General features: G+C 63.3%; 46 protein-coding genes (1 of these 46 only partly in view). 22 read left to right on the top strand and 24 right to left on the bottom strand.

All coding sequences use genetic code 11. The features are described 5' to 3' along the window. Both ACTJKX_RS22520 and ACTJKX_RS22515 read left to right on the top strand, forming a co-directional pair. On the top strand, positions 1-1,609 hold the 3' portion of the coding sequence (locus ACTJKX_RS22520; RefSeq protein ID WP_440726584.1) for a hydantoinase B/oxoprolinase family protein. Its footprint begins 476 nt before the window's first position; only the last 1,609 of its 2,085 coding nucleotides appear in the window; its start codon lies beyond the left edge, outside the window; the stop codon is at positions 1,607-1,609. Between the two features lie 329 nt (positions 1,610-1,938). Further along, positions 1,939-3,582: a purine-cytosine permease family protein gene (locus ACTJKX_RS22515; protein WP_440726583.1), complete on the top strand. Its 1,644-nt coding sequence runs from the start codon at positions 1,939-1,941 to the stop codon at positions 3,580-3,582. Positions 3,583-3,832: 250 nt separating this feature from the next. On the opposite strand, the gene ACTJKX_RS22510 is transcribed toward ACTJKX_RS22515, so the two are convergent. The 4 genes from ACTJKX_RS22510 to ACTJKX_RS22495 form a co-directional block, all read right to left on the bottom strand. Further along, positions 3,833-4,474: an ANTAR domain-containing response regulator gene (locus ACTJKX_RS22510; RefSeq protein ID WP_440726582.1), complete on the bottom strand. Its 642-nt coding sequence runs from the start codon at positions 4,472-4,474 to the stop codon at positions 3,833-3,835. 81 nt (positions 4,475-4,555) lie between these two features. Continuing rightward, entirely contained in the window at positions 4,556-5,746 is a 1,191-nt protein-coding gene (locus ACTJKX_RS22505; RefSeq protein WP_440726581.1) for a transporter substrate-binding domain-containing protein, read from the bottom strand. A 181-nt stretch (positions 5,747-5,927) separates the two neighbouring features. Further along, positions 5,928-7,544 carry a DHA2 family efflux MFS transporter permease subunit gene (locus ACTJKX_RS22500; RefSeq protein ID WP_440726580.1) on the bottom strand — a complete coding sequence of 539 codons (1,617 nt, stop codon included), beginning with the start codon at positions 7,542-7,544 and terminating at the stop codon, positions 5,928-5,930. A gap of 37 nt (positions 7,545-7,581) precedes the next feature. Then, entirely contained in the window at positions 7,582-8,775 is a 1,194-nt protein-coding gene (locus ACTJKX_RS22495) for an HlyD family secretion protein (RefSeq protein ID WP_440726579.1), read from the bottom strand. A gap of 116 nt (positions 8,776-8,891) precedes the next feature. On the opposite strand from ACTJKX_RS22495, the gene ACTJKX_RS22490 reads away from it, so the two are divergent. Beyond that, positions 8,892-9,548 carry a TetR/AcrR family transcriptional regulator gene (locus tag ACTJKX_RS22490; RefSeq protein WP_367626573.1) on the top strand — a complete coding sequence of 219 codons (657 nt, stop codon included), beginning with the start codon at positions 8,892-8,894 and terminating at the stop codon, positions 9,546-9,548. Between the two features lie 228 nt (positions 9,549-9,776). Here the strand turns inward: ACTJKX_RS22490 and ACTJKX_RS22485 are convergent, their stop codons facing one another. From ACTJKX_RS22485 to ACTJKX_RS22475, 3 genes are all read right to left on the bottom strand, one after another. Beyond that, entirely contained in the window at positions 9,777-11,111 is a 1,335-nt protein-coding gene (locus ACTJKX_RS22485) for an epoxide hydrolase family protein (protein ID WP_440726607.1), read from the bottom strand. A 205-nt stretch (positions 11,112-11,316) separates the two neighbouring features. Next, complete coding sequence (locus ACTJKX_RS22480; protein ID WP_367626574.1) at positions 11,317-11,739, bottom strand: organic hydroperoxide resistance protein; 423 nt, start codon at positions 11,737-11,739, stop codon at positions 11,317-11,319. 171 nt (positions 11,740-11,910) lie between these two features. Then, positions 11,911-12,825: a LysR family transcriptional regulator gene (locus tag ACTJKX_RS22475; RefSeq protein WP_440726578.1), complete on the bottom strand. Its 915-nt coding sequence runs from the start codon at positions 12,823-12,825 to the stop codon at positions 11,911-11,913. 321 nt (positions 12,826-13,146) lie between these two features. On the opposite strand from ACTJKX_RS22475, the gene ACTJKX_RS22470 reads away from it, so the two are divergent. Further along, the gene (locus ACTJKX_RS22470) at positions 13,147-14,001 is read left to right on the top strand and encodes an SDR family NAD(P)-dependent oxidoreductase (protein ID WP_440726577.1); all 855 of its coding nucleotides are present in this window, start codon (positions 13,147-13,149) and stop codon (positions 13,999-14,001) included. 235 nt (positions 14,002-14,236) lie between these two features. Then, a complete protein-coding gene (locus ACTJKX_RS22465; RefSeq protein WP_440726576.1) occupies positions 14,237-17,218 on the top strand; it encodes an NAD(P)-dependent oxidoreductase in 2,982 nt (993 codons plus the stop codon). 202 nt (positions 17,219-17,420) lie between these two features. On the opposite strand, the gene ACTJKX_RS22460 is transcribed toward ACTJKX_RS22465, so the two are convergent. The 7 genes from ACTJKX_RS22460 to groES form a co-directional block, all read right to left on the bottom strand. Next, on the bottom strand, positions 17,421-18,236 hold the full coding sequence (locus ACTJKX_RS22460) for an ABC transporter ATP-binding protein (protein ID WP_440726575.1): 816 nt from the start codon (positions 18,234-18,236) through the stop codon (positions 17,421-17,423). A 3-nt stretch (positions 18,237-18,239) separates the two neighbouring features. Then, the gene (locus ACTJKX_RS22455; RefSeq protein ID WP_440726574.1) at positions 18,240-19,160 is read right to left on the bottom strand and encodes an ABC transporter ATP-binding protein; all 921 of its coding nucleotides are present in this window, start codon (positions 19,158-19,160) and stop codon (positions 18,240-18,242) included. Between the two features lie 23 nt (positions 19,161-19,183). Beyond that, on the bottom strand, positions 19,184-20,059 hold the full coding sequence (locus ACTJKX_RS22450; protein ID WP_440726573.1) for an ABC transporter permease: 876 nt from the start codon (positions 20,057-20,059) through the stop codon (positions 19,184-19,186). After that, on the bottom strand, positions 20,059-21,006 hold the full coding sequence (locus ACTJKX_RS22445; protein WP_440726572.1) for an ABC transporter permease: 948 nt from the start codon (positions 21,004-21,006) through the stop codon (positions 20,059-20,061). Before ACTJKX_RS22445 ends, ACTJKX_RS22450 begins: the two co-directional genes overlap by 1 nt. 15 nt (positions 21,007-21,021) lie before the next feature. Next, entirely contained in the window at positions 21,022-22,602 is a 1,581-nt protein-coding gene (locus ACTJKX_RS22440) for an ABC transporter substrate-binding protein (RefSeq protein WP_440726571.1), read from the bottom strand. A 101-nt stretch (positions 22,603-22,703) separates the two neighbouring features. Beyond that, a complete protein-coding gene (gene groL / locus ACTJKX_RS22435; protein WP_394312870.1) occupies positions 22,704-24,332 on the bottom strand; it encodes a chaperonin GroEL in 1,629 nt (542 codons plus the stop codon). 74 nt (positions 24,333-24,406) lie between these two features. Next, positions 24,407-24,694: a co-chaperone GroES gene (groES, locus tag ACTJKX_RS22430; protein ID WP_311943393.1), complete on the bottom strand. Its 288-nt coding sequence runs from the start codon at positions 24,692-24,694 to the stop codon at positions 24,407-24,409. Positions 24,695-24,924: 230 nt separating this feature from the next. Between groES and ACTJKX_RS22425 the strand changes: the two genes are divergently transcribed. From ACTJKX_RS22425 to ACTJKX_RS22380, 10 genes are all read left to right on the top strand, one after another. Further along, the gene (locus ACTJKX_RS22425) at positions 24,925-26,346 is read left to right on the top strand and encodes an NtaA/DmoA family FMN-dependent monooxygenase (RefSeq protein ID WP_440726570.1); all 1,422 of its coding nucleotides are present in this window, start codon (positions 24,925-24,927) and stop codon (positions 26,344-26,346) included. Beyond that, on the top strand, positions 26,343-27,584 hold the full coding sequence (locus tag ACTJKX_RS22420; RefSeq protein WP_440726569.1) for an acyl-CoA dehydrogenase family protein: 1,242 nt from the start codon (positions 26,343-26,345) through the stop codon (positions 27,582-27,584). Before ACTJKX_RS22425 ends, ACTJKX_RS22420 begins: the two co-directional genes overlap by 4 nt. A 12-nt stretch (positions 27,585-27,596) precedes the next feature. After that, positions 27,597-29,042: an LLM class flavin-dependent oxidoreductase gene (locus ACTJKX_RS22415; RefSeq protein ID WP_440726568.1), complete on the top strand. Its 1,446-nt coding sequence runs from the start codon at positions 27,597-27,599 to the stop codon at positions 29,040-29,042. Between the two features lie 40 nt (positions 29,043-29,082). Continuing rightward, positions 29,083-30,351, top strand: a complete 1,269-nt coding sequence (locus ACTJKX_RS22410; protein ID WP_394312866.1) for an acyl-CoA dehydrogenase family protein — start codon at positions 29,083-29,085, stop codon at positions 30,349-30,351. Positions 30,352-30,356: 5 nt separating this feature from the next. Beyond that, entirely contained in the window at positions 30,357-31,622 is a 1,266-nt protein-coding gene (locus ACTJKX_RS22405; RefSeq protein ID WP_440726567.1) for a GNAT family N-acetyltransferase, read from the top strand. A gap of 58 nt (positions 31,623-31,680) precedes the next feature. Beyond that, positions 31,681-33,459 (top strand): ABC transporter substrate-binding protein, encoded by a 1,779-nt coding sequence (locus ACTJKX_RS22400; RefSeq protein WP_440726566.1) that lies wholly within the window; start codon positions 31,681-31,683, stop codon positions 33,457-33,459. A 24-nt stretch (positions 33,460-33,483) separates the two neighbouring features. After that, the gene (locus tag ACTJKX_RS22395) at positions 33,484-35,112 is read left to right on the top strand and encodes a dipeptide ABC transporter ATP-binding protein (protein WP_440726565.1); all 1,629 of its coding nucleotides are present in this window, start codon (positions 33,484-33,486) and stop codon (positions 35,110-35,112) included. After that, the gene (locus ACTJKX_RS22390) at positions 35,105-36,061 is read left to right on the top strand and encodes an ABC transporter permease (protein ID WP_440726564.1); all 957 of its coding nucleotides are present in this window, start codon (positions 35,105-35,107) and stop codon (positions 36,059-36,061) included. The genes ACTJKX_RS22395 and ACTJKX_RS22390 overlap by 8 nt, the downstream gene beginning before the upstream one ends. 10 nt (positions 36,062-36,071) lie before the next feature. Further along, positions 36,072-37,067, top strand: coding sequence for an ABC transporter permease (locus tag ACTJKX_RS22385; RefSeq protein ID WP_440726563.1), 996 nt, complete (start codon positions 36,072-36,074; stop codon positions 37,065-37,067). Positions 37,068-37,297: 230 nt separating this feature from the next. Continuing rightward, positions 37,298-37,555 (top strand): helix-turn-helix domain-containing protein, encoded by a 258-nt coding sequence (locus tag ACTJKX_RS22380; RefSeq protein ID WP_440726562.1) that lies wholly within the window; start codon positions 37,298-37,300, stop codon positions 37,553-37,555. A gap of 88 nt (positions 37,556-37,643) precedes the next feature. Here the strand turns inward: ACTJKX_RS22380 and ACTJKX_RS22375 are convergent, their stop codons facing one another. After that, positions 37,644-38,285: a hydrolase gene (locus ACTJKX_RS22375; protein ID WP_311943421.1), complete on the bottom strand. Its 642-nt coding sequence runs from the start codon at positions 38,283-38,285 to the stop codon at positions 37,644-37,646. 206 nt (positions 38,286-38,491) lie between these two features. On the opposite strand from ACTJKX_RS22375, the gene ACTJKX_RS22370 reads away from it, so the two are divergent. From ACTJKX_RS22370 to ACTJKX_RS22360, 3 genes are all read left to right on the top strand, one after another. Next, on the top strand, positions 38,492-39,403 hold the full coding sequence (locus ACTJKX_RS22370; RefSeq protein WP_367626785.1) for a LysR substrate-binding domain-containing protein: 912 nt from the start codon (positions 38,492-38,494) through the stop codon (positions 39,401-39,403). Positions 39,404-39,624: 221 nt separating this feature from the next. Then, the gene (locus ACTJKX_RS22365; protein WP_311943612.1) at positions 39,625-40,077 is read left to right on the top strand and encodes a cupin domain-containing protein; all 453 of its coding nucleotides are present in this window, start codon (positions 39,625-39,627) and stop codon (positions 40,075-40,077) included. A gap of 77 nt (positions 40,078-40,154) precedes the next feature. Beyond that, positions 40,155-40,982, top strand: a complete 828-nt coding sequence (locus ACTJKX_RS22360; protein ID WP_440726561.1) for an alpha/beta hydrolase — start codon at positions 40,155-40,157, stop codon at positions 40,980-40,982. Positions 40,983-41,199: 217 nt separating this feature from the next. Here the strand turns inward: ACTJKX_RS22360 and ACTJKX_RS22355 are convergent, their stop codons facing one another. From ACTJKX_RS22355 to ACTJKX_RS22340, 4 genes are read right to left on the bottom strand one after another with little or no spacing between them, the layout of a single operon-like run. Further along, positions 41,200-42,279 carry a hypothetical protein gene (locus ACTJKX_RS22355; RefSeq protein ID WP_440726560.1) on the bottom strand — a complete coding sequence of 360 codons (1,080 nt, stop codon included), beginning with the start codon at positions 42,277-42,279 and terminating at the stop codon, positions 41,200-41,202. After that, positions 42,272-43,345 (bottom strand): hypothetical protein, encoded by a 1,074-nt coding sequence (locus ACTJKX_RS22350; RefSeq protein WP_394312854.1) that lies wholly within the window; start codon positions 43,343-43,345, stop codon positions 42,272-42,274. Before ACTJKX_RS22350 ends, ACTJKX_RS22355 begins: the two co-directional genes overlap by 8 nt. Positions 43,346-43,347: 2 nt before the next feature. Then, the gene (locus tag ACTJKX_RS22345; RefSeq protein WP_440726559.1) at positions 43,348-44,127 is read right to left on the bottom strand and encodes a hypothetical protein; all 780 of its coding nucleotides are present in this window, start codon (positions 44,125-44,127) and stop codon (positions 43,348-43,350) included. A gap of 22 nt (positions 44,128-44,149) precedes the next feature. Beyond that, complete coding sequence (locus tag ACTJKX_RS22340) at positions 44,150-45,601, bottom strand: hypothetical protein (protein ID WP_440726558.1); 1,452 nt, start codon at positions 45,599-45,601, stop codon at positions 44,150-44,152. Between the two features lie 424 nt (positions 45,602-46,025). On the opposite strand from ACTJKX_RS22340, the gene dinB reads away from it, so the two are divergent. After that, entirely contained in the window at positions 46,026-47,294 is a 1,269-nt protein-coding gene (gene dinB / locus ACTJKX_RS22335; RefSeq protein WP_440726557.1) for a DNA polymerase IV, read from the top strand. Between the two features lie 42 nt (positions 47,295-47,336). Here the strand turns inward: dinB and ACTJKX_RS22330 are convergent, their stop codons facing one another. Then, positions 47,337-47,756 carry a DUF1236 domain-containing protein gene (locus tag ACTJKX_RS22330; protein ID WP_440726556.1) on the bottom strand — a complete coding sequence of 140 codons (420 nt, stop codon included), beginning with the start codon at positions 47,754-47,756 and terminating at the stop codon, positions 47,337-47,339. Positions 47,757-48,169: 413 nt separating this feature from the next. On the opposite strand from ACTJKX_RS22330, the gene ACTJKX_RS22325 reads away from it, so the two are divergent. Next, positions 48,170-48,520 carry a hypothetical protein gene (locus ACTJKX_RS22325; RefSeq protein ID WP_440726555.1) on the top strand — a complete coding sequence of 117 codons (351 nt, stop codon included), beginning with the start codon at positions 48,170-48,172 and terminating at the stop codon, positions 48,518-48,520. A 150-nt stretch (positions 48,521-48,670) separates the two neighbouring features. On the opposite strand, the gene ACTJKX_RS22320 is transcribed toward ACTJKX_RS22325, so the two are convergent. Both ACTJKX_RS22320 and ACTJKX_RS22315 read right to left on the bottom strand, forming a co-directional pair. Beyond that, a complete protein-coding gene (locus tag ACTJKX_RS22320) occupies positions 48,671-49,669 on the bottom strand; it encodes a L,D-transpeptidase family protein (protein ID WP_440726554.1) in 999 nt (332 codons plus the stop codon). Between the two features lie 214 nt (positions 49,670-49,883). Next, on the bottom strand, positions 49,884-50,681 hold the full coding sequence (locus ACTJKX_RS22315) for a polysaccharide deacetylase family protein (protein WP_440726553.1): 798 nt from the start codon (positions 50,679-50,681) through the stop codon (positions 49,884-49,886). A 341-nt stretch (positions 50,682-51,022) separates the two neighbouring features. On the opposite strand from ACTJKX_RS22315, the gene ACTJKX_RS22310 reads away from it, so the two are divergent. After that, complete coding sequence (locus tag ACTJKX_RS22310) at positions 51,023-52,315, top strand: S41 family peptidase (RefSeq protein WP_440726552.1); 1,293 nt, start codon at positions 51,023-51,025, stop codon at positions 52,313-52,315. A 791-nt stretch (positions 52,316-53,106) separates the two neighbouring features. Next, a complete protein-coding gene (locus ACTJKX_RS22305; RefSeq protein ID WP_440726551.1) occupies positions 53,107-53,505 on the top strand; it encodes a tail fiber domain-containing protein in 399 nt (132 codons plus the stop codon). 85 nt (positions 53,506-53,590) lie between these two features. Here the strand turns inward: ACTJKX_RS22305 and ACTJKX_RS22300 are convergent, their stop codons facing one another. Both ACTJKX_RS22300 and ACTJKX_RS22295 read right to left on the bottom strand, forming a co-directional pair. Next, complete coding sequence (locus ACTJKX_RS22300) at positions 53,591-55,915, bottom strand: caspase family protein (protein ID WP_440726550.1); 2,325 nt, start codon at positions 55,913-55,915, stop codon at positions 53,591-53,593. 304 nt (positions 55,916-56,219) lie between these two features. After that, entirely contained in the window at positions 56,220-57,518 is a 1,299-nt protein-coding gene (locus ACTJKX_RS22295) for an ImpA family type VI secretion system protein (RefSeq protein WP_311943590.1), read from the bottom strand. Positions 57,519-57,671 lie beyond the last annotated feature (153 nt).

Below are 57,671 nucleotides of genomic sequence, written 5' to 3'. Positions count from 1 at the left end.
AGCACCGGGATCCTTCAACATCACGGCGCTCGACCATATGGGCGAAGGGCTGCGCATCACGCCGGTGCGTGTATGGAGCAAGGGCGTCTGGCTCGAAGACGTGGCCCGCATGATCGCCGCCAATACGCGCAATCCCGGCGACGTCATCGGTGACATGCAGGCGCAGGCCGAGGCGACCGCGGTCGCCGAGCGTGAGATCATCCGGCTTTGCGACAAATATGGCGCCGAGACGATCAAGACCGCGTTCCAGGAAGTACAGGACTATGTCGAAGTACTCATGCGGGCGCGCCTTGCCGAATTGCCCGATGGGACCTGGTACGCCGAGGACTATATCGATCAGGACCCCAAGCTCGAAGAGGGGCTGATCCCGATCAAGATCAAGTTCACGATCGACGGCAATCACGCCCATTACGATCTGTCGGGATCGCATCCGCAGATCTCGACCTTCCTGAATGCGGCCTATGGCGGCTCGTTTGCGGGTATCGTGGCGGGAACCAAATATCAGTTCCCTGATCTGCCGCTGAACTCCGGCCTCTACCGGGCGGTAACCGTGAATGTGGGAGAACCGGGAACCGTCGTGAACGCCGATTGGCCAAGCCCCTGCGCCGGCTTCTGTTCCGGCCCGTTCGAAAAGCTGATGAACTCGGTGTTCGGCCTTTGGGCCGAGATCCTGCCCGAGCGGACCATGGGTTGCGCCTTCAATCTGGAATATCTGCTGGTTGGCGGGCGCGACACCAGGATCAAGGGACGTCCCTATTTCATGTGGTATGACTGGATGGCAGGCGGTTGGGGCGGCCGCAACGGCCGGGACGGCTTCAATGCCACCGCTCCGGTGTTCGGCGCCCAATATGGCATTCAGCCCCTTGAAGGCCAGGAGCGCCTCGCTCCCGTGCTGACGAAATGCCATGATTTCGTTCAGGACTCGGCAGGTCCCGGGGAGTCCCGAGGCGGGCTTGGCGCCGAGAAGGGCGGATCCGTCTTCGAAGGCGAGCGCATCGTGGTGTCCTATTGCTGCGATCGCGAGCGCTCGGTCACCTGGGGTATGTGGGGCGGCCTGCCCTCCATCCCGCACGGCGTATGGCTAAACAAGGGGACGGAGAAGGAGCGCTATCTCGGTTCGATCTTCTCCAACTTGCCGATCGAGCTGGACGACGTGTTCACGCGGCCATCCGCCGGCGGTGGCGGCGTCGGCGATCCCTTGCTGCGCGACCCTCAACTGGTCTGCGAGGACGTGGCCGACGAATATGTCAGCCTCGAGCGGGCACGGATCGACTATGGCGTCGTCATCAGCGTGATCGACCGTGACCTGGCCCAGTACGAGGTCGATGTCGAGGCAACCGAGAGGGAGCGCCAGCACATTGCTGCAGCTCGCCTGGGCTGGCTCGATGAGAATGCCGAGACGATCGCTGCCGATTATCGCGCCGGAAAGCTCAACGAGATGGATTGCATCCGGCAATATGGCGTCATCCTCGATTGGGGTGACGGTACGCTTTTGCCCAATACGACCAGTCAGTTTCGTCAGATGCTCAAGCGTAGGGTCGTGCCCTATTGGGGCAAGACGCTGGCGGTCCTCGGCAAGGAAGCGACTCAAAGATCTCGCGCCGCCTAAGGCGGCCGTGGAGGGGAGGCGGAGCGCCAGAACGCTCCGCCTCCGCATCAGTGCCGCTCCTTGAGGCGGCCTGTAATCGCGCTGGGTTGGCTGGGAACGCCAACGCCATCGTGTTCAGGGCAATGCGCACATCTTCGACTTCCGGGCTCACGCCGGTTCGCGTTCTGCGCGAGCAGGTCCGCGCATGCACCTGTTGAAGGTAGTTCTCGCGTGTAGGGAAACAGCCAGCCGCGACAAGAGACGGCTGGAATTTCACATCCTGCGGACCGGCCACTGATCCCTGGTTCCCCAGCTGACATTGGTACGACCGCGACCACAGAGGGGACATCATGGACACAGCCAGTACTGTTCCAAAACCGGACATCATCTACCAGGACGAACCTGGAGTCTTGCGCCAGGCAGCCGCCGAGGATTTCTCTTTGCATATCGTGCCGCCGACGTGGCGAAGCTCGCGATTTTCGCTTGCGATGGCCTGGTTCGGCCTGATGAGCGCCATGTTCTGGGTCGTCGTCGGCAGTACCGTGGCATTGTCGGTCGGCACGGTCGATACGTTGATCGGCATTGCCTTATCAACGGTGGTCTACGGCGTTCTGTGCAATGTCGCGGCCCGCTTTGCGGCACGAAGCGGCACCAATGTGGCGCTGTTTTCCCGAGCGGTTTTCGGACAGGTCGGCGCGACTTTCGCCGCGCTGCTGTTCGGGGTGACGATCACCTATTACGCCATTGCCGAGGGCACGATCGTCGCGATCGCGCTTCAGGATTATTTCGGCGGACCGATGAGTCTGTGGTATTTCATTGTCTGCTGCTACAGCGCCCCTCTGGTCATGCGTGGCGTCCGCACCTGGCTGGATCGGATCAACGGCGTTTTGCTTCCTCTCTACGTCCTTGGCCTCATCGCCTGCGTCATCTGGGCGATCGTTACACATGGATATTCAAACAACTGGCTGACTCATCTTCCAGCCAAGAGCGCCGACATGGGTGTTCCCGGCTGGTGGTTCGCCTTCACGGTCTATATGGGCGTGTGGGTCGTGGTGATGATGACATGGGACGTGGCCCGCTTCGGCCGCAAAGAGGACGCCGTCGCCAACGGCAATACGAGCTTCGGCATTCCCTTCTATGTCGTCACCTTGCTGATCAACGGTGCGGTCGGGATCTTCATCGCCGAAACCATTCCGATCGTGGGGCCGCTGTCGGAGACGTCGGCGATCATCGGCATCGTGGCGCTGATGGGGCCCTTCGGCGTGCTTCTGGTCTGGGTCAGCCAGACCAGGATCAACACGATCAACTTCTATCTTTCATCCACCAACATGCAGAACTTCTTTGCGCGGGCCTTCAAGATCTCATTGCCCCGCACCGTGTGGGTGGCGATCATGTCGGTCGTGATCTTCCTTGTGATGCTCACCAATGTCTTCGGCTACCTTCTGCAGACGCTCCAGTTCCAGGGTGTGATCATCGTTGCCTGGGTTGGTGTCGCCATGACCCATGTCGGCTGGTGCTACCTGCGCGGGATCAAGGCTGACATGCTGGAGTTTCGTCCCGGCCGGGTTCCGCTGGTCAATCCGGGCGGACTTGGAGCCTGGGTGGTCGCATCGGCGGTCGGCTGCCTGCTCCTGGTCTTCGGCGGCAGCTTTGGCGGCATCTGGGCACCGCCAATCACCTTGGCGATAGCCGTCGTCATCTATGCGGCGTCTCTGGGGATCGCGCGCGCGAACTGGTTCATCGTGGAGCGGCCGCACGACCCCAGAAGTGAAGTCGACGATCCATGGACTGCGAGGATCCGCTGCAGTCATTGTGCCCAGGCCTATATCGCCCACGAAATGGATCGCGACCCTTCATTCCGTCATGAGCCGATTTGCCTTGCATGCGCGTCCGACCGCCGCGAATTCCTGCTGGCAGCCCGGGCAGAGGCAAGAACCTATGCCGGGCGCTGCGAGCCGGTCATGCTCGGCTCTCGACGCAGTTCGGCGACGTAGAACACGATTGCGGGCTGCGCCTTCGGTGCAGCCCGGCTTGCATGACCGCCCCGGCTCGGGCCGCCAAGGCGGCATCTTCCGTGGATATCGTCAGAACGGAACCGGCCTCGTCCTTATCCGCCGTGGAAGGTCGGGAGCGCACCATTCCCCAGAGCGCTTTCCAGAAAAGCCGATAGGTTTTTCGATTAGGAAAACGCGCCAAAACAAAGAGTTGGGAAAAAATGACGATTCGGAGAAAAGCCATTTTTCTCTAGGGGGATGTCGGCATGTCCTCGTCGCACCAGTCGAGAGCGTTCAGAATTTCCCCGGAAACGACCTCCACCGTGGTTCGCCGTTTCATCGCCAACTGGCGCAGCATGCCATAGGCCTCCTGCTCAGAGCGGCTGTTCGTAAGCATCATCGCAAGCTTGGCGCGTTCGATCGTGCGGCAGGTTTCGAGCTTGGCCTGTATGCGGTCCAGGTTGGCGCAAAGCCGCTTTTCGCGCCGGAAATTATTCACGGTCACCAGGAGATTGGTGAGAATGCCGAAGGGGCGGATCGGCAGTCCGATGACCGCATTCGCTCGAATTCGCAGCAGCCTGTCGATCGCGAGGGGATTTTCATAATCGATGACCCCGATCAGGACCGCAGGGGGATCGTCGGCTTGCCATTCGAACGTCAGCTTGTGTTCGATGATCTGGTCGAACATTGCGAAAACGATATCGATGTTCTCGAAAGTGCTCGGCGGAGGCCAGATTTCTTCCACATGACAGCCGATCCGCATCAAATGAGACCGTAGAGCCGCGCCTTCGCTGTTCTTCGGCTGGACGAGCAGGACACGCAAGGATCGCAAGTCCTTGACTGAAACCATCTGGTCCCTGTCCTTGCCACTGGAGGAATGGGAACCCCGCATGATCAGATCCTCTCACCGGCATCCGTTTGTCGCGAGCGGCTTGCCTGCCGAAGCACGTGGGGCCTCTCAGGCATCACTGGATCACTCCTGAGTGCCGAAAAAGTCGGCGCGAAGCGTTTTCGGCAGGTCGGGGGGCTGCAATGGCGTGTCCTCGTCATCCAGGAAATAGGCAGCCCGATAAGGGTCTGGCGGCACGGCGTGGCTGGTCTCGGCAACGATGTCGAACTGCCCATCCTCCCGCACGACTCCGATCTTGGGCCAGACATGCGCGTGGGAATTCAACGGGTCGATGGCGATCACACCCTGCGGCGCGTCGAAGGTCGAACCGAGGATTTGCGCACGTACGAGATTGACGTTGTCGGAATCGCACTGCCGCATCGCCTGCGCGACCACATGGGCCTGGGTGTAGGCGGCCTCCCAGCCCATGTTCGCATTTGGCTGCTCGCCATGCGCGGCCTGATACCGCTGGAGACACGATCTGTTTGCCGCGTTGGTTTGCGACTGGAAATAGGTGGCAGCGGTAATATGGCCAGATGCCGCACCGATGCCAATCTCCCGGATGTCGGTTTCGCTGGTCGTCAAGCTTGCCACCGGCATCTGGTAGGCGTCGAGGCCGTTGTCGGCATAGGCCTGGTAGAATTTCACATTCGAATTGCCGACGAAATTGTTGAACACGATATCCGGTTTGCGGCTTTTCATGTCCTTGATCAGGGCGTCGAACTCTTCGAATGACGCCTCTTCTCGAAGGTAGCGCTGGCCCACGATCTCGCCGTCGCGGGAGCTGATAAGATCCGCCATGATCCTCCCGGATTCACGCGGCCACACATAATCCGAACCGACGATGTACAGTCTCGGCGTGAAGTTCTCCAGAAGATAAGATCCCAAGAAGAAACTGTTCTGATTGGGAACTGCGCCGAAATAAACGATATTCCTTGAATATTCGAAACCTTCATATTGCGCTGGATAGCACAACAATCCATGCTCTCTGTCCAGGACGCTCAAGACAGCCTTGCGCTGGCTGGAAGTATAGCATCCAAGGATGATGCTTGCCTTCCTTTCTGACAAGAGTTCTCGGGCCATATCCTGATATGCTGACGGCTTTCCCTCAGGGTCGCCATAGATCGGAACGAGCTCTCGCCCGTTTATGCCCCCTGTTTCGTTGATCTCGTCGATGGCGAATTTGGTTGCGGACAGCATGCTGCGCTCGGTTGCCGCGGTCCAACCCGTTTTCGAGAACAGCACCCCAATATGGATTGGTCGATCGCTTGTCATTATTGCGCAAGACTCCATCACACGAGAATGGGGCAACCTGCTCTTAGCCAGCAAACTTGCCTTTCAAGCGGCACTGCATTCACAGGTGATCTTGAACGCTAGATGAGCCAATCTAGGCGGTCAATGCTTTGTTCGGGATTGGCTTTTGAGGCGGTGTCCGGATGCTTGAGATCACTCTCGCTCAATGGGCTCCGCCGCCGCCATTGCCGGCCTGGATCTTGCGGGTGAACAATACGGCGAGTGCCGCGAGCGCCAGCACGGTCCCGATCACGGCGAACGTGTCGCCGAAGCCTAGGATGAGTGCCTGGCGATGGACGGTTGCGCCGATCACGCCGATGGCCTTGTGCTGGGCAAGGGCCGCATCGGTTACGCCATGCGCCATGAAATACTGGATCAGGTGATCGATCCGATCACGCACCTCGTCGCGCACGAGCGTGACCGACTGCCCGATGATGTTGGAGTGAAACTGCTCGCGCTTGGTGAGCACCGTTCCCAGTGTGGCCGTGCCGACGGCACCGCCCAGATTGCGCAGCATGTTGGATAGGCCCGAAGCGGCACCGGCATCACTTGGCGCGATTCCTGCCGTGGTGATCACGCTGATCGGCGTCAGCACCAGGGCCTGGCCGATAGCGCGCACGATGTTGGGCAGGAAGAACTGGTCGCCGGCATTGTCGGGTGACAGGTTGACATTCATGAAGGCGCTTGCCGCGAAAATGCTGATGCCGACGAAAGCGATGAAGCGCACGTCGAAATGCTTGAGCAGCAACGGCACGAACGGAATGATGAGGAGCTGCGGCAGGCCGGTCCAGGCCAGCACCAGACCGATCTGCTCGGCATTGTAGCGCTGCACCTGGCCCAGATATTGCGGCAGGATGTAGACGGTGCCGAATAGCGCTACCCCGACCAGCACGTTGACCACAATGCCGATGCCGAAATTGCGTTGCACGAGAAGGCGCAACTTGACCAGAGGCTTTTTGACGGTCAGTTCGATGACGATGAAGGCGCTCAGGAACAGCGCCGCCGTCAAGGCGAGCTTGACGATGAAGGACGACTGGAACCAATCATCCTTGTTGCCCTCCTCGAGCACGGTCTGCAGCGCTGCAAGCCCGATCGCCATCGTGACGATGCCTGCCCAGTCGCCCTCCTTGAGGAGCGAGAGCTGCATCGGCTTCTTTTCCAGGGTGAAGTAGAGCGCGACGAACATGATCAGGCTCGGCGGCGCGTTGACGAAGAAGATGGTCTGCCAGCCGTAATTCTCGGTGAGATAGCCGCCGATGGTCGGGCCGATCGCGGGCGCGAAGGTGACCGACAGGGCGAACATGGCAAGGCCGATCGGCTGCTGGCCCTTGGGCAAGCGGGTCAGGACCATGGTGAAGGCCATCGGGATCAGCACGCCGCCGGCGAAACCCTGCAGGCCACGCAGTGCGATCATGGTGCCGAGATCATGCGCGAAGGCGCAGGCGGCCGAGAACAGGGCGAACAGCACGATATTGGTCAGCATGTAGCGCCGGAACGAAAACACACGGCTGAGATAGTCGGTCAGGGGAATGACCACGATCTCGCCGATCAGATAGGAGGTCGAGATCCAGGCCCCGTTGTCCACGCCGGTGCCGATGCCGCCCTCGATGTCGAGCAGCGAGGCGTTGGTGATCTGGATGTTGAGGATCGCCATGAAAGCGCCGATCATGGCGGCAAGCACTGCGATCCAGGCGGTCGTGCTGGCCTTGTCGGCGGGCTTGGCGGCGATAGGGGTGGGAATGGGAGAACCGAGCCGAACGGTCTGGGCCGATGATGACATCGCAGCCTCCTGCCATGGCTTTCTTGTGAGGGGAATCTCAGTTGGTGGCGGCAGCACTTGCCGAGGCGACCCGCGTTGCCGTGGCCCTGGTGTCGATCGAGGGATAGACAGACATGCCGGGGCGGAGCACGACCGATGGCGCACTGGCTTCGTCCAGCACGATCTTTACCGGAATGCGCTGCACCACCTTGGTGAAATTGCCGGTGGCATTGTCCGGCGGCAGCAAGGCGAACTCCTGGCCGCTCGCAGGCGAAAGGCTGTCGACATGGCCCTTGAAGATCTGCCCGGGGAACGTGTCCACTTCAACTTCGACCGGCTGTCCCGCCTTGACGTCCGTAAGCTGCGTTTCCTTGTAATTGGCGACGATGTAGGCCTCATGGCTGGGAACCACCGCCATCAGTTGTGTACCGGCCTGGACATATTGGCCCACCCGCAAGGTGCGGTTGCCGACGAAACCGTCGATAGGAGCGAGGAGATTGGTATAGGAGAGGTTCAGTTCGGCCTGATCCTGCGTGGCTTCGGCCCCGGCGAGCGCCGCTTCAGCCTGGGTGAGTTCGGCGCGGTTAACGTCGAGCTGCTTGGTTGCCCTGGCAAGCACGGCGGTGTCGCGCGTGACCGCAGCACGGGCGGCAGCAATGCGAGAGGCGGCCTGCTGGGCATTCTGGACGCTGCCGAATCCCTTCTGGGCGAGTTCGGCATAGCGCTTGTCTTCCTGCTCGGCGAAAGTCTGGTTGGCAAGGTCGACCGTGACCGTTGCCTGAGCCGCATCGATTTCAGCCTGTTCGGCCACCAGGGCTGCCTGCTTGTTGGCGATGGTGGCCTTGGCGGCCGCAACCTGCGCTTTGGCTTGTTCGAGAGCGACCCTGAAGTCGCGGTCATCGATGCGGGCCAGCACTTCGCCTGCCTTCACGGGTTGGTTGTCGTTGACCAGCACCGCTGCGATATAGCCGGATACCTTGGGCGCGATGGTGGTGCTGTCGGCCTTGACATAGGCGTCGTCGGTGGTGACCAGGAAGCGGCCCAAGGTCCAATAATCCCAGCCATAATGTGCGGCTCCCGCGAAAGCGGCGAGGGCGACGCCCGCCAGCAGCAGCCAGCGCATCGGGCGTGCTTTTCTTGTGGGCTTGGATGCAACGGGGAGGGATGGCTCGTTCACCAGTTCCATGCCGGGGATAGTCTCGGCCGGGGGGGCGGTCTTCTCGCCGGTGACGATGACTTCATGCTTGCTCATGATCGGGTCCTTTCCCGCCGGAGCCGCCATAACGGGCTTGCTCCACTTTAGGAAAATTGTTATTTTCCTAATTAATCTCAACCGTTCGCGTTGTCAATAGAATTTGGAAAATGGTTATGGTCCTAAATTCGGAAACGCCCAGACGCCAGCGCGGGCGCCCCCAGGTCCGGCCGGATGCCGAAACCAGGCAGGTAATCGTCGAGGCGGCACGCCATGAATTCCATGGCCAGGGCTATGCCGGTGCCAGCATGGGGCGGGTTGCCGAACGGGCCGGGGTCTCCACCAAGACCATGTACCGCCTGATCCCGACCAAGGCCGATCTGTTCCGCAGCGTCATCGCGGCACGGATCTCGCGCTTCTATCTGGACCTGGACGAAGAGCGGCTCGAAAAGCTGCCGATCGACGCCGCTCTCGAACATATTCTCATCGGTTATGGCGCGTTGACCTTCGATGAGGAGACGGTCTCCAGCCTTCGCCTCGTCATGGCCGAATGCGACCGCTTCCCTGAGATCGCCACCGCGTTCTACGAATTGGCTCTACGTCCCACCAGCCAGACCATGGCAGCATGGCTCAGGCGGCAGCACGATCTCGGTGAAATCGAGATCGAAGACCCGGAGACTGCGGTCGGCATGCTGCGCGGCATGATGATCATGGAGCCGCAGCGCGCCATCATGCTGGGTCTGCGCTCGCCGCCCGGCCGCGAGGAGATCGCCGCGCGGGCACGTTATTGCGCGCGACTTTTCCTGAGTGGATGCCGGGTGCGTCGAGGCTAAAGCATTAGCCAATCCAAAGGCTCCGCGGCGTCCGGGTGGCGGTTTCGATGGGATCGCACCATTGCCGAACGGTTTTTGCCGGCTGGTTCCAAGACGGACGAGACCGGCAAGATGCTGCTCGTGGGCAACCTCGGCCGACGGAGATGGATCACGGGCATACGGCAGACTCCCGGCAGCCTCGCCGCCTCGAGCTGGCAGCGAGACTGGGCCTTCATGGGGGCGAACACCTCACCGGATTATGCGGAACGTCGCGCGCAGGTCTTCCGTCAGAGCCTCAGGCTGCTCCCAGGCCGCGAAATGCGTGCCTTCCTCATGGCGCTTGTAGAAGACCAGGTTCTGATAGGCCTTGCGCGTCCAGCTTTCCGGTGCCTGATAGATCTCGTCACGAAAGGCGCTGACGCCGGCCGGCAGCGACACCCCCTTGGGTGCGAAGAAGGCGAGCTTGCTTTCGCGATAGAGCCGGGCCGAGGATACCGCTGTATTGGTCAGCCAGTAGAGCGTGATGTTGTCGACGATATCGTCCTTCGTCAGGCCTTCCCTGGCGCCATCGAAGACGCGCGCGATCAGGTTATAGCTGCGGATGTCGTGGTCGATGACCCAGGCGGCAAGGCCGACCGGCGAGTCCGTCAACGCATAGAGTGTCTGCGGACGGCCTGCCATTTCCTGCGCGTAGCCGAGTCCGTGCGAATAGAAATCGACGAGCTGGTCCCAGGCATGTTTTTCCTCGCCATTCAAGTCGGGCGGCTCCGGGCCGTTCGGGATCAGTGCAGCGATCTGCGGGGGAATGGCCGCGGGCATGTTGGTGTGGATCGCGAGGAGACCGGCGGGGCGCTGAAGCGCCATCTGTTCGGTCACGGCGTTACCCCAATCACCGCCCTGCGCGACATAGTGCGTATAACCCAGCCGCTGCATCAATACCGCCCAGGCGCGGGCGATATGCTGCGGATCCCAGCCATTGACGGTTGGCTTGCCGGAAAAGCCATAGCCCGGCAATGACGGGATCACCACGTCGAAAGCATCGGCAGGGCTGCCGCCATAAGCGGTTGGATTGGTAAGCGGGTCGATGATCTTCAACTGCTCGATGATCGATCCGGGCCAACCATGCGTGACGATGATCGGCAACGCGTTGGCGTGCCTCGACTTCACCTGGATGAAATGAATATCGACGCCGTCAATATTGGTGATGAAATTGGGATAGCTGTTGATCCGTGCTTCGGCGCGTCGCCAGTCATGCTTGTTCGCCCAATAGTCGGCGAGCTTCTGCATGGTGGAAAGAGCGACACCCTGTGACGGATCGTTTTCCTGCTCTGGCCATTTGGTGGCTTTGATCCGGCGCTTCAGGTCGGCGAGTTCCGCGTCGGTTGCGCGATAGCGAAACGGCTGGATCGAACCGTCACCGATCGTCTTATGGCCGGCAGCGGTAGCTCCGGACGATACATTGGCGAGGCTCGAGGGGGATGCGGTCGCGGTGGAAATCAGGGCCGGAAGCATCGTGCCGATGGTTCCGGCCACAGCAGAAGCGACAAAGCTCCTGCGGTCAATCAGGGGATGGGAGGTGGGCATGGCAATTCTCCTGGAACATTTTTCAACGGAGCCTTGGGGCTTCTCGATAAAAATGCGATAAAACAAAGGGTTAGAAGAAAAAGGGAGGATTTGGAGAGACGATATCTCTCCAGCTGCGACGCTGGCAGGAACGATGGAAAACCCGTGCCGCGTCCTCTTGGCCCGGCGCACGTACCTGCACATGCACCGGGCCTGTTCATTCGGATTAGGCAGGGATGGTGAGTGCGACGCTGGCGGCGATGCCGCCGCGGGTCATCTTCGAATAGGGGCAGGTCTCGTGGGCCCGATCGATCAGCTGCTGGGCGATGTCGTCGGCGACGCCGGGAATGCTGACGTTGAGGTGAGCGGTCAGGAAATAGCCTTCCGCTTCATCGAGCGACAGGTTCACCTCGGCATCGACCGCGGTTTCTGTCGGAAGCCTGATGCCCCGTTCCCTAGCAGCATGCCCGAGCGCGCCCTCAAAGCAGGCGGACCAGCCCGCTGCGAAAAGCTGCTCCGGATTTGTGCCGGGACGGTTCGAGCCGGGCACCGACAGCTTGACGTCGAGCTGGCCGTCCGAACTCTTCGTCCAGCCCTCGCGGCCGCCAACCGTGTGAACATGTGCAGTGAAGAGAGTCTTGGCAGTCATAGGTAGTCTCCTGTTGTTGTATGCGGTAGTGAGCGATACTTGGAGGAGACTTGAAGTCTGCGGCAGGCAGCCAAAACGATAGGCAGCCTCTCAAGTGCCGATATGCGGAAAACCTTGGGGGCGGGTTTTTATGTCGCTCGGGCCAGCAACAATCCAGCGGCTGGGTCGATCTCAATTCGGCTTGAACGCGCCGAGGTCCTTCAGCTTGCGCTTCAAGCGTGGCGCTATCCAATCGATGAACACGCGCACCTTCAGGGGCAATAGTCCCTGGCGGACATAAATCAGATGGACAGGAAATGAGGGGCTCTCATAGTCGTCCAGTACCGCGACCAGGGCCCCCGATTGCAGTTCGCCGGCAACCTGGTAGCGGGGGAGACGCACGATTCCGATGCTGCGCAAGGCGGCGGTCAGGGTAGCCGTGGCCGTATTGGCGCGAATGCGGACATTTGGCTTTCCTTCCAACCTGCGGCCTTCGCGCTGATAGATCCAGCCTGGTTCGGTGATCTGGCCGAAGACGGCGCCGTCGTGGGCGGCAAGGTCTTCCGGGCTCGATGGACGCCCCCTGCGTGCCAGATATTCCGGGCTGGCACAGGTCACAAAGTCGAAGTCGCCGACCTTGACCGCATAATATGAGCTGTCGGCGAGTTCGCCCAGGCGGACGCCGACATCGACATGTTCGTCGATGAGGTTCACGACGCGATCGAGAGAGAGAATGTTCAGCGTGATCTCGGGATGCTCGCACATGAAGTCGAAGGCAAACGGCAGCACGTGGTCGTGGCCGAATGTGATCGGTACCGTGACCGTCAGCGTGCCTCTGGGCGTTTCATACTCGCCTGACGCCCGCAATTCGGCATCCTCTATCTGCGCGATAATCTGACGGGCGGCATCGACATAGTCGCGGCCCGTGTCGGTGAGCTGGATGTTCCGGCTGGTCCGAACCAGAAGGCGCGTACCCAGATGGCGCTCGAGTTCGGCGACCTTCCGGCTGACACTCGGCAGCGGGGCATTCAGCTTGCGGCTACCTGCCGACAAACTGCCGGCATCGACAACCGCCAGCAAGACCTGCATCGCATCGAGACGGTCCATAGGGCCACTCCCCAATGTTGACGGAACCGGCCTGATCCGCGGCGCCGATCGCACATTGTATAAACATACCGCTCGTTCGACATCGCAAGTAGACACGCCGCGGGCGATGACCGGAACGGCGAGATAGTCGGGGACAAGGCAAAACCAGGAACCGTGGCATTGCCGCATCCCTTGGTTGGACGATGGCTGACCTTTCGCTTTTCGGAGAGGCTGGTTTCCATTCTCAACAGCTGCCGCGCCAAATGCGGAACCATTAGGTTTCCCTTTGCCGCCAGACATCGAAGGAACTTGATATCTGTGCACCGATGAGGAGATATGTAGATGTCAGAGACAATGGGAACCGCCATCGTCACCGGCGCATCGAGTGGAATCGGGGCTGTTTATGCCGATCGCCTTGCGGAACGGGGATATGACCTCGTCCTGATCGCACGGAGCGCGGACAAACTGGCGCGGGTTGCCGAGCGGATCCGCGCGAAGACCGGCAGCAAGGTAGACATCCTGCCGGCCGATCTCGCGAATGCCGCGGATCTTGCCCAGGTCGAAGCGTTTCTTCGAGATACGCCGGACGTCACCTTGCTCGTCAACAATGCCGGTCTCGGTGGGGCGCTGAAGCTGGTCAACTCCGACGTCGACCAGATGACCTCGCTGATTTCGCTCAACGTCACGGCGCTCACCCGTTTGACCTATGCGGTCGTGCCGCAATTCATCGCGCGCGGAGCCGGCACGATCATCAACATCGCCTCGATCGTTGCCGTCAATCCAGAGGCTCTGAACGGTGTCTATGGCGGCAGCAAGGCGTTCGTCCTTGCCTTTAGCCAGAACCTTCAGCACGAGCTCGCGGGGACAGGCGTCATCGTGCAGGTCGTGCTTCCGGGCGGCACCGCTACCGACTTCTGGGCGATTACCGGGCGCCCGATCGAGCAGTTGCCGGGCGAGATGGTCATGCGTAGCGAGGACCTTGTCGATGTAGCTCTCACCGGCCTTGACCGGGGCGAGTTCGCGACCATCCCCTCTCTTCAGGACAGCGAGCTTTTCGACGCCTATGAGGCGGCCAGGCGGGCTATGATCGGCAAGCTTTCGACGGCTGTTCCAGCCTCGCGCTACCGCGATGGCAGTGACCGGCTGCCCGGTATCTCGCCGAGCAGCGCCTCGACGTCCAGGCCGGTCCTGCCCTGAATCTCGCTCACGGTCGCGGTGAAAGTCTTCTTGGCCACGGGTGTGCGAAGGGGCGGCAATCCCGCGCGGATCAGCACCAGCGCCGCTCAATGCGACATCGCGCGCCTGCCATGCCCCGCGCTGAAATGCGCAGCAAGGTGAATGTTGAGTCGGCCCCGCGATATTTGCGGCGGCGAGCGCCGGCTATCATCAGGCATCAAGAAGCCTTTTCCACTCGAACAGGAGACGCCGACCGATGGCGAATGCCCAGACGCTGAAGGCACAACGCGACAAGACTCTCGAACTGACGCGTTCGGGGCCGCCGGCGCGCACCTCCAATCCCTTCTTCGGCGTTGGACCGATCACCGACGGCACACTGGATGAGGTGGATGCGCGCCTCCTGCGTTTCGAATTCGATCGCTGGCTCGAAAAGAACTATCGAAAGCTCGATGACCAGGGCGGCGATCTCGGGCCCTTCACCACGGCCGAGGTTGGACGGAGCATGCATCGGGGCTATCCCGCCGACAAGTTCCTGACCGACATGATGCGGGAGATCCATCGCTATTTCGAGTTCCCCAAGGCGAACAAGATGGCGGTGGGACTCGGCGGTGGCCATAGCGGCTTCACGGTCTGCGCCCTCCACCTCGTGACCGCCGGCGATCCCGGCCAGCATGTTTACGTCGACACGCTCCGGCCGGAGTCCGAAGCTGCCAAGGCGGGCGGTTTCTTCCGCCAGTCCTGGGGCGCGCAGCTCATCGAGATGCACCGCTATGCCCGCAATGGCGATGAGTCCCGTATCCACTTTGCCGAAGAAGAAGGCGCCATTCCCAGCGCCGACGCCCTCGAAAAGATGGGTGCCAAGCTTTTCATCGGCGTCGGCCATGAAACCACCGGCGCCACCACCTATACCGCCCAGGACATCGCGAATCTGCTCGAATGGCTCGATCGCAATCCGGCCGAACACCATGCCGTGCTCGACGCCACCTCAATGCTCGGCGCCATGCCCTGGGGCGAGGAGGCGGTGAAGAACGTCATTGCCAAATGCTGCCTGTTCATGCCGTTCCAGAAGGCGATCGGTGGCATCTCGGGCTATTTCGTCGTCTCCTTCACGCCGCAGGCGCTTGATCTCGTCGAGAGGAACCAGAAGTCGCCATCCTGGGCGATACCGCGCCAGCTCAAGATCGTGGCGCCGGTCGACCCCAAGCGCCCCCTCACGGGCGAGAGGACCGTCAATGTCGGGCCGATCTACGATCCGGCGCAGGACAAGATGCTGGGCGGCGTGATCAACACCTATTCCACCCTCGCCTTTGCCGAGACCACCTTCGGCCTGCTGCGCTCGGAAAAGCGCCTTGGCTCGGTTCAGGATCTCTACAAGCGCTCCGTGCGCAACCGCGCCGCCGTGAACCAGTGGGTAGCCAGCCATCCCCTGTTCGAGCTCGGCGTCGCCGATCCCGAGCGGCGCGGCGCGGCGGTGACGCTGCTGCGCATCAAGGATGCCGACATCACCGACCCCGCCATCCACGCCCGCATCATCGCCCGTTCCAAGCAGATTCTTGCCTATGAAGGCCTCACCCATCCCAATGGCGAGCACGAGCGCGGTCTCGACGTTGCCCGCTATGTCAACGCTTTCCCGGGCACGCCCGGCGACTATCGCGCCTGGATCGGCGGCATCCGGCCTGTGGAAGATATCGATGCGCTGCTCGATAACCTCGAATACGCCTATCTGCGTGCCAAGATCGTGGTGCTGGAAGAAGAACTCGCCAAGCTTGGCGAGACCTTCCCAGCCAGCGCCGATGCCGGCGGCGAGCGCGTCAGGCGCGACGATCCCAACCGTGCCTACAAGGTGCTGGTGGCCGATCTCATCGGCATGCGCTTCGACGGTGAGGGAGAGCCTGATCACCAGGAAGTTCGCCGCTATATCGAGGCGAAGGGCGGCGTCTTCCATCTCGGCCCGATCCGGGACGAAGGAGTGCTGGCGAAGGGACGCATCCACTTCTTCTACCAGCCCGATCTCAGTACCGAGGCAGAGATCCTGCCGCAGACCGACAAGGGTCAGTATGATGCGGTGATTGCCGCTGCCACCTTCCTGCCGAAGAACTCGGTGTTTCCGCTCGGCGGCGTGCGCATCGGTGCCGGCACCGGCAATATGGGTTCGGTCTCCTGGGGCGGCGGCAGTGGCGTCGGTGGCGACGCGCCCCTGATGAACACGCCGAGCTTCAACAGCCGGGCAACGGCCCAGATGGCCTTCAAGGCCCTGCTCAAGGTGGCGCCCGACCTCAAGGTCGACGAACTGCACCGGCGTGTCGTCGCCGGCGAGTTCGATACCGGCAAGCATTTGCGCGACTTCCCGACCGAAAAGCTGGAAGGGCGGCGCATCGCGGTGATCGGCTATGGCAATATCGGCCGCGAGCTCGCCAAGCTCGCCAGCGCCTTTGGCATGCAGGTGGCCATCCATGCCCGCGAGCGGCACAAGGATTGGATCGAGTCGGAAGGCTTCGAATACGCTCCGACCGCCGAAGCTGCGGCGGAGGGTGCTCATGTCCTCACTGTGCATACCGGCCTCGGCCCGGTCGATGCCAAGAGCGGACGCTTCGCCAACCAGTCGCTGATCGGCAGCGATATCCTCAACCGCCTCGCCGATGGCGCCGTGCTCATCAACTATGATCGAGGCGAAGTGGTCGACGCCGAGGCCCTCGATGCGGCGCTTGCCGAGGGCAAGGTCTCCTATGCCTGCATCGACGCCGATCTCTTCCGCAATGCCGCCGACGGGACGCTGTCGGGCCCGATGGTGCCCTATCGCGCGCTCGAAGGCCGGCATTCCGGCAAGCTCGAACTCTTGCCGCATGCCGCCGCCGACACCGACCATCCCTCGCGGGTGGAGGGAGCCAGGCAGGCCGTCGACCAGATCTTCGACGTCATCCAATACGGCGTCGTCACCAATCTGAAGGGCGATTTGCCGCCAGGCTACCGCAATGCCGGCGCTCGCACCGTCAATGGTATCGGTGCGGTGACAGGTGGCACGCTTGCCCGCGCCGTCGCCGATGAAGCGGTCCTGCGCCAGGCGCGCGAGGCGGTGGAATCCCTTGCCGCGATCTGGGGAGCGCTGTCGTCGACCACCGATCCCGACCGTCGCACCACCCTGCTGCAGCGCTATGGCGCCGCTCTCGTGCGGGACACCAACCGCTACACGGCCCTTACGGAAAAGCTCGGGCTCAGGGGGCCTTATGCCGAAGCCTAGAGGAAGCGGTTTGGCCGAGGCGAGCTACAGGGGATAACGCCGTATGGCCTGATCCGGCAGGGTCATGCGGAATTCGATCGGATGGGGGTGTCTCGCCACACCTCCATCCAGCCTGCCGGCGGCATCGGTCCTCAAAAGCGGCTCGATAGCCTTGGATCGAGCCGACGGCACATTCTCCTAAGATCCGGCTGGATGCTTCGATTTAGGGCTCGGCAGCGGGGGCGCGGGACAAGAACAGGTTTGCCTCCAGCAGGCGCCGGGTGGCCGGCGCGCTGGCCTGCCTGGTGATAGTGCGGGATGACAGGTCTTCCACCAGGCGTCCCTTGTCGAGCACCAGGATGCGATCGCAGAACGACTGCACCACCGCCAGATTGTGGCTGATGAAGACATAGGTCAGGCCGAGCTGCTGCCTGAGCTCGAGCAGCAGCGCCAGGATCTGGGCCTGCACGGAGACATCGAGGGCGGAGGTGGGCTCGTCCAGGATCAGGCATTCGGCCTCGACACCGAGCGAGCGGGCGATGTTGATGCGCTGACGCTGCCCGCCGGAGAATTCGTGCGGATAGCGCTCCGCGGCATCCGCGTCCAGGCCGACCAGGCGGAGGAGCTCGGCCGTGCGCTCGTGCGCGTCCTCGCGGTCGGCGGCGACGCCCAGCCGCAGCATCGGCGTTGCGATCTGGACGCCCACGCGCCGGCGCGGATTGAGGGCCGAGGAGGCGTCCTGCAGCACGAGTTGGAGACGGCGGCGCAGCGGGCGGCGTGCCTGGTCGGACAGCCCGTCGATCCTGGCGCCGTCGAACAGGATCTGCCCGCCGTCGGGCTGGTCGAGCCCGGTCAGCAGGCGCCCGATCGTGGACTTGCCCGAGCCGGAGGCGCCGATGATGCCGACGATCTCGCCGCGTTCGATTGCGAAATCGACGTCCTCGACGGCAACGACTTCGTGCAGCGGGCCGAACAGGCCGGTGCGCACGCCATAGCGGCGGGTGAGGCCCCGGACCTGGAGGATGGGAGATGACGCCATCGCTTATCGCCCGGCTGTGCGGGCAAGGAGGGCCGGCCGATCCTGCTCGCTGATCACGTTGAGCGTGGGGCGGGGCAGGGGATGGTCGAGGCGCGGCACAGCGTCGATCAGTGTCGCCGTATAAGGATGCTGGGGTGCCGCCAGCACCTGCGCCGTCGGCCCGGTCTCGACGATGCGTCCGTGCTGCATGACGGCGATGCGGTCGCTCAGGAACGACACCACGCCGAAATCATGGGTGATCAGCAGGATGGCGGTGCCGTAGCTGTCGCGGATGCGGGCCAGCAGGGCCAGGATCTGCTTTTGGGTGGCGGTATCGAGCGCCGTCGTCGGCTCGTCGGCGATGATGAGCTTGGGGCGGCTGTTGATCGCCATGGCGATCAGCACACGCTGGCGCATGCCGCCGCTCAGCCTGTGCGGATAGGAGGCCATGACGCGCTCCGCCGCGTCGATGCCGACTTCGCCGAGCCAGCGCACGGCTTCGCGGCGGGCCTGGCTGCGGCCGAGGCCGTTGCGGAAGGCGATCATGTCGGCAAGCTGGCGCCCGATGGTGGATGTCGGATTCAGGGAGGTCAGGGAACTCTGCACGATGAAGGCGATGTCCTGGCGCAGGATGCGCTGACGGTCGCGGGTGCCGGTGGCGAGCAGATCCTGGCCTTGGAAGAGGATGCGGCCTTGCGTGATCCGGGCGGCGGGACGCGGCAGCAGGCCGACGATGGAGGCCGCCGTCATGGTCTTTCCCGAGCCGGACTCACCGACCAAAGCGAGAATCTCGCCCGCCTGGAGATCGAGGTCGACGCCCCTGACGGCCTGGATGGTGCGGTGGGGCGTGGTGATGGTGACGTGCAGGGCGGCGAGCCGCAAAAGCTCCGGAGAGCCGAGTGGCGCCTGAACCTTGTGATGCGCAATGGGGGCAATGATCGACATGGCCGCTCCTTCAGCGAGTGCGATTACGCGTGATGATGAGGATCCAGCCAGTTCCGCAGGCCGCTGCCGAGCCAGTTGAAGGCCAGCGAGACGATGATGATGGCGATACCGGGCGCGATCACCACATGCGGCGCGCCCTCGGCGAACACGCCGACGCCGTCCACGGTCATCCGTCCCCAATCGGCCAAGGGCGGCTGGATGCCGAGGCCGAGAAAGCTGAGGCCTGAGGAAAAGCCGATCATCGGCCCGATCAGCGTGGTGGCGTAGATGATGGCGGGCGAAAGCACGTTGGGCAGGAGTTCGCCGAACAGGATGGCCGAGCGGCCGGCGCCGAGCAGGCGCGCCGCATCCAGATATTCGCGCCCGGTTTCCGCCAGCACGGCGAAATAGACCACGCGCGTCATATAGGGCACCAGCGACAGCGCGATGGTGGCGATGATGGTGGTGAGGCCCGGGCCGAGCAGGGCGGCGATGGCGATCGCAAAAAGGATCATCGGAAAGGCGAAGAGCACGTCGATGCCGCGCATGATCGCCGCACCCAAAGGCTTGCGCGCAAAGCCGGCGGCGAGGCCCAGGCCAAGGCTGACGATGAAGGCGATGGCGACCGGGACGATGCTGGCGATGAGGGACAGGCGTGCGCCCCAGATCAAGCGGGAGAGGATGTCGCGCCCCTGGCCGTCGAGCCCGAGCCAATGGCCCGGCGTGCCGGGCGGTGCGAGCCGGAGGGCGCCTTCGCCGATGTCGGGATCATAGGGGGAGATCAAGGGCGCCAGGGCTGCCAGACCGACCACCGCGACGATGATGGCAAGGCCGATGATGCCGCGATCGATCCGGCGCCGGCGCGTCGGGGTTTCGGCGGGCGATGCCCCGAGGGCGTTTGAGGCCTGGAAGAACGACATCAGGCTCTCGCTCGCGGATTGAGCCAGACCAAAGCGAGGTCGACGATCAGGTTGATCACGATGAAGGTCGCGGCAATCATCAGGACGCCGGTCTGGATGACCGGGATGTCATGGGCGGTGATGGCGTTGTAGAGCTGGGCACTGAGGCCGGGCCAGGCGAACACCGTCTCCACGAAGATGACGCCGCCGAACAGCGTGCCGAATTGCAGCCCGCCGATGCTGACGATCGGTGCCAGGATGTTGCGGGCGATCTGGGTGAACAGCAGCCTCGGCGTCGACATGCCGGCCGAGGCGAACATCCTGGCATAGTCGGCATTGAGCGCATCGATGACGCTGGCGCGCGTCAGGCGCATGATGATGGCGATGGCGAGCACGGCGGCGGAGAAGGCCGGCAGGACGAGATGGGCGAAAAGGTCCGCCAGGGAATGGGAACCCCTGAGATTGTACATGCCCGACGACGGCAGCCAGCGCAGCTGCTTGGAGACCAGCCAGATCAGCATGATGCCGAGCCAGAACACCGGCGTCGCCGCCAAGCCCTCGCTGATGGCGGCTGCCAGCCGGTCGAACCAGCCCCCGGCCCGCAGGCCGGAGAGAATGCCGAGCAGGACGCCGACGGTCAAGGCGATCACCAGGCTGGCCAGGGCCAGGATGAAGGTGTTGACATAGGCGGGGACGAGGATGTCGAGCACCGGCACATGCATAGTGATGGAGGTGCCGAAATGGCCGCCCAGCAGGCCCCACAGCCAGGCGCCATACTGGACGAGGAAGGGCCTGTCGAGGCCGAGATCGCGGCGGATCTGGTCGGCAGTCTCGCCCGAGGCGTCGCGGCCGAGCATGATCGCCACCGGGTCTCCCGGGCTGAAATAAACAACCAGGAAGACCAGGAAGGTGACCAGCACCAGAATAGCCAGTGAAGCGGCGGCCCGGCGTGCGATGAGGGCGATCATCCCGGCACCCCCGGCCTATTGCTTTTCCTTCAGCCAGACATGGCTGAGATCATACCAATCCTGGGCAGGGGTGGCGAAGCCGCCGACATTCTTGCCCACGGCATAATGGGTGCGCTCGTAATAGATCGGCAGTTTGCCGACATCGGTGGCCAGGATCCGGTTGGCCTCGCGCCATTTGTCCCTGATGTCCTCGGCCTTGACGGCGGTGATCGCCTCATGGACGGCCTTGTCGAAGGCGGGATTGTTGTAATTGCCCGTATTGCCGCTGCTCTGGCTGTGGGCGACGATGTAGAGCCAATAGGGCGTGAGAAAGCCCCATTCCATCGAGGTCAGGGCAACCTCGGGGCCGTTCTTCTTGTTGCGGGCCAGGAAGCTGTTCCAGTCATAGGAGCGGATTTCGAGCTTGATGCCGGCCTTGGCCGCGTCGCGCTGGATCCATTCGGCCACCGGCTCACCGCCCGCATAGATCTCCAGGAGGCCGCTGACGCCGCCGGGATGGCCGGCTTCGGCCAGCAACTGCCTGGCTTTCTCCACATCGTAGGGATAGTCGCGGAAGGAGGGGTCGAAGGCATCGCTCCCCGGGTTCAGGATGCCATAGGCAGGGCCGGCCGTGTCCTTGAGAAGGTCGCGCGCCAGCGCGGCCCGGTCGATCGACAAGGCGAGCGCCTGGCGCACGCGCGGATCCTTGAAGGTCTCGTTGGCGGTGTTGAAGGTGTAGTAGTAGACCGAAGGCAGGTCGACATTGTCGACGCCGAAGCCCTCCGCCTTCAGCTTGGCCACGCTGTCGCGCGGCGGCCAGGAGATGATGTCGACCTCGCCGGTCTCCAGGGCGGCGACACGGGCATTGCCATCGATGATCGGCCGGAAGATGATGCGGTCGAGGAAGGGCTTGTCGCCCCAGTAGCCGTCGAAGCGCTCGATCTCGACCTTCTGGCCGCGTACCCGTTCGACGAAGCGGAAGGGACCGGTGCCGACGGGATGCTCGGCATAGCCGTCATTGCCGTATTTGCGGATGGCCGCGGGGCTGGCAATACCGCCCGAACCGCCGCTGCCCTGGGCGAGCATCCGCAGGAAGGGGCTGAACGGTTCGGCGAAGGTGAGGACGAGAGTGTGGCCGTCAGGCGTGTCGATCCGGCTGAGCGAGGAATAGGTGTAGGCGAGGTTGGCGGCGCTGATCTTGTCGTAGAACTCGAATTTCGGATCCCAGCCGCGACGGATGTTGAAGGCCACGGCCTCGGCGTTGAAATCGGTGCCGTCATGGAACTTGACCCCGCGACGCAAATGGAAGGTGTAGATCCGCCCGTCCGGCGAGATCTCCCAGGATTCGGCGAGGGCCGGCTTGAGGGGCGGGACCTTCACCTCCGCGCCGGATTTCGACAGGTCCTCGGTCACCAGCGGCTCGTGGATGTGGCGGGCGATGCGAAAGGTCTCCCAGCCGCCTTCCCGGCCTGGATCGAGATTGGTGATCTCGGCGTTCTGGGCGACGATCAGCGTGCCGCCATATTTATCGGCGTCGTCGGCGAGGGCCGCGCCGTGGACGAGGGCAAACAGGGCGCCGGCAAGGCTCAGTCTGAGGCCCAGGGAAACGAACCGCATCGTAATCTTCCATTCATTCCAGTCAGAGGAGCGGACGCGCCGGGAGACGGCGCGTCGCGGCAGGCGGAAGGCCGGAGCGATCCGCCTGCCTGATCTCGGCGTCAGAAGTCGCCGATGCCGCCGCCCGGCGGGCCGACCGGCGGTTTTTCCCTGGGCAGCTCGGTCACCAGGGCCTCGGTGGTGACGATCAGCGAGGCGATCGAGGCGGCATCCTGCAGGGCGGTGCGCACCACCTTGGCCGGATCGACGATGCCGGCCTCCAGGAGGTCGACGAAGGTCTCTGTCTGGGCGTTGAAGCCGAAGGTCGCCGACTTGTTCTCGGTGATCTTGCCGACCACGATCGAGCCTTCGACGCCGGCATTCTCGACGATCTGGCGGATCGGCGCTTCCAGGGCCTTCAGCACGATGTTGATGCCGGACTGCACGTCGGCGTTCTCGCTTCTGAGCTCCGCGACGGCGGCTTTGGCCCGCAGCAGCGCAACGCCGCCGCCGGGCACGATGCCTTCTGCGACGGCAGCGCGGGTGGCGTTGAGCGCGTCGTCGACCCGATCCTTCTTCTCCTTGACCTCGACCTCGGTCGAGCCGCCGACGCGGATCACCGCGACGCCGCCGGCGATCTTGGCCAGGCGCTCCTGCAGCTTCTCGCGGTCATAGTCGGAGGTGGTCTCCTCGATCTGCGCCTTGATCTGGGCGACGCGGGCGCTGATGTCCTTCTTCTTGCCGGCACCGTCGACGACGGTGGTGTTTTCCTTCTCGATGCGCACGCGCTTGGCGCGCCCGAGCTGGGAGAGCGTGACGTTTTCGAGCTTGATGCCGAGATCCTCCGAGATGGTCTCCCCGGCGGTGAGGACGGCGATGTCCTCCAAGATGGCCTTGCGGCGATCGCCGAAGCCCGGTGCCTTGACGGCGGCGACCTTCAGCCCGCCGCGCAGCTTGTTGACCACCAGGGTGGCGAGCGCCTCGCCCTCGACGTCTTCGGCGATGATCAAAAGGGGCTTGCCGGTCTGCACCACCGCTTCGAGCACGGGCAGCAAGGGCTGGAGCGAAGACAGCTTCTTTTCGTGGATGAGGATGTAGGGGTCCTCGAACTCAACCACCAGCTTCTCGGCATTGGTGACGAAATAGGGCGAGAGATAGCCACGGTCGAACTGCAGGCCCTCGACGACGTCGAGCTCGGTCTCCAGGCTCTTGGCTTCCTCGACGGTGATCACGCCCTCATTGCCGACCTTGTCGACGGCGGTGGCGATGATGGCGCCGATCGAGCTGTCGCCATTGGCCGAGATGGTGCCGACCTGGGCCACTTCCTCGGACGACTTCACCTTCTTGGCGCGCTTTTCGATGTCCTTGATCGCGGCCGTGACGGCGAGGTCGATGCCGCGCTTGAGATCGAGCGGATTGAAGCCGGCCGCCACCGCCTTGGCACCTTCGCGCACGATGGCCTGGGCGAGGACCGTGGCGGTGGTGGTGCCGTCGCCGGCAAGATCATTGGTCTTGGAGGCGACTTCGCGCAGGAGCTGGGCGCCGAGATTTTCGAACTTGTCTTCGAGCTCGATCTCCTTGGCGACGGTGACGCCGTCCTTGGTGATGCGGGGCGCGCCGAACGACTTCTCGATCACGACATTGCGTCCCTTCGGACCCAAGGTGACCTTGACGGCATTGGCGAGGATGTCGACGCCGCGCAGCAGGCGCTCGCGGGCATCGGAGGAGAATTTGACGTCTTTTGCTGCCATGATTGGATTCCTTCAGGTCCGGAAGCGACGAAAGCGCTCGAAGGCCTGTCTGGCTGTGAAAAGGGGAGGAGGTGTCAGGCGATGATGCCGAGAATGTCCGCTTCCTTGAGGATGAGCAGGTCCTGGCTGTCGATCTTGACTTCGGTGCCGGACCATTTGCCGAACAGCACGCGGTCGCCTGCTTTCACATCCAGCGGCTGAAGCTTGCCGTTCTCGTCGCGCGCGCCAGGGCCGACGGCGACGACCTCGCCCTCCTGGGGCTTTTCCTTGGCGGTGTCAGGTATGATGATGCCGCCCTTGGTTTTCTCCTCGCCTTCCAGGCGACGCAGGACCACGCGATCATGGAGCGGTCGAAAGCTCATGGATTCTACCTCAGATTGATTGAAGCACCGCGATTTGCCGCCTGATTCAGGCAGGTCTTGCGGCTTGAACCCATGCTAGGGCGGGTCAACGGCCGGCGTCAATAAAAAGAATATAAAATATATAGACAATATATAATTTATGCGCAAACATACCTCCATCGATTTGCCGGACGCAGCCTGCGGCGACAGCAGGCGCCGCTCTCCCGGCGAACCAATTTCCCTACCAATGGATGATTTGCGTCGTGTCCGCCGAACCGATCATTTTGAACGGGTTCACCATGAACTCAGTTTCCCATGTCAATTACGGGCTGTGGCAACACCCCGAGGATCAGACGTACCGTTATACCGATCTCGACTATTGGCTCGAGCTCGCCCGCATCCTCGACGAAGGCCGCTTCGACAATCTGTTCATCGCCGATGCGCTGGGATTGCTCGACGTGCATGGCGGCAGCGCCGAGGCCTCGTTGCGAACAGGCACGCAATCGCCCCTCGGCGATCCCCTGCTGTTGGTTTCGGCCCTGGCGGCGGCCACGCGCGATCTCGGCTTCGGCATCACCGTCTCGACCAGCTACGAAAAGCCCTATCTGCTCGCCCGCAAATTCACCACGCTGGACCATGTCACCCGCGGGCGCATCGCCTGGAACGTGGTGACTTCCCAGCTCGACAGCGCCGCCCGCAATCTGGGGCTGGAGGCCCAGTACCCCCATGATGAGCGCTATGATCGCGCCGACGAATTCCTCGAAGTAGCCTACAAGCTCTGGCAGGGTTCATGGGAGGACGGTGCCGTCCTGCGTGACCGCGGCAGCGCCGACCATCCCGAAGGGCTCTATACCGATCCCTCCAAGGTGCACGGCATCGGCCATCGCGGCCATTACTACAACGTTCCCGGCCCGCATCTTTCCGAGCCCAGTCCCCAGCGCGTGCCGGTGATCTTCCAGGCCGGCGGCTCGCCGCGCGGGCAGGCTTTCGCGGCCCGCCATGCCGAGGTGGTCTTCGTCGCCGGGGCCGATGCCGCCGGCATCCGGCGCAATGTCGCTGGCATCAAGGAACTGGCCCGCGAGGCGGGCCGGGCGCCGGGGGCCATCCGCTTCATCAGCGCGCTGGCCGTCGTCACGGGCGAGGACGACCAGGCGGCCCAGGCGAAACTCGACGATTACCTGCGTTATTACAGCCTGGAAGGCGCCATCACCCATTATTCGGCGAGTACCGGCATCGATTTTGCCGGTCATTCCCTCGATGAGCCGCTGCGCTATCAGGACACCAACGCCAACCGATCCCTGCTGCGCATGTTCGACGATCCGGCCTCGGGCAGGCGGTGGACCTTGCGCGAGGCCTTTCTGCCCGATGGCGGCTTCGGCCGGGTGAAGACGCTGGTGGGTGGGCCGGCCCGGATCGCCGACGATCTCGACGCCTGGCTCGCCGAGACCGATACCGATGGCGTCAATCTCATCCACATCGTCAATCCCGGCAGCTTCCGCGATTTCGCCCAGCATGTCGTGCCCGAGCTCGACCGGCGCGGGCGCCTGCGCGAACGCCGGGCCGGCGCGCTGCGCAGCCGCCTGTTCGGTACCGATTCCCCGCTTGTGCCGCCCGACCATCCAGCGGCCCGCTTTGCCTTCCCGGCAACCCAGACGGCTGAGGCCCGGTCATGAGCGCCGATGGAGCGCGGGCAAGCCTGAGCGGGGAGGAGCGGTTCCGGCTCTGGGTCGAGGCGGCCGAGCAGGTCGCCGCGGAATTGAGAAGGACAGGGGCGGCGCGCGATGCCGCCGGTGCCGATCCGGTGGCGGAGATCGAGCTGTTGCGCCAGGCCGGTCTCCTGACGATCTTCCTGCCCGAGGCGATCGGCGGAGGCGGTGCCAGCACCCGGGAGGTCCTGCGCATCATCCGCATCTTGGCCAAGGGCGATACCTCCATCGCCCAGATCGCCACCTACCATCTGTTCGGCACGGCCCTGGGCCGGAATGGCGCGAACCAGGCTCTGTTTGCCCGGCGCGCGGAGGGTTTCCTCCGGCAGGGCTGGTTCCATGGCGGCGTGGCCCAGGCCGCCTATGAACCGCTCATCAGCGCCACGCCGCAGGGCACGGGCTTCGTGCTCAACGGTTCCAAGCCCTTCGCCAGCGGTGCGGCCGTGGCCGACACCCTGCATGTCTGGGTGCGTTTCGCGCCGGGGACGACGATCGCCGGAAATGACGCCGGCGGCCATATCGGCCAGTTCGTGGTGCCCAATCCCGCGCCGGGCCTGAGCTTCGGCCATGACTGGGACAATATCGGCCAGCGCCTCACCGTCTCCGGCAGCGCCAGCTTCGACAATGTCGCGGTGCGCCTGGACGATCTTGTCGCGCATCGTCGCGAGGACGCTCCGCAGACGCCGGCCGAGACCCTGCATGTGCCCATCATCCAGCTCGCCTTCGGTGAGCTCTATCTCGGCACGGCACTCGGCGCCTTCGAGGAAGCGCGCGATTATATCCGCACGCGCTCGCGGCCCTGGCTTTCCTCGCCGGCCGGCAAGGCCAGCGAGGACACGCTGGTGGTCGAGCGTTTCGGCAGGCTCTCCGTCGCGCTGGCCTCGGCCGTGGCCCTCTCGGATGCGGCAGGCGAGGCGGCCCAGCGTGCGGTCGAACGCGGGAGCGAGCTGACCGAGCGCGAAAGAGGCGAGGTCGCCGCCATCGCCTACCAGTCGAAGGTGCATTCGACCGAAGTGGCGCTGGAGGTCACCTCCCGCCTGTTCGAACTGATGGGCGCACGGGCCACCACCAGGGCACTCTCCTTCGATCGCTACTGGCGCAATGTGCGCACCCACTCCCTGCACGATCCCGTGCACTACAAGGTCCTGGAAGTCGGCGATTACGCCCTCAACGGGACGGTTCCTCCACCCACCTATTATTCGTGAATGGTTTGAACGATGTCCGTTTCATCGCCGCCGATTGCCGCCAAGAAACCCTTTTTGCTCAATGGCTTCGGCATGACCGTCGTCGGTCACGTCTCGGCGGGCCTGTGGCGCCATCCCGACGACCGCGCCGACACCTATACCAGCATCGACTATTGGATCGGCCTCGCCAGGCTGCTCGAGGAAGGTGGCTTCGACGGACTGTTCCTGGCCGATGCGCTCGGGCACCTGGACGTCTATGCCGGCACGCCCGATGCCTCGCTGCGCACCGCCGCCCAGTCCCCGGTCAACGATCCCTTGCTGCTGGTCTCGGCCATGGCGGCGGCCACAAGGCATCTGGGCTTCGGCATCACGGTGTCGACCACCTATGAGCAGCCTTATCTGCTGGCGCGCAAATTCACCACGCTCGACCACCTCACCAAGGGGCGCATCGCCTGGAACGTCGTCACCTCCGTGCTGGAGTCGGCCGCGCGCAATCTCGGCCTCGAGCGCCAGATCGAGCATGACGAGCGCTATGACCGGGCCCAGGAATTCGTCGACGTCGCCTACAAGCTGTGGGAGGGATCGTGGGAGGAGGATGCGGTCATCCGCGATCGCCAGCGCGGCATCTATACCGATCCGGCCAAGGTCCATGCCATCCATCATCGCGGCACCTATTTCACCGTGCCGGATGCGCATCTGTCCGAGCCGAGCCCGCAGCGCACGCCCCTGCTCTACCAGGCGGGCACCTCGACGCGCGGACGTGAATTCGCGGCGCAGAATGCCGAAGTCGTCTTCCTGGGCGGTACCAATTCGCCTTCGATCCGCCGGCGGATCGAGCAGATCCGCGCGCGTGCCGTCGAGCTCGGCAGGGCACCCGATGCCATCAAGTTCATCACCGCCATCAGCGTGGTGACGGCTGCAACCGACGAGGAAGCCGAGGCCAAATATCGCGACTATCTCTCCTACACCAGCGTGGAGGCGGCGCTTGCCCTGTTCTCGGCCTGGACCGGGGTCGACTGGTCGCAATATCCGCTCGACCATCCCATCGAATATATCGAGACCAATGCCGGCCGCTCGGCCTTGTCCAGCCTCACCAGCATCGATGCCGACCGGCGCTGGACCGTGGGCGACGTCGCCGACTATATCGGTGTGGGCGGCATTCATCCCACTTTGGTCGGCGGGCCCAAGAAGGTGGCCGACGCGCTCGAGCGCCTTGCCGACGAGACCGGCATCGACGGCTTCAATCTCGCCTATGCCATCAGCCCCGGTTCCTTCGAGGATTTCATCCGCTTCATCGTGCCCGAGCTTCGCCAGCGCGGCCGCATCCGCGAGCGACCGGCGACGCCGGTGACCCTGCGCGAACGCTTCCAGGGCGAGGGCCAGCGCCGGCTGCGCGAGGATCATCGCGGGGCTTCCTTCCGCGACTTCACCCGTTTCGTCCCTGCGCGGGACGTGCCGGCCGCGACCGCGGCCGAGTGACTCCCCAATGTGCCGACAGCTTTGAACGAGGACGAGACAAGTGGCCTATGACGCAACCGTGAGCGCCTTGCGCGATACGCGCAGGGATGCCCCCGCCATCGAGATCTATGCCGGCCTTTCGGAGGCGGAATTCGCGGAGTGGCGCAGCCGCGCCGAAAGTGTTGCCGCCGAACTCGCGGCCACTGCGCTCGAACGCGACCGTGCCAACCAGGATCCGTTCGAGGAGATCGAACTCCTGCGCAAGGCCGGCCTCCTCGGCCTTGCCGTGCCGCGGGCCCTAGGCGGCGCCGGCGCCAATCTCGCGCAGGCGCTCGAGATCAGTCGTATCATCTCTGCAGCGGACGGCTCGATCGGGCAGCTGATCGCCTATCATTATTCCAATGGGGTGTGGAGCTACATCCTCGGCACGCCCGAGCAATGGCAGGCCACGGCCCGCGGCGTCGGCGAGGAGGGCTGGTTCCAGGGCGGCGTCAGCAATCCGCGCGATCCCAAGGCCGAGCTGGAAAAGACCGCGAACGGCTATCTGATCAGCGGCCGGCGCACCTTCGCCACCGGCGCCTCGATCGCCCAGATCCTCACCGTTACCGTCTGGGATGGCGAGAAGCGCGTGCATTTCCAGGTCCCGCCATCGCGCAAGGGCATCAGCTTCGAGGGCGACTGGGACAATCTCGGCCAGCGCCTCACCGCCAGCGGCTCGGTGATCTTCGACAGGGTCGAGGCGACCGATGCGGACCTCCTGTCGGGTCTGGATCATTATGCCGGCGATGTCGAGCAGCGCGACGGGCTGCGAGTGCTGTTCAGCCAGCTGATCTTCGTCAATTTCTATCTCGGCATTGCCGAGGGTGCGCTCAAGGCCGCCTCCGCCTATGTGCGCAGCCATGGCCGGCCATGGCCCGAGTCGGGGCTGGAAAAGGCCACCGAGGATCCCTACCACCTCCAGCTTTTCGGCCGCCTGTCGGCGGGCATCGCCGCCGGCGTCGCCCTGGCGGACAAGGCCGCGGCCCTCTATCAGGCGGCGCTGCTGGCCGGCCCGGCGCTGACGGCGCAGGCCTGGGGCGAGCTTGCCCTTCTGATCGACCAGGCCAAGGTCATCGCCACCAAGGTCTCGCTCGAAGTCACCGCCGATATCTATGAGGCGACGGGGGCGCGCTCGACGGCCAACAAATACGGCCTCGACATCTATTGGCGCAATGTGCGCACCCATACGGTGCATGACCCGGTGTCCTACCGCCTGCGCGAAATCGGTGAGTTCGCGCTCAATCAGACGCTGCCGAAGCCCCGCGTCTTCACACCGCCGGCGAAGGCCTGAATGTCATGTCGCTGCACGCCGTAGACCTCTCGGCCGTCAGGGCACCGAGCCTGGCTCCCGCCCGGGTGAGGGTTCTGGAAGACACATCGGAACTGATCCAGGCTGCCCAGCTGTTTCGTACCGCCATGGTGGGGCTGCCGAATTTTGGGCCGATCGATGCCGGCTTCGTCGCCAATATCCATGAGCCGGGCCGCACCCTCGGCGCCTTTGTCTCGGGCACGCTGGTCGGCACCGTCAATTCCTATGCCAGCACCCTGACGGTTCCGGGCGGAGGACGGCTCGCCCATGCCGCGGTCACCCATGTCGGTGTGCTGCCCACCCATACCAGGCGAGGCATCGGCACGGCCCTTCTGGAGAGGCAATTGGCGGAGGCGCGTTCGCGCGGCGACGCCGTTGCCACGCTGCGGGCCTCGGACGCGCGTATCTACGCCCATTTCGGCTATGGCATCGCCAGTTCGCAGGTCAGCTTCGACCTTGCCACCGAAGGGGCTCGACTGCGCCCGGGCGTGGCGCGGGACTTGCCGGTGCGCTTTGTCGAGTTGGAGGAAGCGTGGTCCGTGCTTCCTGCCATCCATGCCCAGGCCGGCACCGCCCAGGCAGGCGCCATCGCACGCTGGCGCGGTTGGTGGCACTTCCAGCGCCTGCGCCAGGACTTGTCCAAGGCGCCGGCCTATGTCGTGGTGGCCGGGGAGGAAGGACGGGAGCGCGGCTATGTTCGCTACCACCCGATCGGCCTCGACGAGTGGTTCGCCGGCTCGGATCGCACCCTCGTCGTGGATGATCTGGTCGCGGCTGACGATGCTGCCTATGGCGCACTCGTCGCCCATCTTCTCAATGTCGATCTGGTGCATCGCATCCTTTTCCCCGGCCGGCCCGTGGATGATGCCCTGCCATGGCTGTTCGAGAACCATCGGCAGGCCCGCGTGACCGGCCAGCGTGACGAGACCTGGCTGCGTCTTCTCGATGTGCGCCAGGCCCTGGAAACGCGCCGCTATGGCGGCGATGGCGAGGCGGTGCTCGCTGTCAGCGACCCCCTTTTCGCCGAGAACAATGGCCGGTTCCGCATCTCGGCGCAGGGTGTGGTGCCGACCGACGCGCCGGCTGAGGCCGAGCTCGATGTCGCCGCCTTGGCAACGACCTATCTCGGGGGCACCCGCTGGTGGCAGCTCGCCAGGGCCGGCCGGGTCAAGGCCGAGAGCGAGGCGGTGCTGTCCACGCTCGACACCTTGTTCGCCACATCAGCCCAGCCCCACGCGGGCACCGTCTTTTAAGGCCTCCACCAGCGCGAGCGGCCTTCGTCCTTGTCTTCGATACATCAGGAAACAGACTATGAAATCCCGGCATTTCGCTCGTTCTTGGCTGCTCGGCTCGGCGTCGCGCTTTGCGGCCGCCCTGCTGCTGACGGGCGGCCTCGCTCTCGGCGGGGCAGAGGCGGCTGACGAGGTCCCCTATGGCGGGACGCTGCGCATCGCCTCGCTCGACCCCGATCTCGACGCCTTCGATCCCTTGACCGGCTACAGCACCGATTCCTGGGAGATCCTGCGGGCGGTGACGCGCCAGCTCGTGACCTATCCGGGCGCGTCCGACGACATCAAGGACGACACCAAGCTGGTGCCCGACCTTGCCGAATCCTGGGACGTCAGCCCCGACGGCAAGACCTATACCTTCCATCTTCGCGACGGCATCACCTATTCCGGCTCGACCACGCGCAAGATCACGGCGGGCGATTTCGTCTATGGCATCAAGCGCTTCTGCGATCCCAACAAGCAGGTCGCGGCCATCAACTATTTCAATCTCGCCTTTTCCGGCTTCGCCGACTACTGCAAGCAGTTCGCCAAGGTGCCGACGGGCGATCTCGCCGCCACCAAGGCCTTTACCGATACGCATGACATCGCCGGCGTCTCCGCGCCGGACGACAGGACGCTGGTGCTGCGTTCCGACAGCAAGAACTATGATTTCCTCAACATCCTGTCGATGAACTTCGTCAGCCCGCTGCCGCCGGAAATCGCCTCCAAATATTTCCCGGATTCGCTGGAGTTCAGGAAGAACCTGCCTTCGAGCGGTCCCTACTACGTGGCGACCTACGATCAGGGCCAGAAGCTCGTTCTCAAGAAGGTGGCCAACTACAATCATGCCGCCGATCCGGCTCGCAAGGCCTATGTCGACGAGATCGTCGTCGACTTCACCACCAATACCGAAGATGCCGTGGTGCAGAAGATCCGCGCCGGAGAAGCCGACCTGTCGCTCTATCTCGACGTGCCGCCTTTGGCTGCGATCCGGCAATATCAGGCGCAGAAGAGCCCCTATCTGCATGCCTCCAACAGCGGTTCGGCCAATTTCATCACTGTCAACGCCCGGCCGGAAGCAACCAGCCCAGGCGCCACCGCCCTGCGCAAGCTCGAAGTGCGCCAGGCTCTCGCCTATGCGGTGAACAAGGCCCATCTCGTCCAGCGCCAGGGCGGCTCGATCGCCGCTCTCCCGCTCGGCCAGATCATCACTTCGACGATCCTCGGCCATGAGCCCTTCGATCCCTACGCCACGCCCAAGAGCGCAGGTGATCCCGCCAAGGCCAAGGAGCTGCTGGCCAAGGCCGGCTATCCCGACGGCTTGACGCTGGATGCGCTTTATCAGACCACCGCGCAGACCCAGGCCGTCGCGGTGACGCTCAAGGAAGACCTGGCCGCGGCGGGCTTTACCCTCAACCTCATCCCGGTGCCGAGTTCGCAGTACCGTTCCTACATCCAGGATCCCAAGAGCCATTGGGACATCTTCCTCGGGGGCGCCTTCGCACCCGACTGGCAGGGACCGAGCACGCGCATGCTGCTCGGGGGCTGGCTGAATTCGGATGCCTCGCCCTGCGGTACCGGCAACGTCTATGCGATCTGCTACTCCAACAAGGAGCTCAACAGATTGGCGGCCGAAGCTTTCCCCTCCGATGATCCCGGCCCGGTCTGGGCCAAGGCCGATCGCCTCGTCTCCGCCGACCTGCCCTGGATCCCCCTGTTCGAGAAGCGCAAGGTCGCCATCACCTCCGATCGCATCGCGCTGTGGACCTGGTCCTCGCTCGCCGTGCAGGCCGACATCACCAACATCGCCCTGCGCAAATAGCGGCAGGGTGCAGGAGAGGCGGCCATGGCGATCTTCTCGGTCGATAATCTGGATGTGAGCTTTGGAACGCGCCGGCATCCCACGCAGGTGGTGCGCGGCGTCTCCTTCGCCGTCGATGCCGGCAAGACCCTGGCCATCGTCGGCGAATCCGGCTCCGGCAAGAGCGTGTCGCTATTGGCGGCTACCGGCCTGCTGCCCCCCTCGGCGGCGGTGTCGGGCAGCGCTCGCCATCGCGGCACTGAGCTTCTCGGCCTGTCGGCCGGCCGGCTGCGCCGTTTGCGTGGTGCACAGATTGGCTTCGTCTTCCAGGATCCGCTCTCCAATCTGCATCCGCTCAAGACGATCGGCAGCCAGATCGGCGAAGCGATCACGGCCCACCAGCGCGTAGGGCGGTCGGCCCTGCGCACGCGCATCCTCGATCTGCTCGACGAGGTCGGCATTCGTGATCCCGCCCGGCGCCTTGACGACTACCCTCATCAGTTCTCCGGCGGCATGCGCCAGCGGGTGATGATCGCCATGGCGATCGCGCTCGGCCCGGACCTGCTGATCGCCGACGAGCCGACGACGGCACTCGATGTGACGGTCCAGGCCGCCATCCTCACGCTCCTGCGGCAATTGCAGGAACGCCATGGTATGGCCCTGATCTTCGTCAGCCATGACCTCGGCGTCGTCAACGACATCGCCGACGACGTGGTGGTGATGCGCGGGGGAAGCGTGGTGGAGCAGGGGGCGGCGGCGCGCATCTATGGCGCACCGAAGGAACCCTATACTAGGCTGCTGCTGGGAGCCGCACGCCACGGCCTGGCCCTCGGCACCGCCGCACCCGTGGAGACCAAGCCCCTGCTGACGGTGGAGGGGATTTCCCGCCGCTTTCGCCGAGGCGGCAAGGCCGAGGGCATGCTGCAGGCGCTCGACCGGGTCTCGTTTGCCCTGCGCGAAGGCGAGATCCTCGGCGTGGTCGGCGAGTCCGGCTCGGGCAAGTCGACCATCGGCCGCATCGTCGTCGGACTGGACAGGCCTGACGAGGGCCAGGTTCGGCTCGGCAACAATGTCTATGCCCATGCCGGCGCTACAACCCTCACCGGACAGCAACGTTCCGCCATCCAGATGGTGTTCCAGGACCCCTATGGCAGCCTCAATCCGCGGCGGCGGATCGGCGCCATCCTGGCCGAGCCCTTCATCATCAACACGGATCTGTCCGCGCCCCAGATCCGTTCGCGCATTCGCGACCTCGTCGATGTGGTGGAACTGCCCCAGGACGTGCTCGACCGCTACCCCGCCCAGCTCTCCGGCGGGCAGCGCCAGCGGATCGCCATCGCCCGCGCGGTGGCGCTGGAGCCGCGCGTGATCGTGGCGGATGAACCGGTGTCGGCTCTCGACATCACCACGCAGGCGAAAATCATCGCGCTGCTGCGCTCACTCAGGAGCCGGCTCGGCGTCTCCATCCTGTTCATTTCCCATGATCTCGGCGTGGTGGCCGATCTGTGCGATCGCGTGCTGGTGCTGCAGGCCGGCCGCATCGTGGAGGAGGGGCCGACGGCACAGGTCTTCCACCGTCCCGGCCAGGCCTATACGCGGGCACTGATCGCCGCCATTCCCGGTCAGAGGAACCGGGATGGGGACAGGCTCGAAAGGCTGGCCTTGCATGGCTGAGGCGAGCCGGACCATCTCTGCCGACGGAGCCGAACGGGTTTCCTCCCATCGTGAATTGAGGCGATCTCCCACCGGCATAGCGGCCGTACTGGCGGAACCCTCCGTGCGGTTCGGCGGCCTGCTGGTGCTGACGGTGCTGGCTGCCGCGCTGCTGGCGCCCCTGGTGGCGCTCTGGCTCGGCCATGGGTCGACGGAGCAGTTCAGCGACATCGCCCTGTCGGAGGATGGCCTGCCCATCGGGCCGAACTGGGCCTTTCCGCTCGGCGCCGACGGCGATGGCCGCGATGTCCTGGTCCGCACCCTCTATGGCGCGCGCATCTCCCTGCTGGTCTCAATCCCCGCCACCACGCTCGCCATGGTGGTGGGCACTTCGATCGGCCTGATCGCCGGCTATTTCGGCGGGCTGGCGGACCGCATGATCTCGCAGGGTATCGACGTAGCCCTGTCCTTTCCCTTCGTGGTGACGGCGCTCAGCCTGCTGGCGCTCAATCGCGGGGCCAACGGCCAACCGATCGCCGATCCCGTGCTGGTGGTGGTGCTGATCATCGCTTTGTTCTCCTGGACCTATTTCGCCCGCCTGACTCGGGGGCTGGTGCTCTCGCTTCGGCACAGCCCCTTCGTCGAGGCAGCGCAGACCCTGGGGGCAAGCCGCCGGCGGATCCTGATCCGGGAGGTCCTGCCCAATGTCGCGCCGGTCGCCCTGGTCTACTGGGCCGTGCAATTGCCCAACAACATCGTGGCCGAGGCGACCTTGTCCTTTCTGGGCGTCGGCATCCAGCCGCCGACGGCGAGCTGGGGCAACATGATCGCGGATGCCCAGCGCTCCTCGCTCTACCAGTTGCAGCCCTGGTTCCTGCTCGGGCCGAGCATCGCCCTGTTCCTGACGGTGGTGGGCTTCAACACACTGAGCGCGGGCCTGCGCAACGTCCTCGATCCCCATCGGCGTTGAGGGAGGGATCATGCTGCGCTTCATTCTCGGCCTCGCCGTACGGGCGATCTCCACTTTGCTGATCGTCCTCGTCATCGCCTTCTTCATCACGCGCCTCGCCTATCAGAATCCGGCGGTGATGCTGGCGCCGCGCAATGCCAATCAGCAGGCGATCGATGCGGTTGCCCATGCGCTGCGCCTCGATGAGCCCTGGCATGTCCAGCTCTGGCAATATCTCTATCGCGGGCCGGACATTCAGGGTGCGGCGATGGGGCTCGCGCACTGGCCGCCGGCCCTTGGCTATTCCTTCCGCAAGCAGACGGGCGTCACCGAGCTGATCCTCGACAAGGTGCCCGTGACCTTCTCGCTCGCTTTGGGAGCGCTGGTCATCTGGATGGTGGTCTCGCTGGTGCTGGGCATCCTGGCGGCGCGGCGGCCGGGCTCCCTGCTCGACCATGCGCTGGCGGCCATCGCCTATGTCGGCCTGTCGGTCCCTACCTTCCTCTCCGGGATGCTGCTGTCCTTCTTCCTGTTCTACCAGCTCTCGACCGTGGGCATCGACTGGTTCCCGAGCAGCGGCTATGTGCCGTTCTTCGACAATCCCTTCGAATGGGCCCGTCATCTGACCTTGCCCTGGCTGACGCTGGCGATCGCAGAGATCGGCATCTTCCAGCGCGTGGTGCGCGCCGCCATGCTGGACGTATTGGGCGAGGACTATATCCGCACCGCCCGGGCCAAGGGGCTCAGCGAATGGCGCATCCAGGTCGGTCACGCGCTCAAGGCCGCTCTCAACCCCATCATCACCCTGGCGGGGCTGGAACTGGCGGTGATCATGGGCGGGGCGATCGTTACCGAGCAGATCTTCGGCCTCGACGGTGTCGGCAGGCTGGCGATCAACGCCGCGCTGGACGGGGATTTTCCCGTGGTGATCGGCACGACCATCTTCACCGCGGCGATCTTCGTGGCCTGCAACTTCCTGGTCGATGCCATCACCAGGCTGCGCGACCCGCTGGCGGCAGCCGGATGAGCCGCAGACAGGCATTGCGGTGATGGCTGAATTGACCTTCTCCTGGAAGCAGCCTGCCAATTGCTCCAGCATCGCGGGCAGACTTACCAAGCTCCCGAGATAGCTTAAAACTTGGGGGCAAGGTCAAGCCGAGGGCTGGAGTGCATAGAGCGGGCTTCTTTCTGTCATATTCACCGCCCAAGGTGACTATGATGATAGCGATAGGCTTCCCCACGGACTTGTGACTCAAGATGGCCGCTGAACATCCCAATGGCCTGGCTCAGGCGATGAGCCAGGCCAGCATGGACCCTTCATGGCTGGCAAGGCGGGTGGGCGTGGATCTCGCCCAGCTTGAGACATGGGCGGCCGGCCGAGAATCGATCCCTCCCGACGTTGCGGTGAAGCTGGCCGCCAAGCTGAAGACCACCGTGGCGGACATTCTATACGGACTGGGACAGGCCGAGGACGATCGGCCCTCGAGATGGCAGATGCGGCGGCGAGGCCGATAATCAAGGCGGCTCTATTCCACCAAATGCCGATCCATGCCGGCCAGCCCCCGTAACCTTACAGGGACTGGCGGGTACGCTAGGGCGAATGCTATTCGGCCTTGTCGTAAGTGAACTGGATGCCGGGGGTCCCGCCCGTCTGGATGAACAGATCCAGGAATGCCGGAACGGTCTGGCTGCGCTTCCAGTCGCGTTGAAGTTCGCAGAAGAGCTGGACGGTCGAGATGAGCTTGCCGCCCGCTTGTTCGATGCGCCGCAGCGCTGCCTCATGCGCCGCAACCGAGGTCCCCCCGACCGCATCGACAGGTACATAGACCTCGTAACCTTCAGCCAATGCGTCCAGCGCCGGGAAGGTGAGGCAGGCCTCCGTCCACAGAGCGGTCATGACGAGTTTCTTTCGGCCGGTTTCCTCGACGGCCTTGCGAAATTCAATGTCCTCCCAACTGTTGATGCTGGTCCGATCATAGGTGGGATAGTCGCCCAGCACCTTGCGGATATGTGCAACGGGCGGTTTGTTGAGACCTGTCTGCACGTTTACGGTCGAGTGGACGATCGGCAGCCCGTAGGTGACTGCCGCCCTCGAACAGCCAACGATGTTGTTGAGCAGCAGCTGGCGATCCATCGAAGCGATCGAATTCACCTGGACCGGCTGATAATCGATGATGATGAAAGCCGCATTCTGCGGTGTCAGCAGTTGATCCGATTGCGGATCGCGCACGGGTTCGCTCGACATGGGTCGTTCCTTTCTTCTGCAGGCGCCCAACTTCCTTTCCGCGCGGAGAAGTATTCTCGGCGGGCAGAACGGCGCGGGCGCTTCGGCCGCCCCGATTGGGAAAACCAGCCCGGCTTCCAAGGCAGAACCGGCAGAATTGGAAATATCAGCGGGACGACTGACCCGGAAGATTGCTTAACCCGATGCAGCGTCCTATCAATGGGACGATGCAGGATCTCAATGACCTCTTTTATTTCGTGCAGGTGGTCGATCACGGCGGATTCGCTGCGGCATCGCGAGCCGGCGGCATGCAGAAGTCCAAGCTCAGCCGGCGCATCCAGCAACTGGAAGATCGGCTGGGTGTGCGACTGCTCAATCGTTCTTCTCGCCGGTTTTCCGTCACGGAGATCGGCCGTGAATATTACGATCGTTGTGTTGCCATGCTGGTCGAGGCCGAGGCCGCCGAACAGGTGATCGTGCAGGTGCAGGCCGAGCCGCGTGGCATCATCCGGGTAAGTTGCCCGGTAGCGCTGATCAATTTTCAGTTTGGGGCGCTCTTTGCGCGCTTTCTCGCTGCGTATCCGGCCATCGAGATCCATCTGGAAAGCACCAACCGGCGCGTCGACGTGATTGCCGAAGGCTTCGACGTGGCCATTCGCGTGCGTTTCCCGCCCCTTGAACCGACTGAACTCGTCATGCGGCGGCTCGACACAAGCACGCAGTGCCTGGTGGCCAGCCCAGGCCTTCTGGCCGGGCGCCCCATAGCCTCCCCGGCCGATCTGGACCGCCTGCCGAGCGCCACCCTCGGGCCTCCGCAGCGCGAGTATCACTGGCAGCTCGAACATGCCGATGGGCAAAGCGCAAAGGTCAGGCATCTGCCACGGCTGGTGACCGGCGACATGGCCGCACTTTGCGATGCGGCGCTTGCCGGCGTGGGCGTGGCGCAACTGCCCACCATGGCCGTCTGGCGGCACGTCGCTGCGGGACAGCTCGTCCATGTCCTGCCGGACTGGCGACCCAATGCCGGCATCGTTCATGCGGTTTTTCCCTCACGGCGAGGCTTGCTGCCGTCGGTTCGTGCGCTGCTCGATTTCCTTGCAGCCGAATGTGCGGCGGCGCGAAAGCAGGCTGCCATGTAGGGCGCAGACGACACTTCTGCGAGCACACGGCGCTTCGTGCGCTGCCGCCGGCGTGCCTGCCCGAGACGCAGCGCGAATTCGGCGGGAGAGGGGCCATTTTGCGGAAAAGACTCGTTTCAGGAAATCTGGACGAGGTTATGATCTCAAGGCATGCGCCGCCCGAGGGCGGCGTCTGCCTTTTCTTGCGAATATCGAATCTAGACAAAAGGGGAGGGATCACGATGACCACGGAACTGGATGGCGGCATCACGCGGCACGGCGAGGGCTATGAGCAGGTCGAATGGAACATCCTTGGCCAGCGCTATTTCCCGAAGGCCGATTGCGGGTCGACCTTCGCTTTCGAGGCGAATTCCGAACCCGGCCAGTTCGTGCCGGTCCACATCCATCCGACGCAGGATGAATTCATCTTTCTGCTGGAGGGGCAGCTGGAGCTGAAACTCGACGGAACCTGGCAGACCGCCAAACCCGGCGACCTGGTGCGCATGCCGCGCGGCATCCCGCATGGTTATTTCAACAAGTCGGACAAGCCGGCTCGAGCGCTTTTCTGGGTGTCGCCCGCCGGCAGGCTGCGCGACCTGTTCGAGACCTTGCACAACATGTCCGATGTCGAAGCCGTCCTACGCGCCTCGGCCGAGCATGACGTCGATTTCCTGCCGCCGGAAGCCAATGACTGAGACGAGGTCATTCCGGGCGGTGGGATCGGGGGAGGCGAGCCCCGCTGCCGGATGACGGGCCTGAAAGCGAGAGTAAGATGCGATATCGGGTGGTCGACTGGACCTGGGCTTACGACAATGCAGCCAACATTCCCGGGAGCCAGGCGTGGCCGCAAGCCTGGGTGGAACCTGCCCGGCTGGCACGCGATGCGCTCGTCGCCGAGGATCGTGCAAGGCTGGATCTCGCCTATGGCGACGATCCGCGCCAGCGTTTCGATCTGTTCTATCCGAAGGGAGGCCTTGCGGGTCTGGTCGTCTTTGTCCATGGCGGATTTTGGATGGCGCTCGACAAGGGCTTCTGGTCGCATCTCGCGCAGGGGGCGCTGGCGCATGGCCATGCGGTGGCGATACCCAGCTACCCGCTCGCTCCAGAGGTGCGTATCGCCGACATCACAAAGTCGATCGGCCAGGCCATCGTGGCGGCCGCGGGCATCGTGCCGGGGCCGATCCGGCTGATCGGCCATTCTGCCGGCGGCCAGCTGGTGACGCGCATGATCAGCCAGACGACGCCGCTCCCCGGCGAACTCGCCGGCCGGATCGTGGGAACGCTCTCCGTTTCAGGCCTGCACGACCTTCGGCCGCTGATGCATATCGCCCGCAATGCGACGCTGAAGATCGACATGAACGAAGCAAAAAGCGAGAGCCCGGCTCTGCTCGAGCCATTGCCCGGCAGCAAGCTGATCTGCTGGGCAGGTGCCCGGGAGACCTCCGAGTTCCTGCGGCAGAATGCACTGCTCGGCAATATCTGGCGAGGCCTCGGCATCGAGACCGATGTCGTCGAGGAGCCCGATCGCCACCATTTCAATATCCTGGATGGGCTCGTCGATCCCGACCATGCCTTGACGCGCGCTTTGTTCTCCATGTGATACCCGATCGCAGAAAGACGGACCTGTCATCCCCGGCGAGCACGTCACAAGCTTTGCTTGTGACTGGGAGGGAAGTGGATCCGGGAGTTACGAGCGACGTTCTCGGCCTCTGGATTCCCTTCCCACTGCCTGCGGCGGCGCCGGGAATGACAGCGCCCCCTTTGCAGGCACAGGTCAAACATTGTCCGGATGGGTATAAGATGCTTGGCGCGTCGGGTCAGGGTTGCATCCCGGACGCGGGCCGGAGGCCGCTCGCCGCCTTGCCTTCGGACCTTCGCACCCTGATCTCGATCCGGCGCCGTTCCTTGACGTCGCCCCTCACGGATCCGTCGGTCACCTTGTCTCCCGGCAGGATCATCTGGCCTCCGGAGAGAGGCAGGACCGTCACGCCCTTGAGACGAGGGTCATTCTCCAGGACCCTGGCGACGGACACGGCCCGGGCCATGCCCAGACCCGCATTGTCTGCCGGAGTGAGGCCGTCGATCTGCACCTTGCCCGCCAGGGCAGGGATGAGCTTGCCATCCAGGTTGGAAGCACGGTTGTTGACGGCCTGTTCGTCGGTGTGGCCGATCACCTCGACGACATCGACATCATATTCGGCGACGATCTTCGCCACGCGCTCGACGACGTTCGTCTTGAGCTTCCTGTCGAAATCCGCTGTGAGGTCGGCCCGGCCGATGGCGAAATTATAGCCACTGGCTTCGCTCAGATTGATGATGGGTGGCCAGTCGTGCTCGCCGCGCCCCTCTCGCTCGGCCTGCTGTGTCTTGGCACCCTTGACGATGAGGTCGGCCACCCCAGAGACCGTCAGATTCCCAAGCTCGATGGTCGTCATCCGGCTTTTCGCTTCGGCGATCTGGCGCCATGCCGTTGCCAGATCGGCTCCCGAGACATCGGCGGTCAGCGTGGGCAGGATGTCCTTGAGTTTCGCGGCATATTGCTTGAGCTGGTCGGGATCGACGCCGTTCTCCCGCAGTTTGTCGACGAGGCCGCGTGCTTCGACCAGCTTGCGCCAGCTATCATCGAGTTGCTGAGGAATTGCTCCGGTACGTTTGAACTCGTCCAGGAGTGCAGCGAGATCCTTCGAGGTCTGCTGCTCCTTTGCGAGCGCCGTTTCCGCCTGCTTCAGGCGGGCGGCAAGAAGATTGGCGCGTTCCTGCTCCCGGCTGAACATGACCGTCAGGGCGATCAGCAGACAGAAAACCAGCAGCAGCATGATCTCGGCCATGGTCAAACCGAGGACGATGCCTCGCCGATAGGCCGCCCCATCGGAGCCGATGGAGGTCGCTCTACGCATCAGCCGCCGCCGATCTGCGCAAGAGGCGCCTGATATATCGCAGCGGCCTGCTCTGCTTGGCGGCGGCAGCCTCTTCCATCTGCCGTGTCAGGCCGGCGATCGCTTCCGCCAGATTGTCGATGCGGGCATTGCGCTTGGCTTCCGTATCGAGAAGCTGGGTCGGTGCCATCGGCGAATTGTGCTCGATGAAAGTTGCGAGGCTCTTGCTCAGCTGGGAGACGGCCTGCGTCAGTTCCCCGACCGAAGGCTGGAGCTTTTCTTCGATGACGTTGGCGGGTACCTGCAGGCTCTTGAGGTGGTCCGATACCGCCTCCAATGTCGCCGTGAGCCTGTCCGTCCCTTCGGACAGTTTGGCAGTTTCCGCGGCAAACTTCGTATTGGCCGCCTCGACGCTCTCGAATGCCGATTTGGCAAAGGCCTTCAGGATCGTGGTGCTGGCATCGGCACTGGCCTCGATCGGCCCGGCAGCCTTCCGGGTCAGATCCTCGAAGTCGCCGAGGGCCCTGCTGGTCGCATCCCGCACGCCCTCGCGGGCTTCCCCAAATCCCTCGATGATCATCTGCTGGGAAGAACGGCGGAAATTCGCGATTTCGACCACGATGGTGTCCAGCTCCCGGCGAACCCGCCGGGTGGCTTCCGACAGTTCCAGACGCGAGGCCAGCTCGACCTCGTAGGGATCCTGCCGCATCTGCCCGAACAGCACGCGAAGGGCGACACCGGCGATGGTCGAGGCAATTGCGACGCCGAAATTGCGGACGATTTCCTCCACCGCCCCCTCGGCCTGAAACTGATAGAGCGAGACGCCCAGGCTCGTGAGGGTGAACAGGAAGCCCATATAGTAGATGTTGTCGCCTGCCTGGTCCAAGCGCAGGCGGAAGCGCCGCAGCGCGACGATGACGAGCGCGTAGACCACCATCACCGCAACCGGCACGGATGTCACCAGGAAGGCCGGATAGTGCATCAGCTTGGCGGCGATGATGTAGGCGCTGCCCGCCAGGACGAACAGGCTGAAGAGGCTGGCACTGATGGCGCTGTCGGTCGTCGACCAGGCCTTGTCCTGGACCATCGTCAGTTCACTCCCTGCAGGCGATCGGCGCTGTCGAACCTGCCGTTATTGTCGGCGATCCATTCCTGCCAGAACCGGATATGGGCAACGCTGTCGATCGGCGGCTTCTGGCGCTGCACATATTTGATGCCTATTTCGGCACCGTGAAGATCGGTCCTGAATTGCTTGTAGGCGACCGACTTCTTGAAACGGGCGAAGGAGAGGTCGCCGCGATACTGGCTGTAATCCCGCCCGTTCTCGATCATGTCGGAGACGATGACCAGCTTCTTGGCGACGTTGTCCGACCTGGCTCCCGTGAATCGCTCGACGGCAATCGCCTGGATGGTCGCCATGATCGGAGAATTGTCGGAGGGAACGCCGGCCAGATCCGCCGCCAAGGCCCGTTCGAGCGGTTGCTTGAACCCCTGCGTCCATTTCCGCCTGGCAAGCTCCTTGTTGCCGGTAAGGGCGTCCACGCTCGAACCGTCACCCGGATTGCAGGCCCGGAACTTCACGGCGCCGCCCGATGCGTTGGGTTCGAGGACGCGCAGTTCGAACAGGCCGTATTCGGGCGTGGCCTCGGCCAGATCGGTGAGCTCCGTCGCCAATTGCTGACGGCCGATCGGCGGCAGGGCATCGGAGGCATCGAGCAGGACGATAGTCATGGATGTCGGGCCATCGACGGGGCACAGCTCCGCATCGAGTTTCGGCGGAACCTTGGCTGTCAGCTTGAGATAGGCAAAGCCGATCGCCACCGCCGCGGCCGCCAGCAGCAGGAGGCCGCCTATGATGTATTGCGGCAAACCGCCTCCACCGCGCGAGCGCCTACGCCTGTTTCGAGCCATCACCCATCCCCGGCTCGGGAACCACGTCGTCGAGCTGCTGATATTCGTCCATGGTGGTCTGGTAGGCGGTGTGGATCTCCTTCACCTCGGCCGTCAGCATCGCCTGGATCTGTTCGATGCGGGATCGCAGGTCGCGCAGGCTCCATTCGCCCTCGGTGTTGGCCTCCACGCTGACCTTTGCAAGCGAGAAGGGGCTTGCGAAACGGGCCGGAGGCGGCGTCTTGCGAGCCTTGGCATTCGCCTCGCGATAGAAACCGATCAGCGTGTTGGCCGCTCGTTCCAGATGGTCCTGATGCTGGCTGAAGAGCTTCAGCATGCGCGCGCGATTGGCGATGATGGCCTCATACTCGCTCCGCCGCAGGGACAGGTCGCTGCTGATATCCTGCATCCTGTCTTGATATTCGTCGCGAACGTCCTTCAGGTTTTCATCGAGTTCCGCCCTGCGGTCGCGATAGGCGTCCCTGGCCGCTTCGAGGCGGTGCTGGACTTCGGCATAGCCGGGATAGGCATCCGAGAAGGTCAGGCTGTCGATCAGGGCGACCACGGAGAACATCAGGCCAAGCCCGAAGAACAGCCAGGAATTGAGATCGCGGAGCTGGAAGGGGGTGGTGGCCATGACCTGCATCACCCGCTCGCCGCCTCCCTCCAGGAACTGGGGGGAGACGTCGCGATAATGGGCCAAGGCGAGATTGAGGCCGAGGGCAAAGGCCACGTAGAAGCAGAAGGCCAGCACCCCCAGGCCTTTGCGGAATACGCTGTTGTGGGCGATCTGCTTGACGCCGAAATGGCCGATGATGAAGGTGCCGAAAATGTTGAGGGCGGCAAAGGAAATGGCTTCGGTCACGCCACCGAGCAGGCCCTGTTCGCTGCCCTTGGCCAGGAAGTTGCCATTCGCGAACGCTTCCACCACGAACATCACGATGAGGAGGGCGACTTTCAGGAAGGTCGCTGCCCCGCCATGAACACGGGCGGTGCGGTCGATCTTGTGCTTGCGTCGGAAGGCCTGCTGCTCGGCGTCGAGGTCGCGCAGGTTGCGACGCAGCGCATAAAGGTCGTCGCGTCCCGCGCGTGCTTCCAGCTTGAAATCGCCGACGGCTGCCGGGGCGGTATGCTGGATCTGCGTGAACCTGTCCTCGAAATCGAGAGCCGCCAGGCGTTCGGCATAGGTGCGCAACTCATCCTCGATGGTGGCATGAGCGGCCTTCTTTGCGGCCTCGATACGCTCGATGATCTGGGTCTCGACCGAGTCCATCGTCTCGGATGACGTCGCAGGCTCCTCGTTGCCGCCGCGTTCTCTTCCCCGGCCGGCAAGATTGAGCTCGGCAGCGAGCCGGTCCGTGTCGATATCCGCAAAGGTCTCGATCGAGGGACGCTTGTCGTGAGAAGGCTTCGTGATCCCCTGCAACAGGCGGGCGAGGGCAGTGCTCTTCAAGATGCAATATCCAGAAACTCAAACGAAATAATCAGTCGCGATTTTAGCCGACGGCGTAGTTATATAGGCAGTGCTGCGGCTATCATAGCGGTGGTTTTGCCGCCGGGGCCTAGGATTGTGTCTGTTGAGCCATGGGCGTGCGTACTGCCATGGCGCCTGTGGCCTTCTGTGACAGGAAGGACTGGCTGTACCGTCCTTGAAAGCGGCGCCTTGATGCTTGCCGTCGCGACGATGGCGAATGAACACGCACGCGCTGCAATGGATACGAGACCATCGGCGAGCTTTCGCTTGGTGCGGCACCGAGCGTTTCGGCGATCGCTGGCTTACCGCTCGGGGGCTGGAGCTGCCAGCCGCTTCCAGGGCCTTGACTTTGCCTTCGTTATCTAGAACAAATAAGGAACATCGCGATGCGGGATTCCGGGTCATGGAAACCCTTGCCACCATTCTCCACGCCGACCTCGACGCCTTCTATGCCTCGGTCGAGCAACTCCTCGACCCCAATCTGCGCGGAAGGCCGATCGCCGTCGGCGGCGGGGTGGTGCTGGCGGCGAGTTACGAGGCCAAGGCTTTCGGGGTGCATGGCGGCATGTCGGGCCGCAAGGCGAGGGAGCTGTGTCCGCAACTCCTTTTCGTTGGTGGGCATTTCGACGAATATCAGCGTCTTGGCGATGCGGCGATCGCCGTCCTGGGGGACTTCACGCCGCTGGTAGAGCGTATCTCGATCGATGAGGCTTTCGCCGATGTCGCCGGCTGCACCCATCTCTTCGGGACGCCGGCCGATATCGCGGCAACCATTCGAGAGCGTGTGCGGAACGAGTTGGGTCTACCGATCTCCATCGGCGTCGCGCGGACAAAGCACCTGGCCAAGATCGCTTCCCAGGTCGCAAAGCCGGACGGCCTCGTCGTCGTCGATCCGGCTCACGAGCTCGACTTTCTTCATGACCTCCCGGTCGGCCTGATGTGGGGTGTCGGGCCGGTGACCGAGGCCAGGCTCAAGGAGCGTGGCATTCTTACCATCGGGCAGCTCGCCAATACGCCCGGCCACTCGATCGAGCGGCTTCTGGGGCGCGCGGCTGGCGAAAAGCTCCGCTCACTCGCCTGGAACCGGGATCCCCGCCGAATCCGCACGCAGCACAGAGCCCGATCCGCCGGCGCGCAATCCGCGCTGGGGCGGCAACCCGCCATCGAAGGCGTGTTCGTGCCGGTCGTGCTTCAGCTTGCCGATCGCGTCGCCTCGCGCCTTCGCGCCAAGGCCCTGGCCGGCTGGACCGTGACCGTGCGCGTCCGGTTTGCCGACATGCGTGCCGTCACGCGGTCGGCAACGCTGGAGGCGCCGGTCGCAGCGACGATTGTGCTGGCGGAGATTGCCACCAGGCTGGTGCGCATCGCGCTTGCCGATCACCCGCGAGAGACCATCATCACGCTGGTTGCGGTTTCCGTTTCCCATTTGCACAAAGAGCGGGAGATCCAGCTCGATCTTCCACTCGCCCTTCCCGACGAGAAACGGCAGCGCGGCGCCAGCCCGGGAGCCGCAAGAGAAACAGCCGATCGTGCCATGGATGCGATCCGCCGGCGTTTCGGGCGTGACGCGGTGGGCTACGCAACGGCGGCGCTGCATCGGAAGCGGTCTGTTCCGGATGCGTTCAGAGAACTTGCGCAGAAAGAACTGGGTGGCTATGAGGCGGACGGATAAGCAGGGCCGTAACGATGCACAGCCCTGCGCGCGTTAATTTGCCTATTGCACGATCTGCACGATCCGCCGCGTCCCTGGGTCGACAAGGACGACCTCGTCGTTCACATACGCGTATCGATAGCTGATATGCCCGTACTCGGCGGGCACTTCATAATATTCGACGCCGTCTGAGGGCAGGACTGTACCAACCGCTACCGGCTGGTCGTACCTGAACACGCGGGGATGCTGTTCGATCACGTATTTCTTGAAACGCGGCCTCTCTTTAATACCAATCAACCCGTTGATCCCGCCGGTGACGGCACCCACCGCGCCTCCGACGACACCGCCGACCGGTCCCGCGGCGTCGTTACCTTGTTCGGCCCCTTCCTTGGCCCCGGGCAGTACGCCCTGGGCGAGTACCGCCGACGGTGCAGCGATGCAAAGTGCCAAGCTCGTCACGAAAAGCATTGATCTTGCAGTCATTGTCGACCTCCTGTTCACATCGGATTGTCCCGCTGTGGGAATCGTGGGCCGAACTGCGTTGGCGTGGCGAGGTTCCACTGGTGCTGCGCCGCCTTCCTTCACAAAGGAATACCGATTGTTACAGGAGGTCCCGCCTGGTCAACTGCTTCGCGCCGGGGGAGGGCAACAAAGCGCACGAGATTCTATTCAGATATTTGCCGGACGCATTGCCTACATCGTCTCGTCTGGACGAAGCCTGATCGATATGGCGCCTGATTGTTGCTGCGCGATACCTCACAATGAAATTCGCAAGAACATCTGGGATGCTGATGAAATGGGCAGGGATGCCTGATGAGTGATTGAAAAATGCCGCGCTCGCGGGGCACTAATCCGCCGTTCGCAAAAGGATTATGAGTGAAAAGGGAAACCGTATAATGCGTTCATTGGCGTCTCTAGCGGTTGGCGCACTCGTCGTCTCCTTGTTGGGTTGTGTGACCGACAAAGGAAACGCCGATCCGATGTCGGACTACAAGGCCCAGTGCGCTGGCTTTGGCTTTACAGAGGGCTCGGATCCCTTTGCCAACTGCATGATGCAACTGTCATTGCGGCAGAAACGCCAGCAGCCCCCCGATCACGATACGCTGGTTCGCCAATATAGGGACCGCAGCATGGCTCGGCGTGGCGACGATCGCTATACAGTATGCAATGCTGCAATGATGGAAAATGAACTCGACACCTCGATCAACAAGTGGGTTGGCCCCAACTGCCGGATGGCGCCGGATTAGGACGGGAACAGCGCTTTGAGGCGGCGGTGGGGGCTATGCAAAGGCGGCGCCGGGGCGAAGCATATCGTTCCGAGAGCTCAGAAAGACCTGGGCGAATATCAAAGCCGTTGGCTTCACAAGACCGAGAGGCGGCACAGGCCTTGCACATCGTCAAGGGGAGCGCTTGTTCTCGCCTTGTGCGGCATCGTCCTTGAAGTCGACCTTCACGCCCGGCTTGACCATGGTGGCGAGGTCCTCGGCGTCCCAGTTGGTCAGGCGGATGCAGCCATGCGAGAAGGTCGTGCCGATCTTACCGGGGTCGGGCGTGCCGTGGATGCCATAGCTTTCGATGGAAAGATCGATCCAGACCGATCCCACCGGATTGTTCGGCCCGGCGGCAATGGTGAAGGGACGCTTGGTCTTGATCCCTTTGAAGGCAAATTTCGGATCGTAGTAATAGGTGGGATTGTGCACCACGTGCCTGACCTCCGCCAAGCCGCTCGGGGCCGGCTTCTCCTCGCTGCCGATCGAGGCAGGGTAAACCGCAAGGACGTTGCTTGAGGGATCGAGTACACGTATCTGGCGGGAGGCCTTGTCGACCTCGATGCTGGCAGCAACAGGAGGTTGCCCGCTGCGGCCGACATAAGGCACCGTCAGGCTTGTACCCATTTTATTGAAACGGGCACCGGGGTTGAGCATCGTCAGCAATTGTTGGCTGACGTGGAAACGCTCCGCCAATTGCTCCCGCAGGTTGCGATAGCCGAGCCGTTTGAGACGAGCCATCCTTTCCATGCGCGTGGGAATTCGCCGGGTGAAGCGGCTGCGCACGTCCTTGCGGGTCACCTCATAGGTCGTCAGCACGGGGGCGACGGAGGTCGCCGCGAGCTTGTCCCAGGTTTCCCTGGTGAGCTTGCCGTCGGATGCCAGGCCGTTCGTCGCCTGGAAGGCCGCGACGGCCTTGGTGAAGTTGTCCGAAAGGCGGCCGTCGATGAGACCGGGCGAAAAGCGGGCGCGATCGAGAAGGATCTGCGCCTTGATCAGCATCGGATCGACATCCTTCGGCTCGCCCTCGCTGAATTGCGCCCGATCGACTCCATCGAGGTCGAGCTTGGCGGCCTGCGTGGCACCGCAGACGAGTGCACATGTGAGGGCGAGAAGCAGCCTGAACATGGACCTCACTCCAGGACCGGGACGAAGTACCTGTTCCTAGGACGCGGTACGGCTGATCTGGTTCCCGCCTAGCGGTCCTCCCAGTTTGCGCGTTGCGTGCCGCTAGCCATCAGCCACCCTCGCAAGTGACCTATCTGGCCTTTGCACGATGCGCTGACGCGGCCAGATCCGCGACCCGTGCCTCAGCCTGGCATCCTCACCTGCGAGCCCGCCGTCAGGAGCCGAGCCGGTGAGCGATGTATTCCTTCAAGGGGGCGATGGCATCCAGGGCATGGGCCAGGCTGCCATAGGGGGCATCGCGGGACGGTGCGGGCAAGGCATGAGGCGCCGTCGATACGGCGCCCGGTTCCGTCCCATGCCGGCAAGCCTGCAATTGCCCGACCGTGGCGAACCGGAAGCCTCGCATCTTGAGGGTGTGGATGATGTCCGGCACGGCCTCGATGGTGCTGGCATGGATATCATGCATCAGGATCACGGCTCCCGCCGGGGCTCCGGCGCCGATCAGCCTGGTCAGAGACGCTGTGTCGTCGAGCCAGTCGAAGGAATCGAAGTCCCAAAGTGCCATTCGGCGCCAGAGGCCGGCACCACGCAAGGCCGCCTTGATGCGAGCATCGATCTTGCCCCAGGGCGGGCGAAAGACATCCGGCCTCTGGCCGGTTTCCGCCATGACCGCCTCATCCGTCAGTTCCACTTCGGCGATGGCTTCGCCATCTGTCAGTTCGGTGAGTGCCCGATGGTCGAAAGTGTGATTGCCAATCTCATGGCCTTCGAGAAATTCACGCCGTACCAGGCCGGGCGAATAGGCCAGCCTTTTGCCGACCACGAAGAAGGTGGCATGGACCTTTTCCCGGGCCAGAATATCGAGAAGGAGAGGGGTCAGCGTCATGTCCGGCCCGTCATCGAACGTCAGCGCCACGCAGGGCGTGGGGCTTTGCCGTGCTTCATGCCTTTGTTGGCCGGCTGAAGCAGGGGGGGCCGGCAGCACCGATGACAGCGCCACGAGGAAGGTCACGATGCCCAGGCATATCCGGCCGGGAGTGTTGCCATGCCTTTGCTTCGAAACGCCCTTCCGGATACGCGACACTGCTTTGAACCTCACCGAGACCTCGAGGATCGATCAAAATGCTTTTCGAGGAAAAAAGCTACAACCATGACTCCGTCTGCCATGGAGACGCCGGGCCCGCATTCATTGAAGGGCGAGCACGATTTGGACGGTGAAGAACGAACAACAAAATGCAGCCATAATCGCGGTATCAGTGTTGTCAGCCTTCCCTGGGGCGATTTGGAAGAGGGAATGGAAGGCGCATCGAGTACGTTCGAACTCGAACTTGGCCGCCAACAGATGAGACCCTGATGCGTAATCTCGCCCTCATATCCACGGGAGCCGCGCTCGGCGTGCTCGGTACGGTTGCCCTGACGCAACCCCATTTTCTTCTCGTCGGTCGGGCTCAGGCCGCGTTGGCCGACAGCTACAAGCAGCTCAACCTGTTCGGCGAAGTGTTCGAGCGGGTGCGTTCGGACTATGTCGAACAACCCGATGACGGCAAGCTGGTGGAGGGGGCCATCAACGGCATGCTCGCCTCGCTCGATCCCCATTCGAGCTACATGGACGCCAAGAGCTTCCAGGACATGCAGGTGCAGACCAAGGGCGAGTTCGGCGGGCTCGGCATCGAGGTCACCATGGAGGACAACGTCCTCAAGATCGTATCGCCGATCGACGACTCGCCGGCTTCCAAGGCTGGCATATTGGCGGGCGACGTGATCACTGCGCTGGATGGCGAGGCGGTTCAGGGATTGAGCATGCAGCAGGCCGTCGACAAGATGCGCGGGCCGGTCAACACACCGATCACGTTGAGGATCCTGCGGGCGGGCAAGGGAGTGCCTTTCGATGTCAAGCTCGTGCGTGACATCGTCAAGGTTGCCTCGGGGAGGGATGAAGAGTTAGCCGGAGGTATCGGCTATATCCGCATCACTCAATTCACCGAGCAGACTTTCGACGGCCTGAAGAAGAGTATCGACAAGCTGAGCAAGAAGATCGGCCAGGACAAGCTCAAGGGCTATGTGATCGACCTGCGCAACAATCCGGGCGGCCTGCTCGACCAGGCCGTTTCGGTTTCCGGCGCTTTCCTGGGGCGCGGGGAGGTCGTTTCGACACGCGGACGAAACGTCGACGACGTGCAGCGTTTTGCTGCAGACGGGCCCGATCTCACGGGAGGCAAACCGATCGTCGTGCTGGTCAATGGCGGTTCGGCTTCGGCCTCGGAAATCGTGGCCGGCGCTTTGCAGGACCACAAGCGGGCCACCATCGTTGGCACGCGTTCCTTCGGCAAGGGCTCGGTGCAGACCATCATCCCGCTGCAGGGCGACGGCGCGCTGCGCCTGACCACGGCGCGCTATTACACCCCCTCCGGGCGCTCGATCCAGGCCAAGGGCATCGAGCCCGAAATCGTGGTGAAGGAGAACGTGCCGGACGATCTCAAGGGTGCCGACGAGACGAAGGGCGAATCCGGCCTCAAGGGCCATCTGGCGAATCCGGATGCCGACAAGGCCGAAGAAGGCGGCTCCTCGGCCTATGTGCCCGCCAACGAGAAGGACGACACCCAGCTCAACAAGGCGATCGGCATCCTGCAGGGGCGCCCATCCTAGGGTGATGCGCGTTCAAGGGCGAACACCTATCTGCTCCGACTTTTTGCTTAGACGCGCCTTTGCGATTTGAAGTAATTCATTCAAATCGCAGGACGTTCTTGGGCGATATCCGTGCGGCCGTGCGAAAACGGCATGATCTTGCACATATCGCCCTCACAGCCGGATGGCAGCCCCGAGGGCATTGTACCTAAGAGCGAGCGCCGTCGATCGTCGCATGATCCGCTTGACCGAAGCCGGGAATAAAACGCGGGCGAGGCGAGTCCTGCTTGGAGATCACGTGCTCACGGAGGGGGAATGACTTTGGCCATGATAGGGGCGAAGCCAACTCCTCGGAATTGAAGCCGTGTTTGATGAACCCGGTGCGCGGCCGGCGTTGATGCCTTAAGTCATGCGAGTGCTTTGCAAAGATCGAGTACGCCTATGTCAAGAACAAGTTTTGTTCTATATTTGCGCCGGGGTCGTCGTCTCGGCGTTTATTTTGTTGACCATTCGGTCAGTTTAAGGGGCGGCGTCATCCTATTCGGCGCGCTCCTCTGTGCGGGCTGTCACGCCTGAATCCGCTGGACTTGCTATGATCCATATCGGCGCGGTGTGTGCCCGCCAGATTTTAGGAGATACCGATGACGAGCAAATTTGAAGTTCGGCGGGGCCTGCTGTTTGGGGTCTTGGGAAGCGGGCTGGCCGTTGTGCTTGCCGGCTGCGCGTCAGGTTACCCCAACGAACCCATCTATGTGGATGAACCGGAGCCGCCGCGCCGGAGGATCAGGCCCGCCCGGCCTCACCATACGACGATGCCCCGTCGCAGGCGCGTGATCATGGAGCCGGATGCCGGCGACGATACACGCGACAGGATGCCTGCCGGCAGTAGCGGCGGGGGCGGCGGAAGTGGCGGTGGTGGCGGCGGCGGTGGTTCGGGAGGCGGCGGTGGCTGGTCCGATCGCCGGCTCAAGACCGATATCCGTGCCATCGGCCAGTCTCCCAGCGGCTTGACGATCTATCGCTTCCGCTATGTCTGGGGTGGTCCGGTCTATGTCGGCGTCATGGCCCAGGACCTTCTGGAGACCCATCCCGACGCGGTCATCCGTACCGACAGCGGCTACTTCATGGTCGACTATGACCGCATCGATGTGAAGATGATGATGTTGGCGGACTATCAAAGGTCGACGCAACTGCTCGGGCGCGGCGCGTAATGCTGGCGGCAGCATCGAACCTGGCGGGAAGCCAGGTTCGATGCCATGGAGAAAAGCCGCGCTCTGCCGGTATGGCGGCCCTGCCTCAGAACAGGTCGAGACGGGGGTTCCGCTTCTGCCAGGCCTTGCGGGCAGCCAGCACGATGGTGTCGTCGACATCCGATGTCGGGGTTACCGCATCGCTGCCCAATTCGGCATTGAGCTTGTCGATGACCTTCTTCTTCTCGGCCATCGGCAAGGCGCTGAGGTTCTTTCCCTCATCCTTGTGTTCGCCATAAGCGTCGAGTGCGATGGCGAGGCTCGAATACCAGGCGGCCTTCTCCAGGTCGCGCTGCGCCGCCGGACCCTTGGAATAGATCCAGCCGAGATTGGATGCCGCGTAGAAGTCGCCACGTTCGGCACCGATCTCATACCAGCTTATGGCGCTCGCCAGATCCTTCTTGACGCCATTGCCCTTGAAATACATGGCGCCGATATTGGTGGGCGCGCTGGGATGTCCGCCCTCGGAGGCTTGCTTGAACAACTCCATCGCCATGGTGGGCTTGCGCGCCACGCCTTTGCCGTCGAGATAGGCGATGCCCATGTTGCGCATGGCATAGATGTCGTGCCGCGCCAGCGCCGCTTCGTAGAACTTGATGCCGCGCTTCGGATCGGCCGGCAGGTTCTGGCCATAATAGTACATGGCACCGACAGTGTTCATGGCATAGGTGTGCCCGAGTTCCACGGCACGATTGAGCAGCTTGACGCCCTCGTCGACGGATTTGGGCACGCCGCGCCCGAGGGTGAGATTGCGGCCATAAGCGAGCATGGCATAGGGATCGCCGCGTTCGGCGCCCATTTTGAACAGTCTGTTGGCCTCGACCAGGTCCTGCGAGCGGCCGAGGCCGCGCTCGGCCAAATAGCCGAGCTCGTAGTAGGCGCGCGTATAGCCCGCATCGGCGGCCGCGTTGAAGAGGTCGATGGCGCCCGCGACATCCTTGTCGGCCAGCTTGGCGCGGCCGAGCTCGTATTTATAACGCGCGACGGTGGGGAATTTGGCGACGGCCTCGCTGCAGGCGGCGATGGCCGGCTTGGCGTCGATCTCGTTCGGCAACTTGCCGAGAGTGACACCTTGCGGATCGAGCGGCTCGCCCGCTTTGTCGTCGCAAATCGGCACGAAGGACTCGATCTTGCCGGTGACAACCTGGCCTTCGCCCCCAGGCTGCTCGACCTTGAGCTGCACGCTCTGCACCTTGCCCTCCGAGCCGATCGAAGGTTCGAAAGTGATGGAGCGGACGGCGTTCTGGTCGACGACGTCGCCCTCGGCCAGCGGCGCTCCGTTGAGATACATCGTGCCGAAGCTCGGAGCCGCGGCGATCTGGATCTGCGCGCCGGTGGCGGCGCGCACCAGCGGCAGGTCATCCAGCATGGCGACCTGGCCGACGCCGATTGGAACGCGGCGCGGCTTGTTGAAGGTTTCGCCGAGCAATGCGGCAACCTGTATCGGGGCCTGCTGATCGGCGAAATTGTCCGATCCCTGCTTGGGCGCCGGGCCAATCTTCACGGTGGTATTCTTGGCAAGCTGGACGGGTGCCGCTGCGGCAATGCGAATGACCGGCTTGGCCAGGTAGACCGGCTGGGTCAAGGTGCCGACCGACCACGGGCGCTGGCGCTTGTTGGTTGCCTCCCACACGTCGTCGGTCACCTTGTCGAGCGCGCGCTGCACGTCGACGCCCAGCGTGAAGGAGTATTTCACCATGGAGGCCGTGAACGGCGATTTGTCGCCGGTGCCGTCCTCCGCGACAGCACCGGGCTGGGTCGAATAGGCAATGAGGCTGCTCGGCGGGCTGGTCTGGGGCGCGAGGCCGACGCCGGCGACCGCCATCTGCTTTTCGGGGCCGACCAGGAATGAGCGGGACTGGAATGGATTGTTCCGGCACGAATCCAGATAGATGAGCTGTGTCTTGGAGTTCTGCTGCATATAGGCGAAGATCGTCTTGACGTTGATCGTCTCCACCTCCAGATCGGCCGGATCCTTCAGCTTGGCATCGATGGGGATGATGCGGTTGTCGCCGCCCACCTGGATGCCGTGGCCGGAATAATAGAACACGCTGAGTTCGGCGCCCGGTAGCGAACGGATGAAGCGTTGCAGGGCCTTGTCGAACTCGTTGCGGTCGAGATCGAGCGCCGACACCACTTCGAAACCTTCGCGCTTCAAGGCGGCTGCGACGGCCTGCGCGTCCTTGTCCGGATTGTTGAGCTGGGGAACGACCGTGTAATGGCTGTTTCCGACCACGAAGGCCACGCGCCGCTCCGCTGCCTTGACGCTCGCCGGCAGGGCGAACATGACTGCGGCGAGGGCGGCGGCCGATAGCCCGGCTCGCCAGTCAAGGCAATGACGCATGTCCCGGTCCTGATGTGAGGTCAGCATCTTCACCGACGCCTCCTGTACTATATCTGATCCAATGATATCAGCTTTCGAAACAATTGCCTGCTACTCTCGAAATAGTGATATCGGCTTAGTCCGAAAGCTTAGAAGAGCAAATAAGAATATCTTACCTAGCTCCTTGGGTGTCTCATGATGCCAAGCTTCGAAAATGCTGACGCAACCTCGGCTTGGGCACTTGGTAATTTCCGATGTCAAATCTAAGATTTGACCGAGATTGCCAAAAGGGACCAGGGGCATTGATAGTGCCTCCCGGTATTATTCCACCCGATACGTCGTCCTGATTGAATCAGGACTTGTCATCCTTCTTCTCATCTTTACGCGAGATTTCGACGAGAAGGGCATTGAAGTCCTTGGCGACCAGGGCTCGCGCCTTCTCGATCAGCATGGGGATCGGGCTCGACGGCTCGATATTGTTGTAGAAGATCTCGATCTGGCGCATCAGGGCCGAGGCCTCGCCGCGCGTCCCGACAGAATAGGTGCGGGCCTCGGCCTCGGTCTCGTCGGGTTTGCCTTCCTCGACTGCCAGCGCCGAAAGCTGGGCGAAGTTCAAGGCAAAGGGCATGGTGCCACCGATCTGGATCTTCGCTTTCTCGACCAGGCCGGGTGCCAATATCTTCATGACTTCGACAAAGGACTTGCCGACGAGCAGATGTGCCTGCTTGAGGAGCAGTCTTGCCGGGCTCGACGGTTCCTTGCCGGCATAATAGGCCAGGATCGCCGCCAGCGCATTGGAAGCCTCCTTCACCGAGGCGACATCCGAAGGCGCGAGGGGAGCGGGCGCAGAGGATGCAGAGGCAGTCTGCGCCGGCTCCCGCGTGCTCTCGGCTTCAGCCGGCTGAGCCGGTGCCAGGCCCGGCTCCCGCGTGGTGACGATGCCGCCGACATAGGTGCGAATGGCGCGCACCAGATCCGGCAATTGCTCGAATTGCGGTGCCGCCTCGTGCCCGGCCTTGTCGATGAAAAGCTGGCGCAGGCTGTCAAGATTGGCGAGGATGGCCTCGAGATGAGCCGTCAGGTCCACCAATTGCTGCAGCGGCTCGAAACGCAGAAAGGCATCCCTGACGCCCGAGGCATCGATGACTGTCTCTCCCTCGCGCGGGGGCAATTTCCCTTCCCCGACCAGGACCGAGCGCATGGACAACGCGCCGAGGCGCTTGTCAGTGATCAGGGTGGCGCTCTGCAGCGGCAAAACCACCGTCGGCAGGTCGTCGAGCGATTTGAGGAAGGCGGACCTCAGTTCCGCGCCGCCGGCCGCATCGGTCGGATGGCAATGATCCCACTGCGCAAGGAGCAAGGCATTGGTCGCTGCGACGGCGTCGACGAAACCGGGCAGATCATCCGAGAGAATATGATACTTGGCCGCCAGGACGAGATAGCGCAGATCGCGCGATTTCTCCAGATGCACGCGCAGATCCGCAAGCGTCTGCTTGGACTCGAACGACTTCTTGTTGAAGCTGCGGTAGCTCGCCGGCAGTTGGCCTTCGGCGACGGTGAGAAAATTCTGGGCGTCGGAATCGGCATCGGGATCCGGCCCGCAGGGAGCGTCGGCTGAAATCTCTGTTTCGATGCCGGCATAGACTGCCATCTTGGCCTACCTGTTGGGATTGTGCCGAAGCAAAGTGCGATTTGTCCGAACCGCACTTCTACTCCCACTTTTTGGTCCGGAGCGCCTTTGCGATTTGACGTGGTTCATTCAAATGACAAAACGCCTTTGGAAATGATGCTGTTCTGCGTCTCA

Source organism: Labrys sp. 22185 (assembly GCF_052045555.1).
In the GTDB taxonomy this organism is placed as follows: Bacteria; Pseudomonadota; Alphaproteobacteria; order Rhizobiales; family Labraceae; genus Labrys; species Labrys neptuniae.
Note: the sequence above shows the minus strand (reverse complement) of the source record. Positions and strands in the feature narration are given on the sequence as shown.

Excerpts from the sequence above, each read along its gene's own strand:
- ACTJKX_RS22490 (WP_367626573.1), top strand. The coding sequence starts at position 8,892 with ATGGTCCTAAATTCGGAAACGCCCAGACGCCAGCGCGGGCGCCCCCAG.
- ACTJKX_RS22485 (WP_440726607.1), bottom strand. The coding sequence starts at position 11,111 with ATGCCCACCTCCCATCCCCTGATTGACCGCAGGAGCTTTGTCGCTTCT.
- ACTJKX_RS22300 (WP_440726550.1), bottom strand. The coding sequence starts at position 55,915 with ATGCTGACCTCACATCAGGACCGGGACATGCGTCATTGCCTTGACTGG.
- ACTJKX_RS22510 (WP_440726582.1), bottom strand. The coding sequence starts at position 4,474 with ATGCGGGGTTCCCATTCCTCCAGTGGCAAGGACAGGGACCAGATGGTT.
- ACTJKX_RS22320 (WP_440726554.1), bottom strand. The coding sequence starts at position 49,669 with ATGTTCAGGCTGCTTCTCGCCCTCACATGTGCACTCGTCTGCGGTGCC.
- ACTJKX_RS22450 (WP_440726573.1), bottom strand. The coding sequence starts at position 20,059 with ATGTCGTTCTTCCAGGCCTCAAACGCCCTCGGGGCATCGCCCGCCGAA.
- ACTJKX_RS22465 (WP_440726576.1), top strand. The coding sequence starts at position 14,237 with ATGGCGAATGCCCAGACGCTGAAGGCACAACGCGACAAGACTCTCGAA.
- ACTJKX_RS22325 (WP_440726555.1), top strand. The coding sequence starts at position 48,170 with ATGCGTTCATTGGCGTCTCTAGCGGTTGGCGCACTCGTCGTCTCCTTG.
- ACTJKX_RS22360 (WP_440726561.1), top strand. The coding sequence starts at position 40,155 with ATGCGATATCGGGTGGTCGACTGGACCTGGGCTTACGACAATGCAGCC.
- ACTJKX_RS22500 (WP_440726580.1), bottom strand. The coding sequence starts at position 7,544 with ATGTCATCATCGGCCCAGACCGTTCGGCTCGGTTCTCCCATTCCCACC.
- ACTJKX_RS22375 (WP_311943421.1), bottom strand. The coding sequence starts at position 38,285 with ATGTCGAGCGAACCCGTGCGCGATCCGCAATCGGATCAACTGCTGACA.
- ACTJKX_RS22470 (WP_440726577.1), top strand. The coding sequence starts at position 13,147 with ATGTCAGAGACAATGGGAACCGCCATCGTCACCGGCGCATCGAGTGGA.
- ACTJKX_RS22400 (WP_440726566.1), top strand. The coding sequence starts at position 31,681 with ATGAAATCCCGGCATTTCGCTCGTTCTTGGCTGCTCGGCTCGGCGTCG.
- ACTJKX_RS22405 (WP_440726567.1), top strand. The coding sequence starts at position 30,357 with ATGTCGCTGCACGCCGTAGACCTCTCGGCCGTCAGGGCACCGAGCCTG.
- ACTJKX_RS22515 (WP_440726583.1), top strand. The coding sequence starts at position 1,939 with ATGGACACAGCCAGTACTGTTCCAAAACCGGACATCATCTACCAGGAC.
- ACTJKX_RS22350 (WP_394312854.1), bottom strand. The coding sequence starts at position 43,345 with ATGGTCCAGGACAAGGCCTGGTCGACGACCGACAGCGCCATCAGTGCC.
- ACTJKX_RS22305 (WP_440726551.1), top strand. The coding sequence starts at position 53,107 with ATGCCCCGTCGCAGGCGCGTGATCATGGAGCCGGATGCCGGCGACGAT.
- ACTJKX_RS22420 (WP_440726569.1), top strand. The coding sequence starts at position 26,343 with ATGAGCGCCGATGGAGCGCGGGCAAGCCTGAGCGGGGAGGAGCGGTTC.
- ACTJKX_RS22370 (WP_367626785.1), top strand. The coding sequence starts at position 38,492 with ATGCAGGATCTCAATGACCTCTTTTATTTCGTGCAGGTGGTCGATCAC.
- groES (WP_311943393.1), bottom strand. The coding sequence starts at position 24,694 with ATGAGCTTTCGACCGCTCCATGATCGCGTGGTCCTGCGTCGCCTGGAA.
- ACTJKX_RS22390 (WP_440726564.1), top strand. The coding sequence starts at position 35,105 with ATGGCTGAGGCGAGCCGGACCATCTCTGCCGACGGAGCCGAACGGGTT.
- ACTJKX_RS22505 (WP_440726581.1), bottom strand. The coding sequence starts at position 5,746 with ATGACAAGCGATCGACCAATCCATATTGGGGTGCTGTTCTCGAAAACG.
- ACTJKX_RS22455 (WP_440726574.1), bottom strand. The coding sequence starts at position 19,160 with ATGTCGATCATTGCCCCCATTGCGCATCACAAGGTTCAGGCGCCACTC.
- ACTJKX_RS22310 (WP_440726552.1), top strand. The coding sequence starts at position 51,023 with ATGCGTAATCTCGCCCTCATATCCACGGGAGCCGCGCTCGGCGTGCTC.
- ACTJKX_RS22495 (WP_440726579.1), bottom strand. The coding sequence starts at position 8,775 with ATGAGCAAGCATGAAGTCATCGTCACCGGCGAGAAGACCGCCCCCCCG.
- ACTJKX_RS22425 (WP_440726570.1), top strand. The coding sequence starts at position 24,925 with ATGATTTGCGTCGTGTCCGCCGAACCGATCATTTTGAACGGGTTCACC.
- ACTJKX_RS22365 (WP_311943612.1), top strand. The coding sequence starts at position 39,625 with ATGACCACGGAACTGGATGGCGGCATCACGCGGCACGGCGAGGGCTAT.
- ACTJKX_RS22355 (WP_440726560.1), bottom strand. The coding sequence starts at position 42,279 with ATGCGTAGAGCGACCTCCATCGGCTCCGATGGGGCGGCCTATCGGCGA.
- ACTJKX_RS22440 (WP_440726571.1), bottom strand. The coding sequence starts at position 22,602 with ATGCGGTTCGTTTCCCTGGGCCTCAGACTGAGCCTTGCCGGCGCCCTG.
- ACTJKX_RS22475 (WP_440726578.1), bottom strand. The coding sequence starts at position 12,825 with ATGGACCGTCTCGATGCGATGCAGGTCTTGCTGGCGGTTGTCGATGCC.
- ACTJKX_RS22295 (WP_311943590.1), bottom strand. The coding sequence starts at position 57,518 with ATGGCAGTCTATGCCGGCATCGAAACAGAGATTTCAGCCGACGCTCCC.
- ACTJKX_RS22380 (WP_440726562.1), top strand. The coding sequence starts at position 37,298 with ATGGCCGCTGAACATCCCAATGGCCTGGCTCAGGCGATGAGCCAGGCC.
- ACTJKX_RS22385 (WP_440726563.1), top strand. The coding sequence starts at position 36,072 with ATGCTGCGCTTCATTCTCGGCCTCGCCGTACGGGCGATCTCCACTTTG.
- ACTJKX_RS22460 (WP_440726575.1), bottom strand. The coding sequence starts at position 18,236 with ATGGCGTCATCTCCCATCCTCCAGGTCCGGGGCCTCACCCGCCGCTAT.
- dinB (WP_440726557.1), top strand. The coding sequence starts at position 46,026 with ATGGAAACCCTTGCCACCATTCTCCACGCCGACCTCGACGCCTTCTAT.
- ACTJKX_RS22415 (WP_440726568.1), top strand. The coding sequence starts at position 27,597 with ATGTCCGTTTCATCGCCGCCGATTGCCGCCAAGAAACCCTTTTTGCTC.
- groL (WP_394312870.1), bottom strand. The coding sequence starts at position 24,332 with ATGGCAGCAAAAGACGTCAAATTCTCCTCCGATGCCCGCGAGCGCCTG.
- ACTJKX_RS22445 (WP_440726572.1), bottom strand. The coding sequence starts at position 21,006 with ATGATCGCCCTCATCGCACGCCGGGCCGCCGCTTCACTGGCTATTCTG.
- ACTJKX_RS22330 (WP_440726556.1), bottom strand. The coding sequence starts at position 47,756 with ATGACTGCAAGATCAATGCTTTTCGTGACGAGCTTGGCACTTTGCATC.
- ACTJKX_RS22480 (WP_367626574.1), bottom strand. The coding sequence starts at position 11,739 with ATGACTGCCAAGACTCTCTTCACTGCACATGTTCACACGGTTGGCGGC.
- ACTJKX_RS22395 (WP_440726565.1), top strand. The coding sequence starts at position 33,484 with ATGGCGATCTTCTCGGTCGATAATCTGGATGTGAGCTTTGGAACGCGC.